General features: G+C 60.5%; 59 protein-coding genes and 1 pseudogene (1 of these 60 cut by a window edge). 34 read left to right on the forward strand and 26 right to left on the reverse strand.

Annotated elements, in window-relative coordinates; genetic code table 11:
• Positions 1-379 precede the first annotated feature (379 nt).
• The 3 genes from ACLK1G_RS09305 to ACLK1G_RS09315 all read left to right on the forward strand — a co-directional run bounded on the left by ACLK1G_RS09305 (position 380) and on the right by ACLK1G_RS09315 (position 3,134).
• On the forward strand, positions 380-1,507 hold the full coding sequence (locus ACLK1G_RS09305) for a glycerophosphodiester phosphodiesterase (protein WP_420765178.1): 1,128 nt from the start codon (positions 380-382) through the stop codon (positions 1,505-1,507).
• 119 nt (positions 1,508-1,626) lie between these two features.
• Complete coding sequence (locus ACLK1G_RS09310; RefSeq protein WP_420765179.1) at positions 1,627-1,932, forward strand: PepSY domain-containing protein; 306 nt, start codon at positions 1,627-1,629, stop codon at positions 1,930-1,932.
• A gap of 179 nt (positions 1,933-2,111) precedes the next feature.
• Positions 2,112-3,134, forward strand: coding sequence for a transporter (locus ACLK1G_RS09315; protein WP_420765180.1), 1,023 nt, complete (start codon positions 2,112-2,114; stop codon positions 3,132-3,134).
• A gap of 187 nt (positions 3,135-3,321) precedes the next feature.
• Here the strand turns inward: ACLK1G_RS09315 and ACLK1G_RS09320 are convergent, their stop codons facing one another.
• Both ACLK1G_RS09320 and ACLK1G_RS09325 read right to left on the reverse strand, forming a co-directional pair.
• Complete coding sequence (locus ACLK1G_RS09320) at positions 3,322-4,089, reverse strand: methyl-accepting chemotaxis protein (protein WP_420765413.1); 768 nt, start codon at positions 4,087-4,089, stop codon at positions 3,322-3,324.
• Between the two features lie 117 nt (positions 4,090-4,206).
• A pseudogene (locus ACLK1G_RS09325) lies at positions 4,207-5,007 on the reverse strand (HAMP domain-containing protein); the annotation flags it as partial.
• A gap of 230 nt (positions 5,008-5,237) precedes the next feature.
• Here ACLK1G_RS09325 and ACLK1G_RS09330 point away from each other — a divergent pair.
• The 3 genes from ACLK1G_RS09330 to ACLK1G_RS09340 all read left to right on the forward strand — a co-directional run bounded on the left by ACLK1G_RS09330 (position 5,238) and on the right by ACLK1G_RS09340 (position 6,948).
• Positions 5,238-5,381, forward strand: a complete 144-nt coding sequence (locus ACLK1G_RS09330) for a hypothetical protein (RefSeq protein ID WP_420765181.1) — start codon at positions 5,238-5,240, stop codon at positions 5,379-5,381.
• Between the two features lie 72 nt (positions 5,382-5,453).
• Positions 5,454-5,666, forward strand: a complete 213-nt coding sequence (locus ACLK1G_RS09335) for a hypothetical protein (protein ID WP_420765182.1) — start codon at positions 5,454-5,456, stop codon at positions 5,664-5,666.
• 82 nt (positions 5,667-5,748) lie between these two features.
• Positions 5,749-6,948 (forward strand): MFS transporter, encoded by a 1,200-nt coding sequence (locus ACLK1G_RS09340; RefSeq protein WP_420765183.1) that lies wholly within the window; start codon positions 5,749-5,751, stop codon positions 6,946-6,948.
• Here ACLK1G_RS09340 and arfB read toward each other — a convergent pair.
• From arfB to ACLK1G_RS09355, 3 genes are all read right to left on the reverse strand, one after another.
• On the reverse strand, positions 6,945-7,358 hold the full coding sequence (gene arfB, locus ACLK1G_RS09345; protein WP_420765184.1) for an alternative ribosome rescue aminoacyl-tRNA hydrolase ArfB: 414 nt from the start codon (positions 7,356-7,358) through the stop codon (positions 6,945-6,947). The genes ACLK1G_RS09340 and arfB overlap by 4 nt on opposite strands.
• A gap of 116 nt (positions 7,359-7,474) precedes the next feature.
• Complete coding sequence (locus ACLK1G_RS09350; protein ID WP_420765185.1) at positions 7,475-8,893, reverse strand: amino acid permease; 1,419 nt, start codon at positions 8,891-8,893, stop codon at positions 7,475-7,477.
• A 651-nt stretch (positions 8,894-9,544) separates the two neighbouring features.
• On the reverse strand, positions 9,545-9,817 hold the full coding sequence (locus tag ACLK1G_RS09355) for a hypothetical protein (protein WP_420765186.1): 273 nt from the start codon (positions 9,815-9,817) through the stop codon (positions 9,545-9,547).
• A 14-nt stretch (positions 9,818-9,831) separates the two neighbouring features.
• Between ACLK1G_RS09355 and ACLK1G_RS09360 the strand changes: the two genes are divergently transcribed.
• Positions 9,832-9,969, forward strand: coding sequence for a hypothetical protein (locus ACLK1G_RS09360; RefSeq protein ID WP_003178782.1), 138 nt, complete (start codon positions 9,832-9,834; stop codon positions 9,967-9,969).
• An 84-nt stretch (positions 9,970-10,053) separates the two neighbouring features.
• Positions 10,054-11,016 (forward strand): M29 family metallopeptidase, encoded by a 963-nt coding sequence (locus tag ACLK1G_RS09365; RefSeq protein ID WP_420765187.1) that lies wholly within the window; start codon positions 10,054-10,056, stop codon positions 11,014-11,016.
• 225 nt (positions 11,017-11,241) lie between these two features.
• On the opposite strand, the gene rluB is transcribed toward ACLK1G_RS09365, so the two are convergent.
• From rluB to ACLK1G_RS09390, 5 genes are all read right to left on the reverse strand, one after another.
• Positions 11,242-12,474 carry a 23S rRNA pseudouridine(2605) synthase RluB gene (gene rluB, locus ACLK1G_RS09370; protein WP_420765188.1) on the reverse strand — a complete coding sequence of 411 codons (1,233 nt, stop codon included), beginning with the start codon at positions 12,472-12,474 and terminating at the stop codon, positions 11,242-11,244.
• A gap of 231 nt (positions 12,475-12,705) precedes the next feature.
• Entirely contained in the window at positions 12,706-13,653 is a 948-nt protein-coding gene (gene scpB / locus ACLK1G_RS09375) for an SMC-Scp complex subunit ScpB (RefSeq protein WP_420765189.1), read from the reverse strand.
• An 11-nt stretch (positions 13,654-13,664) separates the two neighbouring features.
• Positions 13,665-14,495, reverse strand: coding sequence for a segregation and condensation protein A (locus ACLK1G_RS09380; RefSeq protein ID WP_489685928.1), 831 nt, complete (start codon positions 14,493-14,495; stop codon positions 13,665-13,667).
• Positions 14,496-15,125: an L-threonylcarbamoyladenylate synthase gene (locus tag ACLK1G_RS09385; protein ID WP_039591791.1), complete on the reverse strand. Its 630-nt coding sequence runs from the start codon at positions 15,123-15,125 to the stop codon at positions 14,496-14,498.
• Positions 15,126-15,138: 13 nt separating this feature from the next.
• Positions 15,139-16,002 carry a PHP domain-containing protein gene (locus ACLK1G_RS09390; protein ID WP_420765190.1) on the reverse strand — a complete coding sequence of 288 codons (864 nt, stop codon included), beginning with the start codon at positions 16,000-16,002 and terminating at the stop codon, positions 15,139-15,141.
• 87 nt (positions 16,003-16,089) lie between these two features.
• On the opposite strand from ACLK1G_RS09390, the gene ACLK1G_RS09395 reads away from it, so the two are divergent.
• The 11 genes from ACLK1G_RS09395 (at position 16,090) to ACLK1G_RS09445 (ending at position 28,558) form a co-directional block, all read left to right on the forward strand.
• Positions 16,090-16,686, forward strand: coding sequence for a septation protein A (locus tag ACLK1G_RS09395; RefSeq protein ID WP_420765191.1), 597 nt, complete (start codon positions 16,090-16,092; stop codon positions 16,684-16,686).
• 1 nt (position 16,687) lies between these two features.
• Positions 16,688-16,987: a YciI family protein gene (locus ACLK1G_RS09400; RefSeq protein WP_420765192.1), complete on the forward strand. Its 300-nt coding sequence runs from the start codon at positions 16,688-16,690 to the stop codon at positions 16,985-16,987.
• Between the two features lie 123 nt (positions 16,988-17,110).
• Complete coding sequence (locus tag ACLK1G_RS09405; RefSeq protein WP_420765193.1) at positions 17,111-17,521, forward strand: SH3 domain-containing protein; 411 nt, start codon at positions 17,111-17,113, stop codon at positions 17,519-17,521.
• 7 nt (positions 17,522-17,528) lie between these two features.
• Entirely contained in the window at positions 17,529-18,206 is a 678-nt protein-coding gene (locus tag ACLK1G_RS09410) for a response regulator transcription factor (protein ID WP_420765194.1), read from the forward strand.
• 286 nt (positions 18,207-18,492) lie between these two features.
• Positions 18,493-18,930, forward strand: coding sequence for a Spy/CpxP family protein refolding chaperone (locus ACLK1G_RS09415; protein ID WP_420765195.1), 438 nt, complete (start codon positions 18,493-18,495; stop codon positions 18,928-18,930).
• Positions 18,931-18,998: 68 nt separating this feature from the next.
• Positions 18,999-20,351: a sensor histidine kinase gene (locus ACLK1G_RS09420; protein WP_420765196.1), complete on the forward strand. Its 1,353-nt coding sequence runs from the start codon at positions 18,999-19,001 to the stop codon at positions 20,349-20,351.
• A gap of 243 nt (positions 20,352-20,594) precedes the next feature.
• Positions 20,595-22,022, forward strand: a complete 1,428-nt coding sequence (locus ACLK1G_RS09425) for a di-heme oxidoreductase family protein (protein WP_420765197.1) — start codon at positions 20,595-20,597, stop codon at positions 22,020-22,022.
• A 27-nt stretch (positions 22,023-22,049) separates the two neighbouring features.
• The gene (locus ACLK1G_RS09430) at positions 22,050-23,114 is read left to right on the forward strand and encodes an imelysin family protein (protein WP_420765198.1); all 1,065 of its coding nucleotides are present in this window, start codon (positions 22,050-22,052) and stop codon (positions 23,112-23,114) included.
• Positions 23,115-23,116: 2 nt separating this feature from the next.
• A complete protein-coding gene (locus tag ACLK1G_RS09435; RefSeq protein WP_420765199.1) occupies positions 23,117-24,214 on the forward strand; it encodes a DUF1513 domain-containing protein in 1,098 nt (365 codons plus the stop codon).
• A gap of 155 nt (positions 24,215-24,369) precedes the next feature.
• The gene (locus ACLK1G_RS09440) at positions 24,370-25,518 is read left to right on the forward strand and encodes an efflux RND transporter periplasmic adaptor subunit (protein ID WP_420765200.1); all 1,149 of its coding nucleotides are present in this window, start codon (positions 24,370-24,372) and stop codon (positions 25,516-25,518) included.
• A gap of 13 nt (positions 25,519-25,531) precedes the next feature.
• A complete protein-coding gene (locus ACLK1G_RS09445; RefSeq protein ID WP_420765201.1) occupies positions 25,532-28,558 on the forward strand; it encodes a multidrug efflux RND transporter permease subunit in 3,027 nt (1,008 codons plus the stop codon).
• Between the two features lie 78 nt (positions 28,559-28,636).
• Here ACLK1G_RS09445 and ACLK1G_RS09450 read toward each other — a convergent pair whose 3' ends face one another.
• From ACLK1G_RS09450 to colR, 5 genes are all read right to left on the reverse strand, one after another.
• Entirely contained in the window at positions 28,637-28,864 is a 228-nt protein-coding gene (locus ACLK1G_RS09450; protein ID WP_420765202.1) for a hypothetical protein, read from the reverse strand.
• 2 nt (positions 28,865-28,866) lie between these two features.
• The gene (locus tag ACLK1G_RS09455) at positions 28,867-29,574 is read right to left on the reverse strand and encodes a lipopolysaccharide kinase InaA family protein (protein ID WP_420765203.1); all 708 of its coding nucleotides are present in this window, start codon (positions 29,572-29,574) and stop codon (positions 28,867-28,869) included.
• A 5-nt stretch (positions 29,575-29,579) separates the two neighbouring features.
• Entirely contained in the window at positions 29,580-30,248 is a 669-nt protein-coding gene (locus ACLK1G_RS09460; protein WP_420765204.1) for a class I SAM-dependent methyltransferase, read from the reverse strand.
• A 112-nt stretch (positions 30,249-30,360) separates the two neighbouring features.
• Positions 30,361-31,638 (reverse strand): sensor histidine kinase, encoded by a 1,278-nt coding sequence (locus ACLK1G_RS09465; protein WP_420765205.1) that lies wholly within the window; start codon positions 31,636-31,638, stop codon positions 30,361-30,363.
• Complete coding sequence (colR, locus tag ACLK1G_RS09470; RefSeq protein WP_039591775.1) at positions 31,628-32,311, reverse strand: two-component system response regulator ColR; 684 nt, start codon at positions 32,309-32,311, stop codon at positions 31,628-31,630. The genes ACLK1G_RS09465 and colR overlap by 11 nt, the downstream gene beginning before the upstream one ends.
• A 197-nt stretch (positions 32,312-32,508) precedes the next feature.
• On the opposite strand from colR, the gene ACLK1G_RS09475 reads away from it, so the two are divergent.
• A complete protein-coding gene (locus tag ACLK1G_RS09475; RefSeq protein WP_420765206.1) occupies positions 32,509-33,252 on the forward strand; it encodes a phosphatase PAP2 family protein in 744 nt (247 codons plus the stop codon).
• Between the two features lie 205 nt (positions 33,253-33,457).
• On the opposite strand, the gene groL is transcribed toward ACLK1G_RS09475, so the two are convergent.
• From groL to ACLK1G_RS09495, 4 genes are all read right to left on the reverse strand, one after another.
• Positions 33,458-35,101: a chaperonin GroEL gene (groL, locus tag ACLK1G_RS09480; protein WP_030142514.1), complete on the reverse strand. Its 1,644-nt coding sequence runs from the start codon at positions 35,099-35,101 to the stop codon at positions 33,458-33,460.
• Positions 35,102-35,151: 50 nt separating this feature from the next.
• Complete coding sequence (locus ACLK1G_RS09485) at positions 35,152-35,445, reverse strand: co-chaperone GroES (RefSeq protein WP_420765207.1); 294 nt, start codon at positions 35,443-35,445, stop codon at positions 35,152-35,154.
• 272 nt (positions 35,446-35,717) lie between these two features.
• The gene (locus ACLK1G_RS09490; RefSeq protein ID WP_420765208.1) at positions 35,718-36,194 is read right to left on the reverse strand and encodes an FxsA family protein; all 477 of its coding nucleotides are present in this window, start codon (positions 36,192-36,194) and stop codon (positions 35,718-35,720) included.
• A 66-nt stretch (positions 36,195-36,260) separates the two neighbouring features.
• Positions 36,261-36,992: a HugZ family pyridoxamine 5'-phosphate oxidase gene (locus ACLK1G_RS09495; protein ID WP_420765209.1), complete on the reverse strand. Its 732-nt coding sequence runs from the start codon at positions 36,990-36,992 to the stop codon at positions 36,261-36,263.
• Between the two features lie 156 nt (positions 36,993-37,148).
• Here ACLK1G_RS09495 and ACLK1G_RS09500 point away from each other — a divergent pair, with 156 nt between their 5' ends.
• On the forward strand, positions 37,149-37,907 hold the full coding sequence (locus ACLK1G_RS09500; RefSeq protein ID WP_420765210.1) for an SDR family oxidoreductase: 759 nt from the start codon (positions 37,149-37,151) through the stop codon (positions 37,905-37,907).
• Between the two features lie 129 nt (positions 37,908-38,036).
• Here ACLK1G_RS09500 and apbC read toward each other — a convergent pair whose 3' ends face one another.
• On the reverse strand, positions 38,037-39,131 hold the full coding sequence (gene apbC / locus ACLK1G_RS09505; protein ID WP_420765211.1) for an iron-sulfur cluster carrier protein ApbC: 1,095 nt from the start codon (positions 39,129-39,131) through the stop codon (positions 38,037-38,039).
• A 235-nt stretch (positions 39,132-39,366) separates the two neighbouring features.
• Between apbC and metG the strand changes: the two genes are divergently transcribed.
• From metG to ACLK1G_RS09545, 8 genes are all read left to right on the forward strand, one after another.
• On the forward strand, positions 39,367-41,412 hold the full coding sequence (gene metG / locus ACLK1G_RS09510; protein WP_420765212.1) for a methionine--tRNA ligase: 2,046 nt from the start codon (positions 39,367-39,369) through the stop codon (positions 41,410-41,412).
• 126 nt (positions 41,413-41,538) lie between these two features.
• Positions 41,539-42,111 (forward strand): Rnf-Nqr domain containing protein, encoded by a 573-nt coding sequence (locus ACLK1G_RS09515; protein ID WP_420765213.1) that lies wholly within the window; start codon positions 41,539-41,541, stop codon positions 42,109-42,111.
• Positions 42,108-43,124: an electron transport complex subunit RsxB gene (rsxB, locus tag ACLK1G_RS09520; protein ID WP_420765214.1), complete on the forward strand. Its 1,017-nt coding sequence runs from the start codon at positions 42,108-42,110 to the stop codon at positions 43,122-43,124. Before ACLK1G_RS09515 ends, rsxB begins: the two co-directional genes overlap by 4 nt.
• Positions 43,111-44,097: an RnfABCDGE type electron transport complex subunit D gene (locus tag ACLK1G_RS09525; RefSeq protein ID WP_420765215.1), complete on the forward strand. Its 987-nt coding sequence runs from the start codon at positions 43,111-43,113 to the stop codon at positions 44,095-44,097. Before rsxB ends, ACLK1G_RS09525 begins: the two co-directional genes overlap by 14 nt.
• Complete coding sequence (locus tag ACLK1G_RS09530) at positions 44,094-44,705, forward strand: RnfABCDGE type electron transport complex subunit G (protein WP_420765216.1); 612 nt, start codon at positions 44,094-44,096, stop codon at positions 44,703-44,705. The genes ACLK1G_RS09525 and ACLK1G_RS09530 overlap by 4 nt, the downstream gene beginning before the upstream one ends.
• On the forward strand, positions 44,698-45,228 hold the full coding sequence (locus tag ACLK1G_RS09535; RefSeq protein ID WP_420765217.1) for an Rnf-Nqr domain containing protein: 531 nt from the start codon (positions 44,698-44,700) through the stop codon (positions 45,226-45,228). The genes ACLK1G_RS09530 and ACLK1G_RS09535 overlap by 8 nt, the downstream gene beginning before the upstream one ends.
• The gene (gene nth / locus ACLK1G_RS09540) at positions 45,225-45,863 is read left to right on the forward strand and encodes an endonuclease III (RefSeq protein WP_420765218.1); all 639 of its coding nucleotides are present in this window, start codon (positions 45,225-45,227) and stop codon (positions 45,861-45,863) included. The genes ACLK1G_RS09535 and nth overlap by 4 nt, the downstream gene beginning before the upstream one ends.
• A 107-nt stretch (positions 45,864-45,970) precedes the next feature.
• Positions 45,971-46,156, forward strand: coding sequence for a PA3496 family putative envelope integrity protein (locus ACLK1G_RS09545; RefSeq protein WP_420765219.1), 186 nt, complete (start codon positions 45,971-45,973; stop codon positions 46,154-46,156).
• 49 nt (positions 46,157-46,205) lie between these two features.
• On the opposite strand, the gene ACLK1G_RS09550 is transcribed toward ACLK1G_RS09545, so the two are convergent.
• Positions 46,206-46,832 carry a response regulator gene (locus tag ACLK1G_RS09550; protein WP_420765220.1) on the reverse strand — a complete coding sequence of 209 codons (627 nt, stop codon included), beginning with the start codon at positions 46,830-46,832 and terminating at the stop codon, positions 46,206-46,208.
• 472 nt (positions 46,833-47,304) lie between these two features.
• Here ACLK1G_RS09550 and ACLK1G_RS09555 point away from each other — a divergent pair, with 472 nt between their 5' ends.
• Positions 47,305-47,802 carry a hypothetical protein gene (locus ACLK1G_RS09555; protein WP_420765221.1) on the forward strand — a complete coding sequence of 166 codons (498 nt, stop codon included), beginning with the start codon at positions 47,305-47,307 and terminating at the stop codon, positions 47,800-47,802.
• An 86-nt stretch (positions 47,803-47,888) separates the two neighbouring features.
• On the opposite strand, the gene ACLK1G_RS09560 is transcribed toward ACLK1G_RS09555, so the two are convergent.
• Together ACLK1G_RS09560 and ACLK1G_RS09565 are read right to left on the reverse strand one after the other, a co-directional pair.
• Positions 47,889-49,106, reverse strand: a complete 1,218-nt coding sequence (locus ACLK1G_RS09560) for an argininosuccinate synthase (RefSeq protein ID WP_024779511.1) — start codon at positions 49,104-49,106, stop codon at positions 47,889-47,891.
• A gap of 128 nt (positions 49,107-49,234) precedes the next feature.
• On the reverse strand, positions 49,235-50,233 hold the full coding sequence (locus ACLK1G_RS09565; RefSeq protein ID WP_420765222.1) for a flagellar protein MotY: 999 nt from the start codon (positions 50,231-50,233) through the stop codon (positions 49,235-49,237).
• A 188-nt stretch (positions 50,234-50,421) separates the two neighbouring features.
• Between ACLK1G_RS09565 and pyrC the strand changes: the two genes are divergently transcribed.
• Both pyrC and rnt read left to right on the forward strand, forming a co-directional pair.
• A complete protein-coding gene (gene pyrC / locus ACLK1G_RS09570) occupies positions 50,422-51,468 on the forward strand; it encodes a dihydroorotase (protein WP_420765223.1) in 1,047 nt (348 codons plus the stop codon).
• A complete protein-coding gene (gene rnt / locus ACLK1G_RS09575; protein WP_420765224.1) occupies positions 51,465-52,142 on the forward strand; it encodes a ribonuclease T in 678 nt (225 codons plus the stop codon). Before pyrC ends, rnt begins: the two co-directional genes overlap by 4 nt.
• 101 nt (positions 52,143-52,243) lie before the next feature.
• On the opposite strand, the gene ACLK1G_RS09580 is transcribed toward rnt, so the two are convergent.
• A complete protein-coding gene (locus ACLK1G_RS09580) occupies positions 52,244-52,846 on the reverse strand; it encodes a peroxiredoxin (protein WP_039591751.1) in 603 nt (200 codons plus the stop codon).
• Between the two features lie 284 nt (positions 52,847-53,130).
• Here ACLK1G_RS09580 and ACLK1G_RS09585 point away from each other — a divergent pair, with 284 nt between their 5' ends.
• Positions 53,131-53,349, forward strand: a complete 219-nt coding sequence (locus tag ACLK1G_RS09585) for a bacterioferritin-associated ferredoxin (RefSeq protein WP_039591750.1) — start codon at positions 53,131-53,133, stop codon at positions 53,347-53,349.
• Between the two features lie 198 nt (positions 53,350-53,547).
• Entirely contained in the window at positions 53,548-54,021 is a 474-nt protein-coding gene (gene bfr, locus ACLK1G_RS09590) for a bacterioferritin (protein WP_053124544.1), read from the forward strand.
• Positions 54,022-54,119: 98 nt separating this feature from the next.
• Here bfr and grxD read toward each other — a convergent pair whose 3' ends face one another.
• Together grxD and ACLK1G_RS09600 are read right to left on the reverse strand one after the other, a co-directional pair.
• Positions 54,120-54,461, reverse strand: a complete 342-nt coding sequence (gene grxD, locus ACLK1G_RS09595; RefSeq protein ID WP_420765225.1) for a Grx4 family monothiol glutaredoxin — start codon at positions 54,459-54,461, stop codon at positions 54,120-54,122.
• Positions 54,462-54,561: 100 nt separating this feature from the next.
• Positions 54,562-55,690: the 3' portion of a molybdopterin oxidoreductase family protein gene (locus ACLK1G_RS09600; protein WP_420765226.1), read on the reverse strand. 980 nt of this gene lie beyond the right edge of the window; the window shows 1,129 of its 2,109 coding nt (coding positions 981-2,109); its start codon lies off the right edge, out of view; the stop codon is at positions 54,562-54,564.

Genomic DNA, 55,690 nt, shown 5'->3' on the forward strand with positions numbered 1-55,690 from the left:
GCTCGCTCCCACACACTATTCCCGGTGGTCACACCTTCGTTGTTGAGCACCAATTCCTAGTGGGAGCGAGCCTGCTCGCGATGGCGGTGTGTCAGTCACGATGATGCTGGCTGGTCCACCGCTATCGCGAGCAGGCTCGCTCCCACACTATTCCCCGGTGGTCACACCTTCGTTGTTGAGCACCAATTCCTTGTGGGAGCGAGCTTGCTCGCGATGGCGGTGTGTCAGTCACGATGATGCTGGCTGATCGACCGCTATTGTGAGCTAGTGGCGTGGGAAAAATCTGCTTTACGCAGATCAATGTCGGTATGGCGATAGCGTCCGCAGCGTTCAGTTGTTAAAAGAGAGGTTTACAGAAACCTGCGAAAGGATCTCGAGCATGCCCCTCACCTTTACTCGTAGCGCCCTGATGTTGAGCCTGTTGCTCGGACTCGGTCCGACACATGCCGCCGAGGCGCCGCAACCCAAAGCCCTGGCGAACCGTCAGGGCATTCCACATCCAGCGGTCATCGCCCATCGCGGCGCATCGTTCGACGCACCGGAATCCACCGCCGCCGCCTACAAGTTGGCCCGCGACCTGGGTGCCGACTACCTTGAGCTCGACCTGCAACGTAGCAAGGATGGCGTCCTGTTCGTCTTGCACGACGATACCCTGCTGCGCACCACCGATGTCGCGACCAAGTTTCCCGAGCGCAAGGACAGCACCGCCAACGCGTTCACGATGGCCGAACTCAAGACGCTGGACGCCGGCAGTTGGTACAACGCGGCTTATCCGGACCGTGCTCGGCCTTCCTTTGTGGGCCTGAAAATCCTGACGCTGGACGAGGTGATCAGCATCGCCGAGGGCAACCCCCAGCAGAAACCAGGGCTGTACATCGAGACAAAGGAGCCCAAGCTGTTTCCCGGCATCGAACGCGACCTCAAGGACAAATTGCAGGATCGTGGCTGGCTGAGTCCGTCCGGGTCCAAGCTGGCCAAACGCGCCACCGGCGTGGGCCAGGGCAAAGGCAAAGTTGTCTTGCAAACGTTCGAGAAGAGCAGCTTGGAACTGCTTCACCAGGAAATGCCCAAGGTTCCGAAAATCCTGCTGCTGTGGGTGGGCGAAGGCAACATCGAGCCTAAATCCAAAGTGACGTTCGGCGAGTCCGGTGAAACCGACAAAGCCGTGTACTACGCCAAGCAAGAGCCCAAGGACAAGGCCGAGTTCGAGCAATGGGTCCAGTACGCCAAGGCCCACGGCGCCATCGGCACCGGCCCTTCGGCGGCGTTGACCCATGGCGGGAGCCAGAGCTATGCGGACCTGGTGAAACCGTGGATGAACCAGTACACCCACGACCAGGGTTTGCTGGTACATGTCTACACCGTGGATGAGCCGGTGGACTTCAAGAAAGTGATGGATGCCGGCGTGGATGGCATTTTCACCAATCGGGCCAGTGAGTTGCTCAAGTACTTCAAGCGTCCCGAAACAGGAACCGTGGCGCAACTACTGAAGAAGAACGGTTACTGAGCGAGTGCTGGATCAGGGCATTTAACAAAGTTTTTCGAATTAAGGATGAATTAAGTTGCCAGAGATAATCTGAACCCACTTAAACGACTCACCCTTTGACGACACCAAGGAAATACAACATGAAAACTTTGACTGCCCTGTTCACCGCTGCTGCCCTGACCCTCACCGCTGGCCTTGCCCAGGCTGATGTTCGCGTCGACCAGATTCCTCAATTGGTAAAGGAAGGCAAGATCAAATCCCTGGAATCGATGAATGCCGAAGCCCTGAAGTTGCACCCGGGCGCGACCATCACCGATACCGATTTGGATAATCACTTCAACGGCTACGAATATGAAGTGGAACTGCGCGACGCCAAAGGTCAAGAATGGGATGTAGACTTTGACGCCACCACTGGTAAAGTTCTGAGCAACAAGCAAGATAATTAATCAGTCGCGAAAAGAGCCGCCCAACTTTCAAGTTGCGCGGCTTTTTCACGTACGTATGTAAAGCTGTGCCAGGCCGGGACGCCACAGCCCAACCGTCACAAAACCTTCAAAAATCCCTGCAATGATGCCGCTCAAGTGAACCTGTCGCCGCGACGGGCACTCCCCGCCAGCGAGCCTCAATGAACCACAGCATCGACCAAAGCCATCGCGACCCGGATCTGTTCGGCCTGCTCTACGGATTCAGCTTCCGCCCCGGCGAGCGCGGGCGAGAGATCGGTTCGGCCCAGGCCCTGCAAAGCCTGCAGCAACCCCAGGATCCTGATGAATTCCTCTGGTTGCACTTGAACCTCGCCCACGCCGCGTGCGAGCGCTGGATGAAAAATCACCTGGCCTTGCCCCAAGAGTTCTTCGAAGCCTTGCACGAAGGCTCGCGCTCGACCCGCATCGAGCACGTGGATTCGGCCTTGCTCGCGGTGGTGAACGACGTCGTATTCAACCTCAGCAACATGGTGTCTTCGGATGTGTCCACGTTATGGGTTTGCGTGAGCAGTCGGCTGATCGTCAGCGCACGGTTGCAGCCCTTGCACTCGGTCGACAAGCTGCGCTCATCGGTCAAGGCCGGGGAAAGCTTTCGCTCGCCACTGGAATTGCTCGTGCATCTGCTGCGCGACCAGGGCGAGGTACTGACCCAGATCGTGCGCAAGACCAGCCTCAGCGTCGACCAGATCGAGGACCAGTTGCTGTCTTCGCGGGTCTCGACCAACCGCGCCGAACTGGGCAGCCAACGCCGGGTGCTGGTGCGCCTGCAACGCCTGTTGGCCCTGGAACCGGGGTCGTTGCTGCGGCTGCTCAATCGCCCGCCGCAATGGTTGCAGAAAGAAGACGTCAAGGAGCTGCGCAAATCCACCGAGGAGTTCGCCCTGATCATCAACGACCTCACCGCGTTGGGCGAGCGGATCAAGCTGTTGCAGGAAGAAATCGCCGCCAACCTCAACGAACAAAGCAACCGCACACTGTTCACCCTGACGGTGGTCACGGTGCTGGCACTGCCGATCAACATCATCGCCGGTTTCTTCGGCATGAATGTCGGTGGCGTGCCGCTGGCGAGCGATCCCGAGGGTTTCTGGATCCTGGTGGCGCTGGTCGCCACCTTCACACTGTTCGCCGGCCGCTGGGCGTTTCGCAAGCGGCGCGATTATTGAACGTGGTCCTCTGCGCCCCGTATTAATTTGTGGCGAGGGGATTTATCCCCGTTGGGCTGCATAGCAGCCCTGAAGACGTGAACCTCAGTCTTTCTGACAAATCGGGTTGCTTGGTTTGGGGCCGCTGCGCAGCCCAGCGGGGATAAATCCCCTCGCCACAGATATAAGGTCTAATAACTAAAGATAGTCAGGCACTCAGCCGCGCCGTCACTTCGTTCAGTTGGCCCGACAACCCTTGCAAATCCCGACTGGCCGCTTCGGTACGCTGGACGTTATCCAGGTTGGTGCTGGCGATACAGGTGATTTCAGTCAGGTTGCGGGAGATGTCCTCAGCCACGGAGGTCTGCTCTTCGGCCGCCGTGGCAATCTGGCGGTTCATGTCGCGAATCGCTTCGACGGCCTGGGTAATGCGTTCGAGCATTTCGCCGGCCTGGGTCACTTGCTCGACACTTTCCTCGCTGCGCGACTGCCCGCTTTCAATGGCCTGGGCCGCGTCCACCGCACCGGTTTGTACCGTCTGGATGATCTGGTTGATCTCGATGATGGACGCCGCCGTACGCTGGGCCAGGCTGCGCACCTCATCGGCCACCACCGCAAAACCGCGCCCGGCTTCACCGGCCCGGGCCGCTTCGATGGCGGCGTTGAGGGCCAGCAGGTTGGTCTGTTCGGCGATCCCGCGAATCACTTCCAGCACCTTGCCGATGCGCCCGCTGTCGGTTTCCAGGCGACGGATCACCGTGGCGGTGTTCGCAATCTCGCCGCGCATCTGGGTGATGGTGTGGATGGTGCCGTGCATGACCTTCTCGCCCAACTGTGCCGAGTGATCGGCATCATCGGCCGCCCGCGCCGCGTCGGCGGCATGGCGGGCGACTTCCTGGGCGGTAGCGGACATTTCATTCATCGCGGTCGCCACTTGATCGGTGCGTTCGAATTGCTCGCTGGTACCCTGGCTCATCAGGCTGGCGATGGCGTTGAGCTCGCCGCTGGCGCTGTCCAGCTCCGTGGCGCTGCGTTGCAGGCGGTTGAAGGTTTCAGCGAGGAAGTCACGCAGCGTATTTGCCGCGAGGGCCAGGTCGCCCAGTTCATCTTGACGCGTGCTCGATACACGCTCGGCGAAACGCCCACGGCTCAGTTGAGTCACGTATTCGATGAGGTTACGGATTGGCTGCACCAGGTTGCGGTTGACCAGCCAGAGACTCAGCATGCCGACCAGCAAAGCCGAGACCAGCATGATCACGGTGCCCAGCAGGATCGTGCGATCAGCACCGGCACTGATCAGCGCCGATCGCTCATTGCCCAGTTTATGCAGCTCCACCACCAACTCGCTCATCTGGTCACTGGCGGCACGGTCGAAGCCCTTGACCGCCGCATCCCCCGCCGCGGCGTCTGCGCCAGAGGCGACAAACGCATCACGGCCTTTTTGATAGGCGGCGCCCAGTTGTGCGTGCTCGCTTTGCAGACGTTCGATGCGTGTCCTGATCGGTGCGGGAACACCGTCATGCTTGATCAACTCACGCAAAAGGTTCTGGACATCGCGCTGGCGATCGTCGAACTCCTTCCAGTATTTTTCCAACTCTGCCGGCTGCTTGCCGCGCAACAGAACGTTTTTCCACTCCTGGACCTGCACCTTGAATTGCAGGTTGGCCTCGTCGATCAACTGCGAGGCGCGCAAAGGGCCATCGATGAGGTTTCGATAATTGTGGATGCCATCGGAAAGAAAGTGAAAGGACGCCAGGGCGATCAACAGCATCGCCAGCAGGCTGCCGCTCAGGAGAGCCAGAATCTGGGCTCTCAGGGATTTTTGTATAAACATGGAATCGATCTCTTCGAATAAAAGGACGTCCATGTCCTGGGTCTGCTCTCGCAACTGCATGTGCAGAATTCCTAGACGAGATCGGCTTGAATGCCTTGTTCTTGAGCCTCGCCGACCATCGGTAGCAAGCTTGCTTTCGCTGGCTGGACATGACCTGTCCAGACAAGCCCATCGGTCGCTCCATCTGAATTTAAAAGTCTTTTTGTCATTTCTACTGGGGTATCCTGCCCAGGCTTTTTAAAAGCGCGGATCTACCAGATCTATCCAACAGACTTTGCGAGGAGCGCGATATGCACGAGATTCCTAATCTCCCCTTCCCTAGCCTGCACGAACCTGAGCAGACGACCCCGCTACAAGCCGGAGGGCAACCCGCCTCCCAGCAAACCGAGCCGCAGCAAGCCACTGAACGCCGTCAGGCCGACAGCGAAGACTGATCCACCCGCACCACCAGACTGTGTGGAAAGCGCTAAGATGCGCTTTCCACACCGCCTGAACCCGAGCCCACCATGACCGACGAAACTTCCTCCTTCAGCCCGGCCCAGGCCAGCGTGTTGATCGGCACCGCCGAAAAAATGGTCGAGATCTGGACCCGCCTCTCTCCCGAGAAACAGGCCGCCCTGCTGGCGCGGTTCGGCACGCAGGAAAATGCCTTGGCGGCACTTGTCACCACGCACCTGGTCGCTGGCAAGACCACACCTGAATCTCCGTCCGGCAAATAGTTTTACTTTTCCACGCTCCATCCTGTCGGTCGCCGTTATCATAAGCAGCCTATCTATCCTGCTGCCCCGTGGACCTTCCCCCATGCCAGATTCCCAGCGCCCCATGGCGGTCACGCTGCAAGTCGTTTCCATTGTCCTGTTTACCTTCATCGGCTATCTGAACATCGGCATTCCGTTGGCCGTGTTGCCCGGATTCGTCCACGGTGAGCTGGGATTCGGCGCGGTGATCGCCGGGCTGGTGATCAGCGTCCAGTATTTGGCTACTCTGCTCAGCCGTCCTTATGCGGGACGCATCATCGACAACCTCGGCAGCAAGCGCGCGGTCATGTTCGGCCTGGCAGGTTGTGGTTTGAGCGGCGTGTTCATGCTGGTTTCTGCCTGGACCGCCGGCATGCCGGTCATGAGCCTGACCAGCCTGTTGATCGGTCGCCTGGTGCTGGGCAGCGCGGAAAGCCTGGTGGGCTCGGGCTCGATTGGCTGGGGCATTGGCCGGGTCGGCGCGGCGAATACCGCCAAGGTCATCTCGTGGAACGGCATCGCCAGCTACGGCGCGCTGGCGATCGGCGCGCCGTTGGGGGTATGGCTGGTGAAATCCCTGGGGCTTTGGAGCATGGGCGTCAGCATCCTCCTGCTGGCCGTGCTCGGGCTGGCGTTGGCCTGGCCAAAAACCGCGGCCCCCATCGTCGTCGGCGAACGCCTTCCGTTCATGCATGTGCTGGGGCGAGTATTGCCCCACGGCTGCGGCCTGGCCCTGGGCTCCATCGGTTTCGGCACCATCGCCACCTTCATTACCCTGTATTACGCCACGCAGCATTGGGACAACGCGGTGCTGTGTCTGAGCCTGTTCGGTGCCTGCTTCATCGGTGCGCGCCTGCTGTTCGGCAATTTGATCAACCGCCTCGGCGGGTTCAGGGTCGCGATTGCCTGCCTGTCGGTGGAAACCCTGGGCTTGTTGCTGTTGTGGCTGGCGCCGGATGCGCAGTGGGCCCTGGCAGGCGCGGCGTTGAGCGGTTTCGGCTTTTCCCTGGTGTTCCCGGCGTTGGGCGTGGAAGCGGTCAATCTGGTGCCGGCCTCCAGCCGTGGAGCCGCGGTGGGGGCTTATTCGCTGTTCATCGATTTGTCGCTGGGCATCACCGGACCACTGGCCGGGGCAATCGCCGCCGGTTTCGGCTTTGCCTCGATTTTCCTGTTCGCTGCGCTGGCGGCCCTGGGTGGGCTGGGCCTGAGCGTCTACCTGTACCGGCAGGCCCCTCGCTACCGCGAAGAGCGGGAGAAGAACTAGAAATCCACCTTGCCGCGTCCGGCCTTGATCGAGCCGCGCTTGGTCTTGGATTCGAGGCGACGCTTTTTCGAGCCCAGGGTCGGCTTGGTCGGACGGCGTTTCTTTTCGATCTTGGTAGCGCTGAGGATCAGTTCGACAAGGCGCTCCAGTGCGTCCGCCCGGTTCTGTTCCTGCGTGCGGTACTGCTGGGCCTTGATGATCAACACCCCGTCGCTGGTAATGCGACTGTCGCGCAGGGCCAGCAGCCGTTCCTTGTAGAACTCGGGCAACGACGAGGCCGGAATATCGAACCGCAGGTGCACGGCGCTGGAAACCTTGTTGACGTTCTGCCCACCGGCGCCCTGGGCGCGAATGGCCGTCAGCTCGATCTCGGCGTCCGGGATGTGCACGGTATTGGAGATGACCAGCATGGAAAGTGTCCGGTGTCAGGGCCCACAGGATACCGCGAATTCCCAAGACAACACTTGATCCCTGCCAGATACAACAAACCCGGCACTCGGCCGGGTTTGTCTTCTTTCAGCAGTGCTTACTTGGCGGCAGCCGCCACAGCCAGCTCATGCCGAGCCTCGCGCTTGTTCTTGATCACATAGCACACCCACATGAACACCACCCACACCGGAATCGCGTAGACCGAGATCTGAATGCCAGGGATGAGCAACATCACGCCGAGGATGAACACCACGAAAGCCAGGCAGACGTAGTTGCCATACGGATACCACAACGCCTTGAACAAAGGCGCCTGGCCAGTCTGGTTCATGTGCTGGCGGAACTTGAAGTGCGAGTAGCTGATCATTGCCCAGTTGATCACCAGCGTGGCGACCACCAACGACATCAACAACTCCAGCGCATGCTGCGGGATCAGGTAGTTCAGCAGAACCGCCACCAGCGTGATCGCCGCCGAAGCCAGGATCGAACGCACCGGCACGCCCCGCTTGTCGATTTTCGCCAGCGCCTTGGGCGCATCGCCCTGCTCGGCCATGCCCAGCAACATGCGGCTGTTGCAATAGGTGCCGCTGTTGTACACCGACAGTGCAGCGGTCAGCACCACGAAGTTGAGGATGTGCGCCGCGGTGTCGCTGCCCAGCATCGAGAACACCTGCACGAACGGGCTGCCGCTGTAGGCGTCGCCCGAGGCGTTGAGCGTGGTCAGCAGGCTGTCCCATGGCGTCAGGGACAACAGCACCACCAAGGCACCGATGTAGAAGATCAGGATCCGGTAGATCACCTGGTTGATGGCCTTGGGGATCACGGTTCTCGGCTTGTCGGCTTCAGCCGCGGTGAACCCGAGCATCTCCAGGCCGCCGAAGGAGAACATGATGATCGCCATCGCCATGACCAGCCCGCTCACGCCATTGGGGAAGAACCCTCCGTGGGACCAGAGGTTGGTCACCGACGCTTGCGGGCCGCCGTCACCGCTCACCAGCAGATAGCTACCCAGGGCAATCATGCCGACAATCGCCACGACCTTGATGATCGCGAACCAGAACTCGGCCTCGCCGAAGACCTTGACGTTGGCCAGGTTGATCGCATTGATCAGGATGAAAAACGCCGCCGCCGACGCCCAGGTCGGGATATCCGGGGCCCAATAATGGATGTACTTGCCGACCGCGGTCAGCTCGGACATGCCCACCAGGATATACAGAATCCAGCAATTCCAACCCGACAGGAACCCGGCGAAACCGCCCCAGTATTTGTGTGCGAAATGGCTGAAGGAGCCGGCCACCGGCTCTTCGACGATCATTTCGCCCAACTGCCGCATGATCATGAAGGCGATGAAGCCGCAGATGGCATAGCCGAGGATCATCGACGGGCCGGCTGATTTCAGCACCCCCGCCGAGCCGAGGAACAAGCCGGTGCCGATCGCGCCACCAAGGGCGATCAGTTGAATGTGGCGATTTTTCAGGCCGCGTTTCAGCTCGCCCGAATGCGAGTTTTGTCCACTCATGAAAAGGGTCTCACGCAAGGTTTGATGATGTTCGTTAGACGTTGCCGCTCGAATCGGATCTCAAGCAGCGCCGATCAAACCCCAGCGCAGGCACCAGGAATTCAGCGTTTTTACAACGGTCATGCGTCACCTGTTTGTTTTTATCTGTGACGAAATCGAACCCGACACGCTTGTGGCGTGGCGGAATGAACAAGGCGGATAACCTTGAAAATGCGTGGGTACGCGAAGGGTCACAGTAAAACGCGGCGCATTGTACACCGCTGACCCCCTGCTGCCAGACATCACCGGATCAGCGTGTCGTTTGCCGGGATCGCACGGGGCCGCCTCGAACGTGTCGGGCGGCTGCGAAAAGATGTCCGGGCTCTTGCGAGCCGTTGATGTGAGCGATGCAAAAAGCGTCACCACAGAAGAATGGAAACGGAGCTACGGCGTTCATTGCGCCTCCTTGTTGTTATTCGCCTGCACGACAGGCATGGGACGCATCTCACCCTTGAAGCGCCCGTGAAACAAGCGGCCCGGCGCCTTTCGAAATAGGAACGACAAGTCGGCGCGGAAGTTTTTTCTTACAGCTGGGAGAAGCGCCGGGCATTGCCAGCGAGACGGGCAATCTCCGTAAGCGTTTCTTTACAAGCCGTAACGCAAACTTTCCGTTCAGGAGGTTTTCAGAAGCTGACTGCAAATTGACGGTAGATAGCTACCTAACCAAAAAAGAATGCCAGTCGGCTGTTTTGCAAGGGGTAAACCGGGTCGCAGAAAATGGAACAAAAAGTTCAAACGAAAAAAATAAAATAATTTTTTGCATTCCAAAAAACCGTCGACTAGGTTTTCAGCCACTTGCCAAGGCATCTTGCCGGCGAGTTTTTGCGGTGCCGATTCCGCCGGGCATGGCTCGCCGGATCGGCCCGCGTTTTCCGCAAAAGTCATCTAGGAGATTCACTATGCAAGCACTGGACAAAGACTTGGAAACCGAACTGCAACTGGACGAATGGTTCGAGGCACCGACCCATGAAGCCGCCGTTGAAATGATGCAAGCCGACGCCGTCGTTCCGTTCGGCACGGCGATGTGGCCTCTGTAAGCGATACCCGGCGGAGCTGATCCGGCCGGTCGGCTCCGCCACTTGCTGTCAGGACGCCAAATCAATCGTCAGGGAAGAATAAGCATGGACACACAACGAGCCATCTCACATTTCCTTTACTACCTCGAACATCATCCCGCCCTGGCCGGTATCCAGTCCGCCAAGGTCTTGCTCGGCCACACCGCAGACTACGAAGCGCTGGTCGCCAGCATTTCCGAACAGGCCGGCGCCTCGCCGTTCCGGTTCAGCACCATGCGCCTGGACATTGAAACCACCGAGCGGCTGTCCCAAGCCATTGCCGACAGCGATCTGTACATTTTCTTCTACGACTCATCCACCCTTCCCAACCCGCGCCCCGATGGCCCGGACTTCGTCCGCGCATTGCAGGGCGTGATGGCGGATAACTGGAAGAAATCGCTGCTGTTCAAGGACTACGGCGAGTACTTCCATGACACCTTCAGCGTTATTCCCCAGCGCATCGCCGGGCTCAACAGCCACCTGATCCGCCGCATGTCCCAGGCCACCACGTTGAGCTTCGAGGACCACCATGGATCGTATTTCGACACCCCACTGAACAGTGTCAAGAAGTGGACGGACATCAACGGCGTCGGCAACTACGACCTTGCGCCTGGTGAAATCGCCACCCACAGCGACACCATCAATGGCCGTGTGAAGTTCGTCGGGACCTTCCTCAGCACGATCCCATTCGCCCGCAAATACGGCGTGCTGCAATCGCCATTGGAGCTGTGGATCGAAGATTCCACGATCCAGAAAATCGCCACCGATGTCCCAGGCCTGGAACACGATTTCAACCGGTACCTGGACGCCAATCCTTCCAACCGGCGCATCGAGGAACTGGGGATCGGCACCAACGAAGGGGTCAAGAGCCTGTATGCCCGCAATGCCGGTTTCGAGGAGCGCCATTGCGGCTTGCACCTGGGCCTCGGTGGAGGGGCCAAGGGTAGCCATCATCTGGATCTGATTTTCGAAGGCGGTGTGCTGGCGCTGGACAACGAGCCGATGTTCGACGGGCGGTTTGTGCTTTAGGCTGAGATCGGTTGTGGGGCTGCTGACGCCATCGCGAGCAAGCTCGCTCCCACAGTTGATCTTGGTGACTGGGAGATGTGTGTTCGGCGCCGCTCCATTGTGGGAGCGAGCTTGCTTGCGAAGGCGGACTCAAAAGCACTGCCTGACTAAAAGCCAGAAAAAAAAACGCCAACCCAACGGTTGGCGTTTTTTCTTGCAGCTTGCAGCTAGAAACTCACCGCTGCCTCACTCCGGCTTACGACGCCCAAACCCCGGACGCTGTCCCGAACCCGCCGGCGCACCACGACGCTTGCCCGACGGTGCATCGCGATCGGCCAGGATGATGCCCGGACGCTTTTTCGGCGCAGGCTTGGCCGGACGCTTGGTGTCGGCCGGGCGATCCGCGACGGGCGTACCACGGCCAGCCGGGGCGCGGCCTTCGCCACGCTCGGTACGACCGTTGGCCGGACGCGGTGCGCGAGGGCCACGCTCGCCGTCCTGGCGAGGTGCTGGCTTGCGTGCGGGGCGCTCGCCTTCGATCTGCGGCTCGCGGGAAGGACGCGGGCCGGTCGCTACGCCGTCGGCCGCCGGGCGCAGCGTACGCACGCGCTCGGTCTTGCCCATCGGACGCGAGGATTTGCGCTGCATCCGCTCCAGCTTATCCTTGCTCTTGGCGGTCATCTGCGGCATCGCCACAGGCTTGAGCCCCACTTCGGCCGCCAGGATGTCGACTTCCTGTTGGGTCATTTCACGCCAGCGACCCATCGGCAGGTCGGAGTTGAGGAACACCGGGCCGAAACGCACGCGCTTCAGGCGGCTGACCACCAGTCCCTGGGATTCCCACAGCCGCCGCACCTCACGGTTGCGACCTTCCATCACCACGCAGTGGTACCAATGGTTGAAACCTTCACCGCCCGGCGCCTGCTTGATGTCGGTGAAACGCGCGGGACCGTCTTCCAGCACGACGCCGGCCTTGAGGCGCTCGATCATCTCGTCGTCGACTTCGCCACGCACACGCACGGCGTATTCGCGGTCCATTTCGTAGGAAGGGTGCATCAGACGGTTCGCCAGCTCACCGTCAGTAGTGAACATCAGCAAACCGGTAGTGTTGATGTCCAGGCGGCCGATGTTGATCCAGCGGCCTTCTTTGGGGCGCGGCATCTTGTCGAACACGGTCGGACGGCCTTCCGGGTCGTCACGGGTGCAGATTTCGCCGTCGGGTTTGTTGTACATGATCACGCGGCGCACCGTTTCGGCGGCCTCTTCACGCTTGATCACCTTGCCATCGATGGTGATGGCGTCGTGCATGTCGACGCGCAGGCCCAAGGTGGCGTCTTTGCCATTGACCTTGATGCGGCCCTGGGTGATCCACGCTTCCACGTCACGGCGCGAACCGACGCCGATGCGGGCAAGGACCTTCTGTAGCTTTTCGCCTGCTGGGCCGATTTCCTGGCTGTCGTTCTGGTCTTGGTCGTTCATTTCTGGGCACCTCCCGGTGTGGTCGAGCCAGGCTTGGCCTGGCACTTGAAAACAGGTCGTTCGGCGAAGGGATCGCCAAAGGGTCGCGAATCATACGCTCGTTGAGGTGATTGCGCATCAGAGACTAGCTGATCTGAATGCACGCAGCGTTTTTTCCGCTGATCGGTGGTGCGCAGGTTGGTGGAGTTTCATCGCTACCACAAGGGGACAGCGGTGTGTCAGTCGATAGATTCAATCCTCAAACTGACGCCGTTCGTTTTCGATCGCTTCAGCCAGGGCGCGGGCTTCGGCCTCCTCCTCGCTCAGTTCGGGTTCCGGCGGCGCAAGGGCGGCAACGGCGGCCAGCAGTTTTTCCCGGGCCTCGGCAACGCCGAGAATGTCCCCTTGAGGTTCTGGCTGCGGCGCGTGCTCGGTTTCACTCAACAGCGGCGTCGGTTCATCCGTCTCCTCCTCAGGGGCCGGACCTTCACGCAGAAGGTCGTCGAAGTCGGTCTTAAGGCCCTCCTCCATGCTGTCCAGTTCCAGGAGCAACGAATGGAAACTGGTCTCTTCCTTCGGTTCCTCCGGCTCGGCACTGGCATCGGCCAATTCCTGCAGGCCCTGGGGCACTGGAGCATCGTCGAATTCCAGCATCGGCTCGGGTTCCAGCTCACGCAATTCGGCCAGCGGCGGCAAGTCGTCGAGGTTCTTCAAGTTGAAATGATCGAGAAAAGCCTTGGTGGTGGCGAACATTGCCGGCTTGCCCGGCACGTCGCGATAGCCGACGACGCGGATCCACTCGCGCTCCAGCAACGTCTTGACGATGTTGCTGTTGACCGCCACGCCGCGCACATCCTCGATCTCGCCGCGCGTGATCGGTTGGCGATAGGCGATCAGCGCCATGGTTTCTAGTAGCGCCCGGGAATAACGCTGAGGCCGCTCTTCCCACAGGCGCCCTACCCACGGGGCAAATTTCTCACGGATTTGCAGGCGGTACCCGGACGCCACCTCCTTAAGCTCGAAAGCCCGACCCTCGCAGGATTTGCCCAACAGCGTCAGGGCTTTTTTGAACACGGCGGGCTCGGGCCGCTCGCCTTCTTCGAAGAGTTCGAACAGCCGCTCCATCGATTGCGGCTTTCCAGAGGCCAACAGGAAAGCTTCAAGCAACGGCGCCAGCTCGCGGGGTTCAGTCAGGTTCATTGATTTGCTCGTTATTCGGCTCGGGCTCGCACATGGATCGCTGCGAACGGCTCATTCTGCACCAGCTCGACCAAGGATTCCTTGACCAATTCCAGGACCGCCATAAACGTTACCACCACGCCCAGCCGCCCCTCTTCGGCGGTGAACAGCTCGACGAAGGGCACAAAACCGCCGCCCTTGAGCCGCTCCAGCACATCGCTCATGCGCTCGCGGGTGGACAGCGCCTCGCGGCTGACCTGGTGACTTTCAAACATATCGCCCCGGCGCAGAACCTCGGCCATGGACATCAACAACTCTTCGAGGCTGACGTCGGGCAACAACTTGCGCGCCCGCGCCTCGGGGGCATCGAGCTTGGGCACCACCACATCGCGCCCCACCCGGCTCAAGCCGTCGATGCCTTCGGCGGCCGCCTTGAAGCGTTCGTATTCCTGCAAGCGGCGGATCAGCTCGGCCCGGGGATCGTCTTCTTCCTCTTCGACCTCGGCCGAGCGCGGCAGCAGCATGCGTGACTTGATCTCGGCCAGCATCGCCGCCATCACCAGGTATTCCGCCGCCAGCTCCAGACGCACCGATTGCATCAACTCGACGTAACCCATGTACTGGCGGGTGATTTCCGCCACGGGAATGTCGAGGATATTGATGTTCTGTTTGCGGATCAGGTACAGCAGCAGGTCGAGCGGGCCTTCGAAGGCTTCAAGGAAAACCTCCAGCGCATCCGGCGGAATGTACAGGTCCAACGGCATTTCCATGACCGCCTGGCCGTAGACCATGGCGAACGGCAACTCCTGCTGCGCGCCGGCCTGGCTGTCTACGCTGTCGACAACCGTTTCCACCACCGACATTCAGGCCTCGACCATGAACGGCGTCGGATCACCGCAACCGACGCGCACCACTTGCGGCTCGCCGTCAGCCAGATTGATCACGGTGGACGCTTTCATGCCACCGGAACCGCCGTCGATGATCAGGTCGACCTGGTGTTCGAGCAACTGGCGAATCTCGTAGGGGTCGGTCAACGGATCGGTCTCGCCGGGCATGATCAGTGTCACGCTCATCAAGGGCTCACCCAGCTCCGCCAACAGCGCCAGCGCAATGGGATGGCTTGGCACCCGAAGGCCGATGGTGCGCTTTTTCGGGTGCAGCAGCAGCCGCGGGACTTCCCGCGTGGCATTGAGAATGAAGGTGTACGGTCCCGGTAAATGGGCCTTGAGCAAGCGGAAGGTGCCGGTATCGATCTTGGCGAACAACCCCAACTGTGAAAGATCGCTGCAGATGAGCGCGAAGTTGTGCTTGTCATCCAACTGACGCAGGCGTCTTACCCGCTCGACGGCGTTTTTATCGCCGATCTGGCAACCAATGGCGTAGGACGAGTCGGTGGGATAAACCACTACGCCACCGCTACGGATGATTTCCACCGCCTGTTTGATCAGGCGCGCTTGCGGGTTTTCCGGATGAATCTGGAAAAATTGACTCACGTGTTCTACCTGTTCAGACGTCAGCGATAACGGGATCATGTTTGAATCTACACCATAGTGGTGGCAGATCTTCCGGCAAGGGGCGGTATTCGCCAATCTCGGACCAGCCCCCCGGGCCATGGAAATCGCTGCCGGCGCTCACCAGCAGTCCAAACTCCCGGGCGAGGATCGCCAGGCTGCCGACCTGTTCGGCCGGCTGATGGCCATTGACCACTTCGATGGCATGGCCCCCTGCTTGAATATAGTCGGCTATCAGGCGCCGGCGTTTGCTGCGGGTGAAATCGTAGTGCCAGGGATGCGCCAGGCTGATCCAGGCTCCGGCGGCCCGCAGCGTCCCGACCGTTTCCTCGAGCGTCGGCCAATGCTGCTTGACGTCCCCCAGCTTGCCGGCCCCCAGCCATTTGCGAAAGGCTTCGGCGCGGTCCTTGACGAAACCTTCGCGCACCATCCAGTCGGCAAAATGTGGCCGGGCCGGCGCGTTGCCGCTATCGCCCAGCTCCTGCTGGATCTGCCGGGCGCCTTCCAGCGCACCGGGCATGCCCTTGAGGGCGAGCTTGCGGCTGATTTCTTCGGAACGCAGCCAACGACCGTCGCGCAGCTCGGCAATGGCCTGGACCAGGGACGGTGCGTTGACATCAAAACCGTAGCCCAGCACGTGGATGGTCGCCCCGCCCCAGGTACAGGACAATTCGACCCCGTTGACCAACTGCATGCCCAAGGCGGTCGCGGCGCTACGCGCCTCATCGAGGCCTTCCAGGGTATCGTGATCGGTCAGGGCCAGGACTCGCACGCCGTGCTCGTACGCCCGCGCCACCAGAACCGCAGGCGCCAGGGCACCATCGGAGGCCGTGCTATGGCAGTGCAAATCAACATTCACGAGACTTTGTTACCTCAAATCAGCTGGCCCTATCGCGGCCAAGGATGTTTGTTATTATGCCGCCACATCCTGCTCCTGGCTGCCACTGTGAAACAATTCATCGATTTCATCCCGCTCCTGCTGTTTTTCATCGTCTACAAGCTTGATCCCCGAACCGTCGACATTGCCGGTCACTCCTTGACTGTAGGCGGTATCTACAGCGCCACCGCGGTGTTGATCATCAGCTCCCTGGTGGTCTACGGCGCGCTGTTCATCTCCCAGCGCAAGCTGGAGAAAAGCCAGTGGCTGACCCTGATTGCCTGCCTTGTATTCGGCAGCCTGACCTTGGCCTTCCACAGTGAGACCTTCCTTAAATGGAAAGCCCCGGTGGTCAACTGGCTGTTTGCCCTGGCCTTCATCGGCAGCCACTTCATTGGCGATCGCCTGTTGATCAAGCGCATCATGGGGCACGCCATCAACCTGCCAGAAGTGATCTGGACCCGCTTGAACATCGCCTGGATCGCATTCTTCCTGTTCTGCGGCGCCGCCAATCTGTTCGTTGCGTTCACGTTCCAGGCGTACTGGGTCGACTTCAAGGTCTTCGGCAGCCTGGGCATGACGTTGCTGTTCCTGATCGGCCAGGGGATCTACCTGTCCCGCCACCTGCACGATGCCGACCCCACCACGCCAAAAACCGAGGACTGACATGCTCTACGCAATCATTGCCACCGACGTCGCCGATTCCCTGGAAAAACGCCTGGCCGCCCGCCCCGAGCACCTGGAGCGCCTGCAAAAGCTCAAGGCCGAAGGTCGCGTCGTGCTGGCCGGGCCGCACCCTGCGGTGGACAGCAACGACCCAGGCGCCGCCGGTTTCACTGGCAGCCTGATCGTGGCGGAGTTCGACTCGCTGGCCGCCGCGCAAGCCTGGGCCGAGGCCGACCCGTTCGTGACGGCCGGCGTCTATGCCAATGTCATGGTCAAGCCGTTCAAGCAAGTCCTGCCGTAACCCTCCGGGCGCGATGAGCCGTCCTGGCTCATTGCGCTCATTTGCTCATTTGCTCATTGTTCTCGTCGGCCTGCCGACAACCTGTCTAATCAGCCTAATCTCGATTGGAATTCAGGAGTTTCAATGCGCAAAGGTCCGTTGTGCCTGTTGTTGGTCACGTTAGCGATCGGGGCGCCCGCCCACGGCGAGGAAAGCACGGAGGCCGCTCATTCGGCGCCCTTGTCCTTGAGCGCGGGTGGCCATATCACCGAACTGCAGCAACGCTTGAAAGACAGCGAGCGCATGCGTGAAGAACTGACTCAACAACTGCAGAACGCCAACGGCGAGCGTGAGACCGCGCTGGTGGGACGGCTGCGCCAGGAAAACCAGCGCCTGAGGCTGCAACTCAAGGAAGCCCAGGCCAACCCCCTGCCACGCCTGCTGACTGACCAACAGCAATGGTTCGTCATTGGCGCCGGGGTAGCGCTATTGGCCCTGCTCTGCGGTATCTTTGCCAGCGGTGGACGTAGACAACGTCGGCAATGGCTAAATTGAGTGAGTCATGAGCGAGCTGTTACTGATAGATGATGACCAGGAGCTGTGTGAGCTCCTTGGCAGTTGGCTGGGCCAGGAAGGTTTCCAGGTCCGTGCTTGCCACGATGGCCTGAGCGCCCGCAAGGCCCTGGCCGAAACCGCCCCGTCGGCGGTGGTGCTGGATGTAATGCTGCCCGACGGCAGCGGCCTGGAACTGCTCAAGCAACTGCGCAACGATCACCCGGAGCTGCCGGTGCTGATGCTCTCGGCCCGTGGCGAGCCGCTGGACCGCATCCTTGGCCTGGAGCTGGGCGCTGACGATTACCTGGCCAAGCCCTGCGACCCACGGGAACTGACCGCCCGCCTGCGGGCCGTGCTGCGCCGCAGCCATCCGGCGGCGGCTTCCAGCCAGATCGAACTGGGTGACCTGACCTTCAGCCCCGTGCGGGGGGTGGTCAACATCGATGAACAGGAACAAACCCTCACCGTATCTGAAAGCCGCCTGCTCGAAGCGTTGCTCAAGCAGCCGGGCGAGCCCCTGGACAAGCAGGAGCTGGCGCAGATCGCCCTGGGCCGCAAGCTGACCCTGTACGACCGCAGCCTCGACATGCACGTAAGCAACCTGCGCAAGAAAATCGGCCCCCACCCCGACGGCAGGCCGCGCATCGTGGCCCTGCGTAGCCGGGGGTATTACTACAGCCTTTGAACACGGCTTGGACCAAGAGACATGGCTCCCTGTGGCGAGGGAGCTTGCTCCCGCTCGGTTGCGCAGCAACCGCAAGATCTTTGGGGCCGCTTCGCCCGAAGCGTCGGACCGGCCCAGCGGGAGCAAGCTCCCTCGCCACGGGGATTGTGTTCAGACTCCGAGATTTGTCAGGTCTGCACAAAAACGTCTTTACCCAAGCTTTACCCACCCCTGACCGCCGCTGACCTTGATCTCCGTAATCTGCACACATCCGGAACTGACCGGGAATGAGACAAGGAGAGACACCATGCGCAAGACCCTTACCGCCCTGCTGTTCGCCGCTGCCCTGCCGACCGTCGCCATGGCCATGCCCGAAGGTCCAGGCCCGATGGGCCCGATGGATGGCCCGCGCCACGGCGGCCAGATGCACGATAAAGGCCCGTACAGCCAACTGGACCTGAGCCGTGAACAACGCCAGCAGATCCGCCAGATCATGGGCGAGCAACGCCACGAACAACGGGAACTGGTGGACAAATACCTGGCCAAGCTCTCGCCAGCCGACCAGAAAGCCATGAAAGATGAAATGGACGCTCGGCATCAGAAAGTCGATGCGCAGATCCGCGGTCTGTTGAAACCCGAGCAGCAAAAGGCGTTCGATGCGCTCCAGAAAAAACGCGCCGAACGTCGGGCCGAGTGGGCCGAATTCAAGGCCTGGAAAGCGCAACAGCCGCAAAAAGCGCAATAATGCACTGAAGCACCATCAGCCCAACGGCACATCGCCGTTGGGCTTTCTTTGTTTTCGAGGATAACTCCGTGCGTTCATTGTTCTGGCGCGTCCTGGCCAGCTTCTGGTTGGCCATCGCTCTGGTGGCGGGACTTTCGATTCTCTTGGGCCATATGTTGAACCAGGACGCCTGGATCCTCAGCCGCCATCCGGGCCTCAACACCCTGGCCGAAGAGTGGACGCAGACTTACGAAAGCCAGGGCGAAGATGCCGCCCAGGACATCCTCAAACAACGCAAGCGCGAGTATCACGTCGATGTCCAGGTGCTCAACGAAAGCGGCGACCCGGTGGTGCGCGGCACGTTCCCACATCGGGCCGCGGCCTTCGAGGCGCGACAGAACAACGACGAACGCCGCCTGCCCTGGCGGCGCCTGACCGACGAATTCACCAGCGCCAAGACCGGCGACACCTATCTGTTCATCTATCGCATTCCCCACCCCGAATTGGACGCCTGGCATCGCGACAGCCTGCTCTGGCCCCTCAGCGCCTTGGCGATTGCGCTGGTGGTGCTGACCCTGTTCAGCCTGCTGGTGACGCTTTCCATCACCCGGCCGTTGAGCCGGCTGCGCGGCGCGGTGCACGATCTGGGACAAGCGACCTACCAGCAGAACAGCCTCGCCAAGCTGGCCAACCGACGGGACGAGTTCGGCGTGTTGGCCACCGATTTCAACCGCATGGGTGCGCGCCTGCAGAGCCTGATCGCCAGCCAGCGCCAATTGCTGCGCGACGTGTCCCATGAACTGCGCTCGCCCTTGGCCCGACTGCGCATCGCCCTGGCGCTGGCGGAGCGGGCCAGCCCCGAAGAGCGCGAAAAACTCTGGCCGCGCCTGACCCGCGAATGTGATCGCCTGGAAGCGCTGATCAGTGAAATCCTGGTTCTGGCGCGGGTCGATGCCGACAACGCCAGCGCCGAAGAAGTTGATCTCAACGGTCTGCTGATCAACCTGCAAAAAGACGCCCAGATGGCTTCACCGGAGCAGATCGTGCAGTTGGAAACGGAACCGGGCCTGACCCTCAAGGGCTGGCCGACCATGATCGAGCGGGCCGTGGACAACCTGTTGCGCAATGCACAGCGCTTCAGTCCCAACGGGCAACCCGTTGAAATGCGCGCGGTGCGCCAGGGGGAACGAATTCTTATCAGCGTGCGCGATCACGGGCCTGGCGTGGAGGCGGAGCATCTGGGCCAGTTGGGCGAACCGTTCTACCGCGCCCCCGGCCAGACCGCCGCCGGCCACGGCCTGGGCCTGGCGATCGCCCGCCGCGCCGGCGAACGCCATGGCGGCACGTTGGGACTGGCCAACCATCCCGAGGGCGGATTCATTGCGACGCTGGAATTGCCGTTGGTGCCAGGGGCGGTGGTCTCCCCTACAGAACAACAGTGAACCCGTGGCGAGGGAGCTTGCTCCCGCTCGGCTGCGCAGCAGTCGCAAACCGGTTGGCTGGATTTACCTGTTGCACTGCGGCGCCTGGTTTTGGGGCTGCTTCGCACCCCAGCGGGAGCAAGCTCCCTCGCCACAGGAAATCAAGTGCCCCCCCGATCAAACCAAACGATAATTCCTCTTATTCAAACTGCCCCGCCCTGTTAGACTTTGCGCCCGCGTTTCACTCGTCCCGCAGGATTTCCGATGTTGTCGTTGCCTCTTCGCTTATGCGCTCTGTTCCTGGCCCTGGGCCTGAGTGCCTGCGATGACGCCCCGCGTTTCACCCAGGCCGAACCCGGCGAAGCCAAGTCCGGCGGCGGCGCGACGGTGCGCAAGGCTGATCAGAACGCGTTCTCCCTGCCTTCGGCCAACCTGCCCCCCTCGCGACGCGTGGATTTCAGCGTCGGTAACAGTTTCTTCCGCAGCCCGTGGGTGATTGCGCCCTCGACCACGACCGCCCGCGACGGCCTCGGACCGCTATTCAATACCAACGCCTGCCAGAATTGCCATATCAAGGATGGACGCGGCCATCCACCGGCAGCCGATGCGAGCAGCGCGGTATCGATGCTGGTGCGCCTGTCGATTCCTGACGCGCCCCCCTACGCCAAGGTCATCGAGCAGCTCGGCGTCGTGCCGGAGCCGGTCTATGGCGCGCAATTGCAAGACATGTCGGTTCCTGGCGTCGCGCCGGAGGGCAAGGTACGAGTCGACTACACCCCGGTGCCGGTGCGTTTTGCCGACGGCACCGTCGTGGAGCTGCGCAAGCCGGCCTTGCAGATCACTCGATTGGGTTATGGCCCGATGCACCCCGACACGCGTTTTTCGGCCCGCGTCGCCCCGCCCATGATCGGCCTGGGTTTGCTCGAGGCCATCCCTGAAGACGCCATCCTGGCGAATGCCCAGGCTCAGGCGCGGGCGAAAAACGGTATCGCCGGCCGTCCGAACATGGTCTGGGACGATGTCCAGCAAAAGGCCGTGCCGGGGAGGTTCGGCTGGAAGGCCGGCCAGCCGAACCTCAATCAACAGAACGTTCATGCGTTTTCCGGGGACATGGGCCTGACAACCAGTCTGCGGCCGTTCGACGATTGCACCGAGGCCCAGGCCGATTGCAAGCGCGCGCCCAACGGCAACGGCCCACAGGGCGAGCCGGAAGTCAGCGATAACATCCTGCGCCTGGTGTTGTTCTACAGTCGCAACCTCGCGGTGCCGGCCCGCCGCGATGTGGATTCGCCCCAGGTGCTGGCGGGCAAGAATCTGTTTTTCCAGGCGGGCTGCCAATCCTGCCACACCCCCAAATACACTACGTCCGCCAATGCTGCCGAACCGGAGCTGGCGAACCAGGTCATCCGCCCCTACACCGACCTGCTGCTGCACGACATGGGCGAAGACCTGGCTGACAACCGCAGCGAGTTCAAGGCCAGCGGTCGTGACTGGCGGACCCCGCCGCTCTGGGGCATCGGCCTGACCGAGACCGTCAACGGCCATACCCAATTCCTGCATGATGGTCGCGCCCGCAACCTGCTCGAAGCCGTGCTGTGGCATGGCGGCGAAGCCCAGGCGGCGCAGCGACAGGTTCTAGCATTCAATGCCGAGCAGCGCGCTGCGTTGTTGGCTTTCCTGAATTCTCTTTAAACTTGATTTCCGAAACGGGAGCCCGACATGTTCCGTCCCAAGCTGTTATTCACCAGTCTCGCCGCCATCGCCCTCGGCGCTTGCTCGCCCCAGGACCCGCAGGCGGTCACGTCGGCCGCCATTGCCAAGCAGGTGATCCTGCCGACCTACAGCCGCTGGGTCGAAGCTGACCGGCAGTTGGCGACCAGCGCCCTGGCGTTCTGCCAAGGCAAGGAAAACCTGGAAACCGCGCGCGCCGATTTCCTCAAGGCGCAAAAAGCCTGGGCAGAGCTGCAACCGCTGCTGATCGGTCCGCTGGCCGAGGGCAACCGCGCCTGGCAGGTGCAATTCTGGCCCGACAAGAAGAACCTGGTCGGTCGCCAGGTCGAGCAATTGGTCAACAGCCAGCCGCAGATCGACGCCGCCGGCCTGGCCAAGTCCAGCGTGGTCGTGCAAGGGCTTTCGGCCTATGAATACCTGTTGTTCGACGCGAAAATCGACATGGCCGACAGCGCTCAGAAAGCCAAGTACTGCCCGCTGCTTACCGCCATCGGCGAACGTCAGAAGCAACTGGCCGAAGAAATCCTGTCGGGCTGGAACAGCAACGACGGCATGCTCGCCCAGATGAGCAAGTTTCCCAACCAACGCTACGCCGATTCCCACGAAGCGATCGCCGATCTGCTACGGGTCCAGGTCACTGCGCTGGACACCCTGAAGAAAAAACTCGGTACGCCGATGGGCCGCCAGAGCAAGGGCGTGCCGCAACCATTCCAGGCCGACGCCTGGCGCAGCCAGTCTTCGCTGCAAGGGCTGGAAGCCAGCCTGAAAGCCGCCAGGACCGTGTGGGCCGGCGTCGACAACAAAGGCCTGCGCGGCCTGCTGCCAAGCGACCAGAAACCGCTGGCCGACAAAATCGACGCTGCCTACGACGCGTCGCTGAAGCTTTTTGCCGGCAGCCAACGTTCGCTGACCGAAATGCTCGGCGACGACGCCGGGCGCCAGCAACTCAACGAGTTGTACGACAGCCTCAACGTCGTCCACCGCCTGCATGAAGGCGAATTGGCCAAGGCGCTGGGCATTCAACTGGGCTTCAACGCCAACGACGGTGACTGATCATGTTTCGACGTCAGGCTCTGGCGCTCGGCAGCTTGCTGCTGGGCGCGGTTACCCTGGGCGGCTGGACGCTGTTCAAGCAAAAGGACAAGAGTCCGCTGCTGCTTTCGGCACGGGACGATGGTGAAGGCAATCACTTCGCCGTCGGCTATCGATTGGACGGCACCCGGGTGTTCGCCACCCAGGTCGGCCAGCGCTGCCATGACATCATCAATCATCCGACGCTGCCGATCGCGTTTTTCGTTGCCCGCCGTCCAGGCACCGAAAGCTATCTGATCGACCTGCGCGACGGCAGGCTGCTACAAACCATCGCCTCGCGGCCGAACCGGCATTTCTACGGCCATGCGGTGATCCACAAGGGTGGCGAATGGTTGTACACCACGGAGAACGACACTCGCGATCCGGGCCGCGGCCTGCTGGGCATGTACCGCTTCGAAGGCGAGCGGCTGGTGCACAGCGGCGAAATTCCAACCCATGGCATCGGTCCTCATCAGGTGTCGTGGATGCCCGACGGCGAGACGCTGGTGGTGGCCAACGGTGGCATCCGCACCGAGGCCGAGAGCCGGGTCGAGATGAATCTCGATGCCATGGAACCCAGCCTGGTGCTGATGCAGCGCGACGGTACTTTGTTGAGCAAGGAAACCCTCCCTCAGCAAATGAATAGCGTGCGCCATTTGGGCATTGCCAGCGATGGGACCATCGTCTCCGGCCAGCAATTCATGGGGGCGGCCCACGAGCCGTCGGAACTGCTGGCGATCAAGCGCCCGGGCCAACCCTTCAAGGCGTTCCCGGTGCCCGAATACCAATTGCAAGCCATGGGGCACTACACCGCCAGCGTCGCCGTGCACAGCGAACTGCGCCTGGTGGCCCTGACGGCTCCACGGGGCAACCGCTTTTTCATTTGGGACCTGGACAGCGGCGAGGTTCGCCTGGACGCGCCTTTGCCGGATTGCGCCGGAGTCGGCGCGGTGGCCGACGGCTTCGTCGTGACGTCGGGCCAAGGGCGCTGCCGCTACTACGATTGCCGTCAATCACAATTGGTTGCGAAACCGCTGGACCTGCCGGCAGGGCTCTGGGACAACCATTTGCACCTGGCCTGAGCGAGGGAGCGAAGGGCGTCGGTGCAAGGCGCCCTGATTTTTCGGAACAATCCTACACCCCACTGACCCTAGAGCATCTGGAATACCCCGCGCACTCAGGGTAATGTGCCCGCCTATCTGTATTTTCTCTCAGCTCTTTTCCAAGGAAGTGGAACATGCTGCGACGCCGCATGCTGATCATGTTGGGTGTTGTCCTGCTGGTGGTGCTGTTGCTGGCAGGCTACAAGGCCTTCTCCATCTACCAGCAGATCCAGATGTTTTCTGCCCCGAAACCACCAGTCAGCGTTGCCGTGGCCAAGGCCACCGAGCAGCCCTGGCAGTCTCGCCTGCCCACCGTCGGCAGCCTCAAGGCCTCGCAAGGCGTTGACCTGAGCCTGGAAATTGCCGGGACGGTACAAAAGCTTCAGTTCGAATCGGGGCAGAAGGTCAAGGCCGGCCAACCGCTCCTGCAACTGGACACCGAAGTCGAAAGCGCCCTGCTGGAAACCGCCCAGGCGGACCTTGGCCTGTCGCAGCTGGATTTCGGCCGGGGCCGGCAACTGGTAGGCAGCCAGGCGATTTCCAAGGGTGAGTTCGACCGGCTCTCAGCCCAGTTGAAGAAAAACCAGGCCACGGTCAACCAGCTCAAGGCCTCGCTGGCAAAGAAACACATCGTCGCGCCGTTCAGTGGCACCATCGGCATTCGCCAGGTGGACATCGGCGATTACCTGGCCAGCGGCACGGTGATCGCCACCCTGCAGGACCTCAGCAGCCTGTATGTGGATTTCTATGTCCCGGAACAGTCGGTGCCTCGACTCGCCGTGGCCCAACCCGTCAATGTCAATGTCTCGGCCTACCCAGGCCAGACGTTCGTCGGCACCATCAGCGCCATCAATCCCAAGGTCGAGGACAGCACCCGCAACGTGCTGGTGCGCGCGACCCTCGCCAACCCCGACGGCAAGCTGCTGCCCGGCATGTTCGCCGACCTGCAGGTGATCCTGCCGGACGTGGCTGCCGGGATCGTCGTACCGGAAAGCGCCGTGACCTACACCCTCTACGGCAACTCCATGTACGTAGTGACCCAGAAGAAAGCCGCCGACGGCAATGTCGAGAAAGATGACAAGGGCCAGCCGGTCCTGATTGCCGAGCGCCGCTTCGTCGAAACGGGAGAGCGCCGGGACGGGCAAGTCCTGGTGACCAAGGGCCTGCAAAGTGGCGAGGAAGTGGTCATCGGCGGCCAGATCAAGCTGGACAACGGTACGCCCGTCGCCATCAGTGACGACAAGACCCTGACCGAACAGAACAGCTCGCCGCGCGCGGACTGATCAAGGAACCCCCATGGCTTTTACCGATCCGTTCATCCGCCGCCCGGTGCTCGCCACCGTGGTCAGCCTGTTGATCGTGCTGCTGGGCTTCCAGGCCTGGAGCAAACTGCCCCTGCGTCAGTATCCACAAATGGAAAACGCGCTGATCACGGTGACCACCGCCTATCCCGGCGCCAACGCCGAGACCATCCAGGGCTACATCACCCAGCCGATGCAACAGAGCCTGGCCAGTGCCGAGGGCATCGACTACATGACCTCGGTCAGTCGGCAGAATTTCTCGGTGATCTCGGTCTATGCCCGCATTGGCTCCAACAGCGACCGGCTCTTCACCGAACTGCTGGCCAAGGCCAACGAAGTCAAGAACCAGTTGCCCCAGGATGCCGAGGACCCGGTGCTCAGCCGTGAGGCTGCCGATGCCTCGGCGCTGATGTACATCAGTTTCTTCAGCAAGGAACTGAACAACCCGCAGATTACCGACTACCTGTCGCGGGTGATCCAGCCGAAGCTGGCGACACTCCCCGGCATGGCCGAAGCGGAGATCCTCGGCAACCAGGTCTTTGCCATGCGCTTGTGGCTGGACCCGGTCAAGCTCGCGGGCTTTGGCCTGACCGCCGCCGACGTGACCAACGCCGTGCGCCAGCACAACTTCGTCTCCGCCGCCGGCGAGGTGAAAGGCGAATACGTCGTCACCAGCATCAACGCCAACACCGAACTCAAGTCCGCCGAAGCCTTCGCAGGCATACCCCTCAAGACCGACGGTGACAGCCGCGTCTTGCTACAGGACGTGGCGCGGGTGGAGATGGGCGCCGAAAACTACGACACCATCAGTTCCTTTGGCGGCACTCCCTCGGTGTACATCGGCATCAAGGCCACGCCCGGCGCCAACCCGCTGGATGTGATCAAGGAAGTTCGCAAGATCATGCCGGAGATGGAAGCCCAGCTTCCGACCAACCTCAAGGCCGAGATCGCCTACGACGCCACGCTCTTCATCCAGGCCTCCATCGACGAGGTGGTAAAAACCCTGTTTGAGGCGGTCCTGATCGTCATTGTCGTGGTGTTCCTGTTCCTCGGCGCCTTGCGTTCGGTGCTCATCCCGGTGGTGACCATTCCCCTGTCGATGATCGGGGTCATGTTCTTCATGCAGTTGATGGGCTATTCCATGAACCTGCTGACACTGCTGGCCATGGTGTTGGCGATCGGCCTGGTGGTGGATGATGCCATCGTGGTGGTGGAGAACATCCATCGACATATGGAGGAAGGCAAGACCCCGTTCGACGCTGCCATAGAAGGCGCCCGGGAAATCGCCATGCCGGTGGTTTCGATGACCATCACGCTGGCGGCGGTTTACGCGCCTATCGGCCTGCTCGAAGGCCTGACGGGCGCGCTGTTCAAGGAGTTCGCCCTGACCTTGGCCGGGGCGGTGGTGATATCCGGCATCGTCGCCCTGACCCTGTCGCCGATGATGTGCGCGATGCTGCTGCGCCATGACCAGAATTCCTCGGGGCTGGCCCATCGGCTGGACGTAATCTTCGAACGCCTGAAGAACCGTTACCAGCGCATGCTTCATGCCACGCTCGAAACCAGGCCCGTGGTGCTGGTGTTTGCGGTGATCGTGCTGCTGTTGATCCCGGTATTGATCATGTTCACCAAGTCCGAGCTGGCGCCAGACGAAGACCAGGGCATCATATTCATGATGGCCAATGCGCCAAAGACGACCAACCTCGATTACCTGAACGCCTATACCGATCACTTCATCACGATCTTCAAGGAATTCCCTGAATACTATTCTTCCTTTCAGATCAACGGCTATAACGGCGTGCAGTCGGGCATTGGCGGCTTCCTGCTCAAGCCCTGGAATGAACGCAACCGCACCCAGATGGAGATCCTGCCGGAGGTCCAGGCCAAGCTGGAAAGCATCCCGGGCCTGCAGATCTTTGGCTTCAACCTGCCCTCGCTGCCGGGCACGGGCGAAGGGTTGCCCTTCGAGTTCGTCATCAATTCGCCGAAGGACTACACGACGCTTCTGCAAATTGCCGAGCGAGTCAAGAAACGCGCGCTGGAGTCCGGCAAGTTCGCCTTCATGGACATTGACCTGGCTTTCGACAAGCCCGAGGTCGTGGTGGATATCGATCGGGCCAAGGCTGCCCAGATGGGTGTTTCCATGCAGGACCTGGGCGGAACCCTGGCGACGTTGCTGGGCGAGTCGGAGATCAACCGCTTTACCCTGGAAGGACGCAGCTACAAGGTAATAGCCCAGGTCGAACGACCGTTCCGGGACAATCCGGACTGGCTGAACAACTACTACGTCAAGAATGCCCAGGGTGAATCGCTCCCGCTCTCGACGCTGATCAAGGTCAGCGACCAGGCACGACCGCGGCAACTGAACCAGTTCCAGCAGCTCAACGCCGTGACGATCTCGGGTTTTCCCACGGTGAGCATGGGCGAGGCCATCGAGACGGTCCGCCAGATCGCTCGCGAGGAAGCACCGGTGGGGTTCGCCTTCGACTACGCAGGGGCTTCACGCCAATTCGTACAGGAAGGCAGCGCGTTGTGGGGAACCTTCGCCCTGGCCCTGGCGATCATTTTCCTGGTGCTGGCGGCGCAGTTCGAAAGCTTCCGGGATCCGCTGGTAATCCTGGTGACGGTGCCCTTGTCAATCTGCGGCGCATTGATCCCGCTGTTCCTCGGCTGGTCGAGCATGAACATCTATACCCAGGTAGGCCTGGTGACGTTGATCGGGCTTATCAGCAAGCACGGCATCCTGATCGTCGAGTTCGCTAACCAGCTACGCAAGGAACAAGGGCTGAGCCCGCGCGAGGCCGTGGAACAAGCCGCATCGATTCGTCTGCGGCCAGTGTTGATGACCACTGCGGCGATGGTATTCGGCATGGTGCCGTTGATCCTGGCCACCGGTGCCGGGGCGGTGAGCCGCTTCGACATCGGCACAGTGATCGCCACGGGAATGTCGGTGGGTACCTTGTTCACACTGTTCGTGTTGCCTTGCGTCTACACCTTGCTGGCAAAACCGCAGAAGCGGTAACACAGGCTGCCGGAACAATGCTGACCTAAAAAAACAAAGGCCTCGCAAATGCGAGGCCTTTGTTTTAAGTCATGAAACTCAACTTTGCGGCTTCATGCCTTGAGACAGGCCAAACATGAACAACAGCAGATCGTTGTCCGGTTGGATCGCCTCGCTGGCCTTGGCAATCCGAGGCACAGGGCAATGGGCGCCCACCGTGGAAGCACTGAGAATCTGCGAGCGCGGCTGTTCCCATACCGCCACCGCCATTGACGTAACTGCCAGGGCTCCGATCAAGAACAAACCTCTAGCAATTTCTACTTTCATCGCTATAAACCTTTGATAGCGCTGCCAAACGCCGTTGTATAAAAGTAGACGAGTTTTTTCCAGTCGCCATCGTGGAACGACGAATGGCGCCGCAGCTGCCTCATGTCGTGGGCGGCCGCGCTGCGGGCAGTCAGGCGTTGACGGCATTTTTCCAGGTCCAGCAGTGCGATTTCAGCCTTGGCCGACTCGCCCTCCCCTGTTACACGCACGAATACGTGCTTGATATAAAGACAGCCATGCTGCCATCGCCCTTTGTGCATGCGAGCCAGGTTTTCGGCCAACGCCTGGAGGATACGGTCATGCACCGCCTCGCCATGACGTTCGCGCCCACCCGCGGCGTACCATTGTTCGATTTCCTCGAAACCGTCCAACGCTTGGGTAACCAACAGCGCGCGCCATTTATGTACCGGGTCCCTCTGCGCGCCGCAGAAAACCACCTGGGGCACCGTGACATTGAGTTCTGTCAGGGCCACCAAGGCTCGCTCTTCGCGCAGGACAGTCGGACGGCCGAAGGGGTGCAACAAGCTGCGGTAGATATGGCCGGTCTGGCGCTTGGAATAGAGCAATCCGTCGCCGTCGTTGATCCTTTGCACACCGCTTTCACCGCCCCGCCGCGTGTTGGGTTCCTCTACCCAGTCACCCCTTTGATTCCAAAAATGATCAAAGCAACTGCGAGAAGCCGCCGGGGCTTCTACTGCTTGTACAACCATGCCCATTACCCCTTGCGTAATACATAAACTCGCCACATGGCATAGAGCGGTAGGAAATCCAGTTGTTCCTGGATGCGGAAGCCAGCTTGTCGAAATTCGGCCTCCACTGTAGCAACCGGTAACACAAATCGGTTCTGGTAGTCTTTCTGCCCACGGGTTCGCTCAAGACGCTTGCGTTTCCAAGCCTTGAAATTGCCATCGACCCACAATGAAACGATGACGCTGTCGCGGCTGACACGCCCGAATTCACGCAGGATTGCCAGGCGATGCGCGGGTTCACCGATGTGGTGCAACAAACGCATGCAGAAAATGCTGTCAACGGCGTTATCAGGCAAGGCGATGTCGAACGCAGAAGTGTGCAAAGGTTGTACCCGTTTTACGACATCGGCGGGTTGGACGCTCATTGCGGTTTGCAGCATGGCTGCGGAATTGTCCGCGCCGATGATGACCCGGTTCGATTTCTCGGCCAACAAGGGCCAGAAACGTCCGGCGCCACAGGGAAGGTCCAGTACCAGGCCAGGGTCACCGGCCAGGGCCAAGGCGCGGCGCGCCAGTTGCTGGTCGCGCCGATTGGAGAGGCGGCGGCTGAACCCGCTGCGGTGTTTGTGGAAATATTGCCTGGCGTGTTGCTCGTCGTACTTTTCGGAAAAATCCAGCTTGATGGCTTTGGACATGGGGGCCCCTCCGTTATTGATGGGCCCAGCCTATGAACAGATGTGTCATCGCCTCGTGAAAAAACCGTCATGGATCTGAACCAATCATTTCAAGGCTTTTCCGGGACGCACTTCAACCCTTTGGATTCAGCTCCACCTCGAAACGGCAACCGTTGGGCTCCATCGTACTGAGGCTCACTGTCCAGCCCTGGTCCTCGCAGATTCGCTGTACCAGCGAAAGGCCCAGCCCCAAGCCCTCGCCACGCTTTTCATTACCTCGCACGAATGGCTCGAACATCGCCTCGCGCTTCTCTTCGGGGATGCCCACGCCGCTGTCCTCGACCATGAACCCAGTGACCGTCAGGGAGACGCGGATAAACCCCTGGTCGGTGTAATGCAAGGCATTACGCAGCAAGTTGCCCATGACGGCGGTCAGGAATGTGGCGTTGTACAGCGTATCGGCCGTTTGCCCGGGCTCGAAGATCAACGTCAAACCTTTGGACTCGATCGGCGCGCGCCAGACACCGAGCAGGTTGTCCGCTACCTGTCCAAGGGTCGAGCGAGGGGAGATTCCATTGTCTTCGCGCTGGGCCCGGGCAAGCATGAGGAAGGTCTGCACCAACTCACGCATCTCCTCACTGGCCCGGTTGATGCGTTCAACCTGGGTACGCCCCCGCTGGTCAAGCGCCGGGTTTTCCAACAGCAATTCGCAAGACGTGGCCAGGACCATCAACGGCGTGCGCAATTCATGGCTGACGTCGCTGGTGAACAAACGTTCACGGGTCAAGGCTTGGCGCAATCGGCCCAACGTAGCGTCGAACGCCACGGCCAGCTCGCCCACTTCGTCGGCGGCATAGTCCGGCGCGAGCGGCGGGGCAAGTCCAAGGAGCTGGTCGCGATGCCGCACTTGGCGAGCCAGACGCACCACAGGTGCCATCACTCGACGTGCCAGCACCCATCCGAGGAATACCGCCAGCGCCAGGCTGAGCACGAAGCCCACCAACACCACGGCGAACAGTACCCGTTCGCGCTCCTCGAAATCGCTCTGGTCTTGCAGCAATACGTAATGGCGACCGTCAACGATTTCCACCATCGCGTGGTAGGACAGTTGCTCACGAAACACTTCATGAAAGCCCCGATCCAGGTGACGCAGGTCCTTGGGCAACTCGAAGTCACCCGGACCGCCGCTGAAATAGAACAACTGATCGGGTTCAGGCCGATGGCTCCAGTCGGAGACGCTGTCCATCAGCAGTAGACGTTGCAGGTCACCGCCAAGGCCGGCGGAAATCAGTTTTTCCTCCACCAGGTGAACGGTTGCCACGATGCCCAGGGCAAATGCGCCCGCCACCAACGCGCTCATCAAGGCGAACGCGATGATGATCCGTTGGGCAAGGCTCTGCTTAAACTCCATCCCGGCCCTCGGCCAAGCGGTAACCGACGCCATGCACCGTGTGCAGCAGTGGTTTCTCGAACGGTTTGTCGATCACCTGGCGCAGTTGGTGGACGTGGCTGCGCAGGCTGTCGCTGTCCGGGCAATCATCGCCCCACAGGGCTTCTTCGAGGATTTCGCGGCGCAGCACGTGGGGGCTTTTCTGCATCAGTACCGCGAGCAACTTGAGGCCAACGGGGTTGAGCTTGAGCAACCGGCCCTCACGGGTCACTTCCAACGTGTCGAGGTCGTAGCTCAGGTCGCCGACCTGCAACGCGCGACGCCCGCCACCCTGGGCCCGACGCATCACCGCTTCGATCCGCGCGGCCAGCTCCGACAACGCAAAAGGCTTGACCAGGTAATCGTCAGCCCCGGACTTGAATCCCTGCAGGCGGTCGTCCAGTTGGTCCCGCGCGGTGAGCATGATCACCGGCGTATCACGCCGGGCGTCTTCACGCAGGCGCTTGCACAAGGTGTAGCCATCGATGCCTGGCAGCATGATGTCGAGCACGATCAGGTCGTAGTGCTCGGTCGCGGCCAGGTGCAAACCCGACAAACCATCCTGGGCACAATCAACGGTATAACCCTTGAGTCCCAGGTAATCGGCCAGGTTGGCCAGGATGTCGCGGTTGTCTTCGACCAATAGAATTCGCATGGGCATCTCTCCTGCACACGTAGGCAATCGTCGTGGCCCGCGCAGCTTAAGGCCAAGCGTGTTCCGCGGCTAGGGTTGTCTCGGCGGGGGTTGGGGCATTGACGAGTTTTTCACCCCGCATTCACGCCTGCCCAACGCGACGCGGACGAGACTGGGCGCAACCTGCTGCTCAAGAACATCCACAAAAGGTACTGTCCATGGTTTGCGCTAGCCTTCGCCCTGTTTCAAGGCCATTGAATTTCGGAATCGCGCTGGGGGTGCCTGTAGTTGTTGCGCTGATCCTGGTGGTGCTGGAACTGACTACGCTTGACATGGATCTTGCCAGGCTTTTCTACAGTGCGGCCGAGGGCGGATTCATCGGACGGCACAGTTTTTTTCTCGAAGACATCCTGCACGACCGGGCCAAGCAGATGGTCATCGTCTTCTGCATCCTGGCGGTCGCGGGGTTCATCGCTTCGTTTTTTGTCGATCGCCTCAAACCGTTCAAGCGTGAACTCGGTTGCCTGGTCTTATCGCTAGCGCTGGCAACGGCGTTTGTCACGCCGCTGAAGGCCGTGACGGCGGTGCAATGCCCTTGGAGCCTGAAGGAGTTTGGCGGCAAGGAAACCTACAGTGAATTGCTGAGCCCGCGCCCGGCCACTGACAAGCCCGGCCGTTGCTGGCCCGGCGGACATGCCGCAACGGGGTTCACGCTGTTTGCGCTGTTCTTCGTATTACGCGACCGCCGTCCCCGCCTGGCCCGTCAATCACTGGTATTTGCCTTCGCACTGGGCACCGTTTTCTCGGTGGGTCGGATGATGCAAGGGGCGCATTTTTTCTCCCATAACGTGTGGACAGCGGTGTTCTGTTGGCTGATCTGCCTGGGGTGTTACTACTTCGTGCTGTATCGACCGGCTGCCATGGCTGATCGCGCAGCGCTGAACCAACCCGCTAACGCCTGAGCATGGAATAACCCTGTGGGAGCGAGCTCGCTCGCGATTGCGGTGTGTCAGTTTCCATATCTGGCACTGATGTACCGTCATCGCGAGCAAGCTCGCTCCCACAGGTCCCCCCAGGAAAAATGCGCCCCCGCGCCAAAATCCAAGGCAATAAAAAACCCCGCTTGCTTTCGCAGGCGGGGTTTTTCGCTACAGGGGTAAGGCTGGCTTACATCATGCCGCCCATGCCACCCATGCCGCCCATGTCTGGCATGCCGCCGCCAGCTGGAGCGTCTTCCTTGATTTCAGCGATCATCGCCTCGGTGGTGATCATCAGGCTGGCAATCGACGAAGCCGCTTGCAGAGCCGAACGAGTCACTTTGGCTGGGTCCAGGATACCCATTTCGATCATGTCGCCGTATTCGCCGGTAGCAGCGTTGTAACCGTAGTTACCCGAACCCTGCTTGACCTTGTCGACCACTACGCTTGGCTCGTCGCCGGAGTTGGCAACGATCTGACGCAGAGGTGCTTCGACAGCGCGACGCAGCAGTTGGATACCGACGTTCTGGTCGTCGTTGTCGCCTTTCAGCTCGCTGATGGCTTGCAGAGCACGAACCAGTGCCACGCCGCCGCCAGGTACCACGCCTTCTTCAACGGCTGCGCGGGTTGCGTGCAGGGCGTCTTCAACGCGGGCTTTCTTCTCTTTCATTTCAACTTCGGAACCGGCGCCAACCTTGATCACCGCAACGCCGCCGGACAGTTTGGCCAGACGCTCTTGCAGTTTTTCACGGTCGTAGTCGGACGAGGTCTCGGCCACTTGTGCACGGATCTGGGTCACACGGGCCTGGATATCGGCATCGTTGCCAGCACCGTCGATCACGGTGGTGTTTTCCTTGGACAGGATCACGCGCTTGGCGTTACCCAGATGCTCCAGGGTGGTGCTTTCCAGGCTCAGGCCGATCTCTTCGGAGATAACGGTACCGCCGGTCAGGACGGCGATGTCCTGCAGCATGGCCTTGCGACGGTCGCCGAAGCCTGGAGCCTTGACGGCTGCAACCTTGACGATGCCACGCATGTTGTTCACAACCAGAGTCGCCAGGGCTTCGCCTTCGACGTCTTCAGCCACGATCAGCAGTGGGCGGCCGGCTTTGGCAACGGCTTCCAGCACTGGCAGCATTTCGCGGATGTTGGAGATCTTCTTGTCGACCAGCAGGATCAGCGGGCTGTCCAGCTCGGCAACCATGGTGTCTGGCTTGTTGACGAAGTACGGGGACAGGTAGCCACGGTCGAACTGCATGCCTTCTACAACCGACAGTTCGTTTTCCAGGCCCGAGCCTTCTTCAACGGTGATCACGCCTTCCTTGCCGACTTTTTCCATGGCTTCGGCAATGATGTCGCCGATGGAGTTGTCGGAGTTGGCGGAAATGGTACCAACCTGGGCGATTGCCTTGGAGTCAGCGCAAGGCTTGGCCAGACCCTTCAGTTCCTTGACGATGGCGATGGTCGCCTTGTCGATGCCGCGCTTGAGGTCCATCGGGTTCATGCCGGCAGCGACGGCTTTCAGGCCTTCGTTGACGATCGACTGGGCCAGTACGGTCGCGGTGGTGGTACCGTCACCAGCGTCATCGTTGGCACGGGAGGCAACGTCTTTGACCAGTTGCGCGCCCATGTTTTCGAAGCGGTCCTTGAGCTCGATTTCCTTGGCTACGGAAACGCCGTCCTTGGTGATGGTCGGAGCGCCGAAGCTCTTCTCGATGATCACGTTACGGCCTTTCGGGCCCAGGGTCGCTTTTACTGCGTCAGCCAGGACGTTGACACCGGCGAGCATTTTCTTGCGGGCGGAATCGCCGAATTTAACTTCTTTAGCAGCCATGATCGATATTCCTTAAATACTTTGTAGTAGCGGGAAAATGAGCGGGGAAATCAGCCTTCGAGAACAGCGAGGATTTCGTTCTCGCTCATGACCAGCAGGTCTTCGCCGTCGACTTTCACAGTGTTGCTGCCGGAGTAAGGGCCAAACACAACCTTGTCACCCACTTTCACGGCCGGCGCACGTACTTCACCGTTGTCCAGTGCCTTGCCTGGACCTACAGCGAGAACTTCACCGTGGTTGGCTTTTTCAGCAGCCGAACCTGGCAGGACGATACCGCCAGCGGTTTTCTTCTCTTCTTCGCTGCGACGGATGACGACGCGGTCATGCAGAGGACGAAGCTTCATTGTCGATCTCTCCTAATTTTGGTTTTCATCGGCCGGTGTAGTCCCGGCGGGTTTAACAAAAGCCGGCGGAGCCGGGGTGCGGTTCGTCAAGCGAACCGCGGAAGTCTGTCCAGTGTCGCCACCGGAAACCTTGCGGTGACCCATACATAAGGGCGTGCAAGTCGATTACAAGGGGCGGCGATGAAAATTTTTGCTTTACGAAGGCTCAAACGGACACGGCACCCGAAGGTGCCGTGCTGCTCGATAGTTGCTTGGGAAAGTTGATTGAAGGGTCACTTGGGATCGCGATGTTCGAATTCGCCTTCGATCACGTTCGGCTCGCGACCCACGGGCTCCCTGGGGGCCGGGCCGCCCCGGGACTGAAGATCATCGGCGAACGCTCGCTGGCGCATCGCCTGCTCTTCGGCACGCTGGCGCATCTTGTTGGCGAGCAAGCGGCGGGTGAACGGCAACAACATGACCAGGCCCAGCACGTCGCTGATAAAACCAGGCAGGATCAACAGGCCGCCACCCAAGGCCAGCATCAGTCCTTCGAGCATGGTCTGCGCAGGCAGCTCGCCACGGTTCAGGCTTTCACGGGCACGCAACGCCGTGGCGAGGCCGGCGATGCGCAACACGAAGACGCCAAGCATCGAGCCGAGAATGACCAGCAACAGCGCCGGGAAAAACCCGATCGCACCGCTGACCTTGACGAATACGAACAGCTCCAACACCGGGAACAGCAGAAAGAGCAATAAAAATGGGCGCATCAAAGGGTTCCTCAACGCAAGAAGACCTTGCTATGAAAACCTAAATGACGTCGCCCTTTCGTGAATTCAAGCATCGACCTCGGCATTTTTTGGCCATTGCTCGGCGTGAGCCAGATAAACCAAGGCTTCGCGCACTTGTGTCGGCGTGTTGCAAGGGTTCGGAAACGCCAGCCAATACAGCCCTTGTCCGATGCGCAAGTGCATACCTTCGCTGTCGATGCCGACCAAACGCGCCGGTTCGTTTTTCGGCAGACCGCTCAATTCCACGTAATGGGCGATGGCCTTGGCGTGATCAGCGTTCATATGGTCGATCATGCTGGTTTCAGCCTTGCCGGCGAACGGGTTGGAGAGGGTTACCTGGTCGATCCAGTGAATGGCGCCGAACCCCCCGATGTAGCGATGGCGCACCGGATCGAGCACCCAGAAGTCGAAGTCGTGGGCCTTGTGATAGTTCTGCGACTCGGGAAAGTAGCGGTAATAACGCTCGGCGGCGGCATCGATGGCAACGCTATCTTCGAGTTTACGGGCCTCGGCCAGGTAGGTCAGGCGCCCCACGGCCTGTACATCCTCAGCGCCCCGCTCGCCCACCAGCATGGAACACTTGGGGTCTTTTTGCAGGTTGTGAGTGTGCTGGGCGATACGGCTGATCAAGACCAGCGGCCGGCCCTGGTCGTCCAGGCAATAGGGGACCACGGAGCCGAACGGAAAGCCGGGCATGGATTTGGAATGGGTGGAGAGCACTCCTCGGTACTCCTTGAGCAACAGTTCCCGGGCATGCTTGGCTGCTTCGACGCTCAATTTATGACTCCTTTAATGAAATCCGTCTAGAAAACGATCAGGCGAGTGGAGTAATGTTCCGACACCTCTGGACTGTCTCGCTTGCAGCCGGGCCAAACCCGCAAATCGAGCGCTACCTAAACAGTCCCTCCACCGCTGCGCCATCTGGACATGAGAATGCAACTCACTGACAAAATAATCATTATCACTGGCGGTTGCCAGGGCCTGGGGCGTTCCATGGCCGAGTATTTCGCCGGCAAGGGCGCGAAGCTGGCGCTGGTCGACCTCAATCAAGAGAAACTCGACCAAGCGGTCGCCGCCTGCGCCGCCAAGGGCGTCGAGGCTCGCGCCTACTTGTGCAACGTCGCCAATGAAGACCAGGTGATCGACATGGTGGCCCGCGTTGCGCAGGACTTCGGCGCGATCCATGGGCTGATCAATAACGCTGGCATCCTGCGCGATGGCCTGTTGCTCAAGGTCAAGGACGGCGAAATGACCAAGATGAGCCTGGCCCAGTGGCAGGCCGTGATCGACGTGAACCTTACAGGTGTGTTCCTGTGCACCCGTGAAGTGGCGGCCAAGATGGTCGAGCTGAAGAACAGCGGCGCGATCATCAATATCTCGTCGATCTCCCGCGCCGGCAACATCGGCCAGACCAACTACTCGGCCGCCAAGGCCGGCGTGGCCGCTGCCACCGTGACCTGGGCCAAGGAACTGGCGCGCTACGGCATCCGTGTGGCGGGCATCGCACCGGGGTTCATCGAAACCGAAATGACCCTGGGCATGAAACCAGAGGCCTTGGAACGAATGACTTCGGTGATCCCGCTCAAGCGCATGGGCAAGCCTGAGGAGATCGCGCATTCGGCGGCCTACATCTTCGAAAACGACTACTACACCGGTCGGATCCTGGAGATGGATGGTGGAATGCGGATCTAAACCCACCGCCTAGCAAAATGTGGGAGCGAGCTTGCTCGCGATGGCGCCGGGTCAGCTTGCATCAATGTTGAAATGTCAGACCGCTATCGCGAGCAGGCTCGCTCCCACAGTGGATAGGGTTTCACTCTATCAATCGTCGCTGACGGTGATGTTCGGCATCACAGGCGACGCGGCTTCCTGCAATACGATCCGCGCGCCGACGTGGCGAGCCAGCTCCTGGTAGACCATGGCGATCTGGCTGTCCGGCTCGGCGATGACGGTTGGCTTGCCACCGTCTGCCTGCTCGCGGATCACCATCGACAACGGCAGCGAGGCCAGCAGTTCGACGCCGTACTGGGTTGCCAGTTTTTCCCCACCGCCTTCACCGAACAGATGCTCGGCGTGCCCGCAGTTCGAGCAAATGTGCACGGCCATGTTCTCCACCACGCCCAGCACCGGGATGTTCACCTTGCGGAACATCTCCACGCCTTTGCGCGCATCCAGCAAGGCCAGGTCCTGGGGCGTGGTGACGATCACCGCGCCGGCCACCGGGACTTTCTGCGCCAGGGTCAGCTGAATATCGCCGGTGCCTGGCGGCATGTCGATGACCAGGTAATCCAGGTCGCCCCAGGCGGTTTGCGTGACCAACTGCAACAAGGCGCCGGACACCATCGGCCCGCGCCAGACCATGGGGGTGTTGTCATCGGTCAGGAACGCCATGGACATGACTTCCACGCCGTGTGACTGGATCGGCACGAACCATTTCTGATCCTTTATCTGTGGGCGAGTACCCTCGGCGATGCCAAACATGATGCCCTGGCTCGGACCATAGATATCCGCATCGAGAATCCCGACCTTCGCACCTTCACGGGCAAGCGCCAGCGCCAGGTTGGCGGCAGTGGTGGACTTGCCCACGCCGCCCTTGCCCGAGGCGACCGCGATGACATTCTTGACGTTCGCAAGTCCAGGCACCTGGGCCTGGGCCTTGTGAGCGGCAATGACGCTGGTCACTTCGACCTTGGCGGCCGTGACACCGTCCAGGCCCTCGATGGCCATTTGCAGCATTTGCGCCCAACCCTTCTTGAACAGATCGGCGGCGTAGCCGATTTCCAAATGGACAGTGACGCGATCGCCCTGGATATCGAGGGCCCGCACGCATCCGGCGCTGACCGGGTCCTGGTTCAGGTAGGGGTCGGTGTACTGGCGAAGGACGGCTTCCACCGCTGCGCGATTGACGGCGCTCATGGGCAACTCCGATAGCAAGACTTGAAAACAGGCCGCTATCCTACGCCGCACATGCTTTTGTGGCGACCCGATTACCATTCGAACGCTGACCTTCTTTGGCGAGGGGATTTATCCCCTCGCCAAAGGTTGGGCCTGTGCTCTCCAGCAATGCATCTGGAAACAGGCCCGTGGGGTGAAATATATTTCCCGGCGCTTTATAGTGGCCGACCTCCGTTTCATCAAGTAGCCGAGCCCCATGTCCGAGCCACGCAAGATCCTCGTCACCAGCGCCCTGCCCTACGCCAATGGTTCGATCCACCTTGGCCACATGCTGGAATACATCCAGACCGATATGTGGACGCGCTTCCAGAAACATCGCGGCAACCAATGCATTTATGTCTGCGCCGACGACGCCCACGGCTCGGCCATAATGTTGCGCGCGGAAAAAGAAGGCATCACCCCGGAACAACTGATCGCCAACGTCCAGGCTGAACACAGCGCCGACTTTGCCGAGTTCCTGGTGGACTTCGACAACTTCCACTCCACCCACGCCGAAGAAAACCGTGAGCTGTCGAGCCAGATCTACCTGAAGCTGCGTGACGCCGGGCATATTTCCACCCGGTCGGTGACCCAATATTTCGACCCGGAAAAGAAAATGTTCCTGGCCGACCGCTTCATCAAGGGCACCTGCCCGAAATGCGGCACCGAGGACCAGTACGGCGACAACTGCGAAAAATGCGGTGCCACCTACGCCCCGACCGACCTGAAAGACCCGAAATCGGCGATTTCCGGTGCAACACCGGTGCTCAGGGACTCCCAGCATTTCTTCTTCAAGCTGCCGGATTTCCAGCAGATGCTGCAGACCTGGACCCGCAGCGGCACGCTGCAGGACGCGGTTGCCAACAAGCTCGCCGAGTGGCTCGACTCGGGCCTGCAGGAGTGGGACATTTCCCGCGATGCGCCGTACTTCGGCTTCGAGATCCCTGGCGAGCCAGGCAAGTATTTCTATGTGTGGCTGGACGCGCCCATTGGCTACATGGCGAGTTTCAAGAACCTCTGCGACCGCACCCCGGGGCTGGACTTCGACGCCTTCTGGGCCAAGGATTCCACCGCCGAGGTGTATCACTTCATCGGCAAGGACATCGTCAACTTCCACGCGCTGTTCTGGCCCGCCATGCTCGAAGGCGCCGGTTTCCGCAAACCGACCGGCATCAACGTCCACGGCTACCTGACCGTCAACGGCCAGAAGATGTCCAAGTCCCGCGGCACGTTCATCAAGGCGCGGACCTACCTGGACCACCTGTCGCCCGAATACCTGCGTTACTACTACGCCGCCAAGCTCGGCCGTGGCGTCGACGACCTGGACCTGAACCTCGAAGACTTCGTGCAGAAGGTCAACTCCGACCTGGTGGGCAAGGTCGTCAACATTGCCAGCCGTTGCGCCGGTTTCATCCACAAAGGCAACGCTGGCGTGCTGGTTGCCGGTAACGCCGCGCCGGAACTGACCGACGCCTTCCTCGCCGCCGCGCCAAGCATCGCCGATGCCTATGAGAGCCGCGACTTTGCACGCGCCATGCGCGAGATCATGGCCCTGGCCGACCGCGCCAACGCGTGGATCGCCGACAAGGCACCCTGGTCGTTGGCCAAGCAGGACGGCAAGCAGGATGAAGTCCAGGCGATCTGCGCCCTGGGCATCAACCTGTTCCGCCAACTGGTGATTTTCCTCAAGCCGGTGCTGCCGCTGCTGGCCGCCGATGCCGAAGCGTTCCTCAACGTCGCGCCCCTGTCCTGGAACGATCACCAGACCCTGCTGAGCGATCATCAGTTGAACGAGTTCAAGCCGCTGATGACCCGCATCGACGCGACCAAGGTGCAAGCGATGATCGACGCCTCCAAGGAAGACCTGGCCGCCAGCCAGACCGACACCGGCGGCCCGAGCGGCAACGGCGAACTGGCCAAGGACCCGCTGTCGCCTGAAATCGACTTCGACGCCTTCGCGGCGATCGACCTGCGCGTGGCGCTGATCGTCAAGGCTGAAGCGGTCGAAGGGGCCGACAAGCTGTTGCGCCTGACCTTGGACATCGGTGACGAGCAGCGCAACGTGTTCTCCGGCATCAAGAGCGCCTACCCTGACCCAGCCAAGCTTGAAGGCCGGCTGACGATGATGATCGCCAACCTCAAGCCACGCAAAATGCGTTTCGGTATTTCCGAGGGCATGGTGATGGCGGCGGGCCCCGGCGGCGAAGAGATCTACCTGCTAAGCCCCGATAGCGGCGCCAAGCCGGGCCAGCGGATCAAGTAACGCAACTGCACGCGGCACCGATCCCACAGTCGCTAACGAGTGACTGTGGGATTTTTCATATCTGGCTCGCCGTCACGGTGTGCCGGATAATGCCCATCCTGTCACAGGCCCTATCGCCCCATAGCCATGACCGAAATCCTCTTATCCCTGTTGAGCGCGGCCCTGATCAACAACCTGGTGTTGCATTGGCCGCTGGGCGTCGATCCGTTGCTGGCAGCCAAGGGTCGAAGCCAGGTGCATGCCCTGGGCCTGGCGACGGCGTGCCTGATGCTCTGTGTCGGGAGCGTGGGCTATCTGATCGACCAATGGTTGCTGGTCCCGGCCGGCCTGGCGTCAATGCGGCTCTTGCTATGGCTGCCCCTGAGTGTCTTGCTGATCAGGCCGGTGCTGGGGCTGCTGAAGCACTGGCTGCCCATGCTGCCGCTTGCTGGCTTGTGGCCGCTGCTACTCGGCAATGTCGGCATATTGGGCGTCACGCTGCTCAATAGCCGGGAGGCCACCGGCCTGGGCCACGCCATGTCCTTGAGCCTGGGTGGTGGACTGGGTTTCTGGCTGGTGTTGAGCCTGTTCGAAGACTTGCGACAGCGAATCCACGACAACGATATTCCCATGCCCTTGCGGGGGCTGCCGATCCAACTGATCAGCGCCGGCCTGATGGCAGTGGCGTTTCTCGGATTGCGCGGGCTGGTCAAGACATGAACCTGATTCAACACATCGATGCCCTGCTTCCGCAAACTCAATGCGGCAAGTGCGGTCACCCAGGGTGCAAGCCCTATGCCGAAGGGATCGCCCAGGGTGAGCCGATCAACAAATGTCCGCCTGGCGGAAGGGAAACCATCGCAGCCTTGGCCGAACTGATGCGGGTGCCGGCCTTGGAGCTGGACGCCAGTCGCGGCGCGGCACCGGCGCAAATCGCGTTTATCCGGGAAGCCGAATGCATCGGCTGCACCAAGTGCATCCAGGCCTGCCCGGTGGATGCGATTGTCGGCGCGGCAAAGCTGATGCACACCGTTCTCATCGACGAATGCACCGGCTGTGATCTTTGCGTGGCGCCTTGCCCGGTGGATTGCATCGAGATGCGGCCATTGCCGGTGGCGACGGTAACGCCGATCGTGGGAGGACTCGCCTCCAGCGACGAGGAGCGGCAAGCGCGAGCCGCCAAGCGCAATCACGCTCGTCAGCGTTTCGAGCAACGCAATGCGCGCTTGCGTCGTGAAGACGAGGCGCGCCAAGCCGAGCGCCTGGCCAGAATCCAGCGGAACGCCCAACCGGCCCGGGCGCAGCCACTCGATCCCGTGCAGGCAGCATTGGAGCGAGTGCGCGCGCAGAAAGCCGCCACTGCGGATGCCGCCCTGAAGAAAGCCAAGGTCGATTTGGCCATGAGTCGGGCACAGTTGCACAAGTCCTTGAGAGCGTTCGGCCATCCGCCGACCTACGAGCAACAGTCACGGCTGATCGTGCTGCAACGCCAGTTCGAAGCGGCAGAACTGGCATTGGCCCAACTGGAAAGCGCTGCGTCGCCCGCCACGCCGGCACCGGCACCAGTGCCGGCAAATGACGCCGAACTGAAGCGGGCCAAGATTCAGCTGGCGATGCGTCGCGCCGAACTCAGCAAGGCCCGGGCGGCCGCTGCTTCTGCGGAGCAGCTTCAAGCATTGGAGCAAGCCGTCAAGGACGCCGAGCGGCAGGTGGATGTCCATGCCGCTCGCTGATCCGCTGGACGAACGGCTGCGGCAGGCGATGCGGCGTGTACTGCTGGCGACGTTGCCCGGCGTACTGGCCTCGATGTGGTTCTTTGGTTGGGGTTTGTTGCTGAACCTGTTGTTGTCCGGGCTGACCGCGCTGGCGATCGAGGCGCTGATATTGCGTTTGCGGCGACGACCCATCAAGCCAGACCTGGGCGACGGCAGCGCATTGGTCAGTGCCACCTTGCTGGCCCTGGCCTTGCCAGCGTATTGCCCTTGGTGGCTGACCGTCACGGCGGTCGCCTGCGCCTTGTTGTTTGGCAAGCACCTTTGGGGTGGGGTCGGCAGCAATCCGTTCAATCCAGCGATGCTCGGGTATGCCCTGGTACTGATGGCGTTCCCCCAATACATGAGCCAATGGCCAACGACCCATGGCCTGGGCCTGATGGACGGTTTGCGCCTGGTCGCCGACATGGGCCAGCCCCCCGATGGCTGGGCTGGCGCCACCGCGTTGGACAGCCTGCGGGTCAACACCAGCCTGACCATCGACGAGCTGTTTGCCAGCGACCCGGCGTTCGGCCGCTGGGGCGGACACGGTGTGGAGTGGATCAACCTGGGGTTCCTTGCCGGCGGCCTGTTCCTGTTGCAACAACGGGTTTTCACGTGGCACGCCCCAGTGGGCATGCTGGCCAGCCTGTTCACCGTCAGCCTGTTGTTCTGGAACGGTTCGGGCTCGGATTCCCACGGTTCGCCACTGTTTCATCTGCTGACCGGCGCAACCATGCTCGGCGCGTTTTTCATCGTGACCGAACCCGTGTCGGGCGCCAAAGCCCCGTTTGCCCGACTGTTGTTCGGCGTAGGCGCGGGGGTGCTGGTCTACGTGATCCGCACCTGGGGTGGGTTGCCGGACGGCATAGCGTTTGCGGTGTTGTTGATGAATCTCGGCGTGCCGGCCCTGGAGCGCTTCGTCGAGGCACGACATAGGCGCCCGCTGACATGAAAAAAATCGCCGGCGTTGCGATCCTGGTGTTGCTTGGCGGCCTTGCCATCGGCGCCACGTACCTGGTGCAAACCGGCACCGCCGGGCGCATCGAGGCGCAGCGCCAAGCCATCGCCAACCGGACCTTGCTCGACATACTGCCGCCCGACCGTTACGACAATCAGCCGATGGCGCAACCGCTCATCGCGGCTCCGGTGGCGCTGCCCCGCAGCACATTGCTGGGCGCTTACCTGGCAACTCGCGACGCAGTGCCCAGCGCCGTGTTGCTACGCAGCCAGGTACAGGGCTACGAGGGCAGCATCGAGCTACTGATCGCCGTGGATCCGACAGGACGCGTGCTGGGCGTAAAAACCCTGCGCCAGTCGGAAACTCCCGGCCTCGGCGCGGCGATAGCCGGCTGGCCGAATGCCTGGCTGCAAACCTTCGAGGGCAAGTCGAGCCAGGTGCCTGCCGATGAGAGTTGGGCGTTGAAAAAGGATCACGGCCAGTTCGACCAGTTGGCTGGCGCGACGGTCACATCCAGGGCGGTGCTCCAGGCTGTCCACGATGCGTTGCGTTACTTCGACGGGCATAAGACGCAGCTGACGGGAGCGATCAGTCATGAATAACTCCATACCCTGGTCCCGCGGCCTCGTGCTCGTTCCTCTGGTGGGAGCCAGCGACTCGCTGGTGAATGCGCTGGTCCTGTGGCTCGCCTGGGTCTTGATCAGCCTCGCCCACGGCTCGACACTGGCATTGCTGGGGCCGCGCCTCACGGACCGCCAGCGACTCATCGCATCCTGCGTCGTGGCCGCCGCCATGACCGCCTGCGCCGACCTCCTCGTCCAGGCCTGGATGTTGGAGCGCCATGGCGCGCTGAGCATGTACACCGCATGGATCGCACTGAGCTGCGTGACGCTGGAACAAACCGCTGTCGTCGAGCGCCGCTGGCTTGCTCACCTCAGGTTGGCGGCGCAGTTCGGCCTCTTGATCGTCAGCCTGGGCGCTTTGCGCGAGCTGATCGGCAGAGGCGTGCCAATGGCCCTGCTCGCTCCCGGCGGATTCATTCTGCTCGGCCTGCTGCTCGCCGCCTATCAAGCCTGGACAGGCACCAACCCCCGTTCGACCCAAGAGGAAACGCCGCGCCCATGAACGCCGCAAAACGTCTGGAAATCTTTCGTCGTTTTCATGAAGACAACCCCGAGCCAAAGACCGAACTGGCCTACTCTTCCCCTTTCGAGTTGCTGATCGCGGTGATTCTATCGGCCCAATCCACCGACGTCGGTGTCAACAAAGCCACGGCCAAGCTTTTTCCCGTAGCCAATACACCGCAGGCGATCCTTGCCTTGGGCGTCGAAGGGCTGTCCGAGTACATCAAGACCATCGGGCTTTTCAACAGCAAGGCGAAAAACGTGATCGAGACCTGTCGCCTGCTGATCGAGCGTCACGGCGGTGAGATTCCCCAGTCCCGCGAAGCGCTGGAAGCTCTTCCAGGTGTCGGTCGCAAGACCGCCAATGTGGTTCTCAATACCGCATTCCGTCAATTGACGATGGCCGTCGACACCCACATTTTCCGCGTCAGTAACCGGACTGGGCTGGCGCCGGGCAAGAACGTGGTGGAAGTGGAAAAGAAGCTCATGAAATTCGTCCCCAAGGATTACCTTCTGGATTCACACCACTGGCTGATCCTGCATGGGCGTTACGTCTGCCTGGCCCGCAAGCCCCGTTGCGGGAGCTGCCGGATCGAAGACCTATGTGAATATAAGCACAAGACATCGGACGATTGATGCGCTATTGCTTTTACGCATCCGCCGATTGAAAAAATCTTTTTTACCCGCCGGTTGTTTATCGATATAAGGAGCGCCAATGGCAGTCTTAGCCTGGAGTCGACCCCATGAGTACTGGCAAAGAACAACTGGATGTAGTGGAAGACGATTTCGTCGCCGTTGAAGGTGACGATGCGGAACCTGTTGTCGTGGAAGTGGCAAAAACCAACCTGAGTAAACGCCGCACCATCGACAACCTGTTGGAAGAGCGTCGTCTCCAAAAGCAACTCGCCGATTACGATTTTGATCTCTGACACGTAAAAGCCTCCCAGATGGAGGCTTTTTACTGTACGCGTGCCCGATTCAGACCAGTCCATTTCGTTGTGCCAGTTCAATCAGGTCCACCAGCGAACGGGCATTGAGCTTCAACAACAAGCGGGTTTTGTAGGTGCTGACGGTCTTGTTGCTCAGGAACATCCCATCCGCGATCTCTTTGTTGGTCTTACCGCGAGCCAGTTGCTGCAGCACCATCATCTCTCGCCCGGACAAACGTTCCACCATATCCGACTCGCTGGCATTGCCAAGGCTTGAACGCACCGTGTGCAATGCCTGGTTGGGAAAATAGCTATAGCCCGACAGCACCGCTTTTATCGCACTTAACAGTTCGGTCAGGTCCTGCTGTTTGCATACATAGCCGGCGGCCCCCGTTTGCATGCAGCGCATCGAAAAATGTCCAGGGGCCTGGGAAGTCAGCACCAGCACTTTCAATGGCGAAGGATTGATGGTCAGGCGAGCGATAACCTCCAATCCATCCAACTTCGGAATTCCAATATCCAGAATAACGATGTCGGGCATTTGTTCCCGGGCAATCTGCAATGCATCGACGCCGTTATCCGTTTCGGCAATAACTTCATATCCATGACGCTCCATCAGCAAACGTACAGCAAGACGAATGACGGGATGATCATCCACGATCAGCACTTTATTCATGGGCAAATCCAACTTCGCTGTTCGAATTTTTAGAGCACGCACAATAGCCTAGTCATTTCTTCCTTGGCATGTCGTCCCCCCTTACCGCTCGCAGCGAAAGACGCAACCTACAAGCAACGCAGAAAAATCCTACAAATAACCTTCGAAATAATGTGCCATGAATTTTCCCGAGGGGTGCGAACGGCAATTCTCACGCGTCGAACACCCTATGAATAATGCGCCTTCTCGTCAAAAACCTGATTACCTGCCACCCAGGGAAAAGCATTTCCCTCATAAAAAGTTACCGATTTATTTATAGACAAACCGCAAAAGTTTAGCTCGGAAGATTCAGTTTTCTGTATAAAAAAGATTCCACTTACCAGCACACGAAAGAGAACGCTGCCCGATCGCAGGGTTATTCTAGCGGCCCGGCAATTTCATTTATTCGATCAACTCAAACAATCGAGCACACTATTACTTATGAGCACTCACCATGAAAAGATCATTAAGAACCATCGCCAACCCCCTGACACTGATCGCTGTATTCGCAACGATCTCCGAAACTTCCGCAGCTATTTCCCTGCCGTTTCTGGATGATGAAGAGCGAGAGTACTATGTATGGTTCCTCATCAGCTTCCCGTTTTACCTGTTATTTCTTTTCTTTATCACACTCAACTTCAACTACCGTTCCTTGTACTCGCCCTCGGATTTCCACAAGACCAAGCACTTCATAAGGGGTGCGGCTGAGTCATCCTGTCGGCGTAGACGTAGACCACGCCAAGGAAGCAAGGCTGATTTCCTGTCGCAGTCTTATCAATGGAATAAGTGCACGGCTCTGGACGATGCGTTCAAGCACACTTCATCCCACCCGTCGGTCGACATGTATTGGGCTAAGGACTCGGGACGGCGTCTTGAGGGCAAGACCATCATCGTCTTCGTTGTTTACAACGGGAACGGCGCAGGGACACTGCCGGATAAACAGGCGGGGTGAGCCATAAGGGAAACGGCTGCAGCGACACACGGGACGGGAAACAACAGAAAACGGCCTGCCATGCGGCAGGCCGTTTTCGGATTGCATCAGAACAGCTTGCGACCCTTGTTCGCCGCGATGCGCATGCGCAGGGCGTTGAGCTTGATGAAACCGGCCGCGTCGGCCTGGTTGTAGGCACCACCGTCTTCTTCAAAAGTGGCGATGTTGGCATCGAACAGCGAGTCGTCGGACTTGCGCCCGGTCACGATCACGTTGCCCTTGTACAGCTTCAGGCGCACGACACCGTTCACGTTGACCTGGGAGGCATCTATCATCTGTTGCAGCATCAGACGCTCAGGGCTCCACCAGTAGCCGGTGTAGATGAGGCTGGCATACTTGGGCATCAACTCATCCTTCAAGTGAGCCACTTCGCGATCCAGGGTGATCGATTCGATCGCCCGGTGGGCGCGCAGCATGATGGTGCCGCCTGGGGTTTCGTAGCAACCACGGGACTTCATGCCGACATAGCGGTTCTCGACGATGTCGAGGCGACCGATGCCGTGTTCGCCACCGATGCGGTTCAGGGTCGCCAGCACAGTGGCCGGGCTCATTTCCACGCCATCGAGCGCTACGATGTCGCCATTGCGATAGGTCAGTTCCAGGTATTGCGGGGTATCGGGAGCCTTCTCGGGGGAGACGGTCCAACGCCACATGTCTTCTTCGTGCTCGGTCCAGGTGTCTTCCAGCACGCCGCCTTCATAGGAGATGTGCAACAGGTTGGCATCCATCGAGTACGGAGATTTTTTCTTGCCATGACGCTCGATCGGGATCGCGTGCTTCTCGGCGTAGTCCATCAGCTTTTCACGGGACAGCAAGTCCCACTCGCGCCATGGAGCAATGACCTTCACGCCCGGCTTGAGGGCATAGGCACCCAGCTCGAAACGTACCTGGTCGTTGCCCTTGCCGGTCGCCCCATGGGAAATGGCATCGGCACCGGTTTCGTTGGCGATTTCGATCAAGCGCTTGGCAATCAGCGGACGGGCGATGGACGTGCCCAGCAGGTATTCGCCTTCGTAAACAGTGTTGGCGCGGAACATCGGGAAGACGAAGTCGCGGACGAATTCTTCGCGCAGGTCATCGATATAGATCTCTTTGACGCCCATGGCCTGGGCCTTGGCGCGTGCAGGCTCGACTTCCTCGCCCTGTCCCAGGTCAGCGGTGAAGGTCACCACTTCGCAGTTATATGTGTCCTGCAGCCACTTGAGGATCACCGAAGTGTCCAGGCCGCCGGAATACGCCAGAACGACCTTGTTTACGTCCGCCATGCCATCACTCCACGGGTTGTACGGAAAGCCGGCAAGTCTAACGTCCACCGCGGATAATTTACAGAGGCGCGACAGCTTATGACGACGAAGCGACAGATTATGTCAGCTGCGCGACGATCAAGGCGCGATCAGGAAGTGCGCGCGGTTGCCGCAGCAGGCGTAGCCGCCTTGGCCGGGGCCACTGGCGTCGCCGGTTTGCCCGGCGCGGCAGCGGGCGCCACGGCAGGCACCGCAGGCGTTGTCGCAGGGGTTGGCGGCTGTGGGGCCGAGGCCGGTGCGGCGCCCCGCTCCAGTTTTACCAGCACACGACGGTTCTTGGCCCGATTGGCGGCGTTGGTATTGGGCACCAGCGGATAACGCTCGCCATGGAAGCGAACGGTGAACTGAGACTCCTGGAAGCCGTTGGCCTTGAAGAAGTCCTGGACGGCCAGGGCCCGGCGGCGCGACAGCTCGCGGTTGGTCAGGCGGTTGCCACTGTTGTCGGAGTGGCCGTCGAGTTCGACATGATTGACGCTCGGGTCAGCCTTGATGAAGTCGAGCATGACCTGCAGCTGAGCCTTGGCCTGGGCGTCGAGCTCGATGCCTTCGCCGGGAAAACCGATCTGGGTTTGCTTGATCTGTTCGAAGTTCTTCGGCAACAGCTTCGCGACACAGCCCTGGTAATCGTTGAACGCCTTGTTGAAGCGCACGGGCAACAACCGGACTTCCGACACCCGCCCATCGTCGGTGTTACGCCGCACCACGGGGCTGCGACCTTCCATCAGCCCGCTGATCAAGCGGCCCGCCTGCACCTGGGAGCTGTTGAACAGCACATCGCCGCTACCGATCCTGACCGAGCCGAGGTTGATATCGCCTCGTCCTGGCTGCCAGGGCGCCGCCGCCGCCAGCAACGTCGCGGAGCCGCCACCGAGCATCGGGTTATAGGCCTTGAGCCGGAACGTGGCCTGCTCGCCCGCCTTGCGCACGAATTCGCCGCTGCCAAAATCGGTGATCGGCTGACTCAGCCGACACTCGAACTTATCGCCTTCGACCGTCCACTCAATGCTCTCCAGACGGGTCTGGAAAGTGAGCGCCATCGCAGGAAGGCTGGCAAACACACTGAGCAAGGCTAGATAACGCTGGCGCACGGGAGGCTCCACTGGCTTTTATACGGAAATCGAAAAACGCTGGGCATGCCGCTTGGCCTAGACACTGCACGCAATCGTGGCACACCTGAAGGGGCTATCGGTAACTTGCGGCAAAACTTGATAGCGGGTGCCCGGATCGGTCTTTTCCGGTAGCATTCGCCAGAGATTTACCCGCCTGGAAGCCCCCCATGTCCGACCGCCTGACCCTGCTGCGTCCCGACGACTGGCATATTCATCTTCGCGATGGTGCTGTGTTGACCCATACCGTCGCCGATGTCGCGCGCACTTTTGGCCGCGCCATCATCATGCCTAACCTGGTTCCGCCCGTGCGTAACGCTGCCGAGGCCGATGGCTATCGCCAGCGCATCCTGGCTGCACGCCCGGCTGGCAGCCGCTTCGAACCGCTGATGGTGCTTTACCTCACCGACCGCACCCAGCCCGAAGAAATACGCGAGGCCAAGGCCAGTGGTTTCGTCCACGCGGCCAAGTTGTACCCCGCTGGCGCCACCACCAACTCGGATTCCGGTGTCACCAGCATCGACAAGATCTTCCCTGCGCTGGAGGTCATGGCCGAAGTCGGCATGCCATTGTTGATCCATGGCGAGGTCACCCGGGGCGACGTCGATGTGTTCGACCGCGAGAAGATCTTCATCGACGAACACATGCGTCGCGTCGTCGAACGCTTCCCGACGCTAAAGGTGGTGTTCGAGCACATCACCACCGGCGATGCCGTGCAATTCGTCAACGAGGCCTCGGCCAACGTCGGCGCGACCATTACCGCACACCACCTGCTGTACAACCGCAACCACATGCTGGTGGGCGGGATCCGGCCGCATTTCTACTGCCTGCCGATCCTCAAGCGCAACACCCATCAGGAAGCCTTGCTGGACGCCGCCACCAGCGGCAGCGCCAAGTTCTTCCTGGGCACCGACTCGGCGCCCCACGCCCGTCACGCCAAGGAAGCCGCCTGCGGTTGCGCCGGCTGTTACACCGCCTACGCCGCCATCGAGATGTATGCCGAGGCATTCGAGCAGCGCAACGCCCTGGACAAGCTCGAAGGTTTCGCCAGCCTGCATGGCCCACGCTTCTATGGCCTGCCGGTGAACACCGATCGTATTACCCTGGTTCGCGATGAGTGGACCGCCCCTGCCAGCCTGCCGTTTGGCGAGCAGACTGTCATCCCGCTGCGCGCCGGTGAAAAACTGCGCTGGCGCCTGCTGGAGGAAAACGCGTGAGTGAAGATCATTTCGATGACGAACTGGACGGCAACGGCGGCTCAGGCGGCCCGCGCCATCCAATGGCGGCTCGCTTCCGGGGTTATCTGCCGGTCGTGGTCGATGTAGAAACCGGCGGCTTCAACTCGGCCACCGATGCGCTGCTGGAAATCGCCGCGACGACCATCGGCATGGACGAGAAAGGCTTCGTCTTCCCCGACCACACCTATTTCTTCCGGGTCGAACCGTTCGAAGGCGCCAACATCGAAGCGGCTGCCCTGGAGTTCACCGGGATCAAGCTCGATCATCCGCTGCGCATGGCCGTCAGCGAAGAAACCGCGCTGACCGACATCTTCCGTGGTGTGCGCAAGGCGCTGAAGGCCAACGGTTGCAAGCGAGCGATCCTGGTTGGCCACAACAGCAGCTTCGACCTGGGCTTCCTCAATGCCGCCGTGGCGCGCCTGGACATGAAGCGCAACCCTTTCCATCCGTTCTCCAGCTTCGACACGGCCACCCTTGCAGGCCTGGCGTATGGCCAGACAGTGTTGGCCAAGGCGTGCCAGGCAGCCGACATCGATTTCGATGGCCGTGAAGCCCATTCGGCCCGCTACGACACCGAGAAAACCGCCGAGCTGTTTTGCGGCATCGTCAACCGGTGGAAGGAAATGGGTGGCTGGCAAGATTTCGACGACTGACATCAGCCTGGCTCTTTGTGGCGAGGGATCTGTGCTGCGCCAAGAAACGTCCATAAAAAAACCGGCCCATCGAGGGCCGGTTTTTTTATGCATGGGTGCGCTTACAGCTTGTCGCTGTGCTCGCCCAGGTAGGCAGCTACCCCTTCAGGCGATGCGGTCATGCCCTTGTCGCCTTTTTTCCAGTTGGCCGGGCAGACTTCGCCATGCTCTTCGTGGAACTGCAGGGCGTCAACCAGACGGATCAGCTCTTCCATGTTACGTCCCAGCGGCAGGTCGTTGATGATCTGCGAACGGACCACGCCTTTGTCGTCGATCAGGAACGCGCCACGGAAGGCCACGCCGCCTTCGGACTCAACGTCGTAGGCCTTGGCGATTTCGTGCTTCATGTCGGCAGCCATGGTGTATTTCACCGGGCCGATGCCACCGGCATTGATGGCGGTGTTGCGCCAGGCGTTGTGGGTGAAGTGCGAGTCGATCGAAACGGCGACCACTTCAACGTTGCGCGCCTTGAAGTCGTCCATGCGGTGATCCAGTGCGATCAGCTCGGACGGGCAAACGAAAGTGAAGTCCAGCGGGTAGAAGAACACCAGGCCGTATTTGCCTTTGATGGCCGAGGACAGGGTGAAGCTGTCGACGATTTCGCCATTGCCGAGGACGGCGGGAACGGTGAAGTCAGGGGCTTGTTTGCCTACGAGTACGCTCATTGGATATCTCCTGGTGTAGTAACGTGAAAACAAGGTCCGCGCCAGCCTGCCACCCTCAGGCGACAGCCCTGTGACACGAACCCGCTTTGCAAGGACCGACCATCATACACCGCACGTTTGGCCTGTCCTCAACGGTTTTTTGGCGGCCCTGGAAATCCGATGCCCGCTTGATGGCAGGCGCTCGACGCCGTTCGTCAATCAGCGCAGGAAACCACTTTGACAATCATTCTCGTTAACATTAAGATCCGTCTCAATTGAGTCACAACCAGCGACGGTTCTCACTTATGTATGTATGCCTCTGCACTGGCGTCACCGACGGACAAATCCGCGAAGCGATCTATGAGGGTTGCTGCAGCTACCGGGAAGTCCGCCAGGCCACCGGCGTAGCCAGCCAATGCGGCAAATGCGCCTGCCTCGCCAAGGAAGTGGTGCGTGAAACCCTCGCCAAAGTTCAGACCGCGCAAGCCTCGATCCCTTATCCGGCAGAATTTACGGCCGCATAAATCCAGATATTCAAAGAACCGGACTCAATGTCCGGTTTTTTTATGCCCGAAAATCAAATGCTTAGCTTCCAGACGCGGAACACAAACATTCTTATTCCGATTAATTTTCATTTATTATTCAATAACTTAGGTTTGACACTCGTAATAGCTCGGCTCAAACTCCGCCTTAATACACAGTTATCAGGGCAGGCCCTCATCATGAAAGGCGACATTACAGTCATCCAGCATCTCAACAAGATCCTTGCCAATGAGCTGGTCGCGATCAATCAGTACTTCTTGCATGCACGCATGTACGAGGATTGGGGCCTGAACAAGCTGGGCAAGCACGAGTACCACGAATCCATCGATGAAATGAAACATGCGGACAAGCTGATCAAGCGAATCCTGTTTCTCGAAGGCCTGCCGAACGTCCAGGACCTGGGCAAGCTGCACATCGGCGAACATACTCGTGAAATGCTCGAATGCGACCTGCGCATCGAGCGCACCGGCCACGCCGACCTGAAAGCCGCCATTGCCCATTGCGAAAGCGTTGGCGACTTCGGTAGCCGCGAACTGCTGGAAGACATTCTCGAATCCGAGGAAGAGCACATCGACTGGCTCGAAACCCAGCTGGGCCTGATCGACAAGATCGGTCTGGAAAATTACCTGCAATCGCAGATGGGCGAAGAATAAGCGCCCTCGAAAGCAAGCCATTAAAAAGCCCCGCCCTCTTTCGAGGCGCGGGGCTTTTTATTGCCTGGATGGCCAGGCTCCTACAGTACTGCGGTCGATCAGGCTTCGGACTTGTTAGCCGCCGCTGCTTCCACAGCTGCCCTGATCGTGGACTGCAACGAACCGTCGGCGGCCATCTCGGTCATGATGTCACTGCCGCCGATCAGCTCACCGCCAACCCACAACTGTGGGAAGGTTGGCCAGTTGGCATACTTGGGCAGGTTGGCGCGGATTTCCGGGTTCTGCAGGATGTCCACGTAGGCGAACTTCTCGCCACACGCCATCACCGCCTGAGCAGCCTTGGCCGAGAAGCCGCACTGTGGGGCGTTCGGCGAGCCTTTCATGTAGAGCAGGATGGTGTTGTTGGCAATCTGTTCTTTGATCGTTTCGATGATATCCACGGAGCACCTCGGCTTGAACTTTTGCGACTACAGATGTCGACACGGTGGCGCATTGTAACGGAAAGCCGAGCACCTTGCTCGGTCCGCCCCGGGGACAATTTTACGCAGCCGCCACCTTCACCGGAACACCGTTCAGCGCCGCGTTGCCGGATAACTCATCGAGCTGGCGCTCATCGGTCAGGTCGTTGGCGCTGGACCCAGGCTGTCCGCTGGCGATGGTCATCTGCACGCCAGGACGAGCATGCCCCCAACCGTGAGGAAGGCTGACCACGCCTTTCATCATGTCCGGGCTGCTCTGGACCTCCACTTCAATCACGCCGACCCGGGAGCTGACCTTCACGCGCTGCCCATCGACAAGCCCCCGGCTGGCAAGGTCTTGCGGATGCATCAGCAATTGATGACGCGGCTTGCCTTTCACCAGCCGGTGGAAATTATGCATCCATGAGTTATTGCTGCGCACATGGCGCCGGCCAATCATCAGCAACTCGTCCGCTGCCGGCGCTCGCAACGCGGCAAAGCGCGCCAGGTCGGCGAGGATGACGGCGGGCGCAGCCTGCACGCGGCCATTTTCGGTTTTCAACCGGGCCGTCAGATTGGGCTTGAGCGCTCCGAGATCGATACCGTGGGGATGATCGAACAGCGTTGCCAAGGACAACCTGTAGGGCGAAGCATCGCCATACATCCCGGCTCGCAGGCCGAAATCGATCATCTGCGCCGGCGGCATCGTCGGCTTGAGCTCCTTGCCGGTCCGGGCGGCAAAAGCCTTGGCCAGGCCGACAAAAATCTCCCAATCGTGCAGCGCTCCCTCGGGCTTGGGCAGGATGGCCCGGTTGAAGCGGCTGACGTTACGCACGGCGAACAGGTTGAACGTGGTGTCGTAATGATCATTTTCCAGGGCCGAGGTCGACGGCAGGATCAAGTCGGCGTAGCGCGTGGTTTCGTTGATGTACAAGTCGATGCTGATCATGAACTCAAGCCCATCCAGCGCTTGCTCGAGCTGCCGTCCGTTAGGCGTGGACAGCACGGGGTTGCCGGCCACGGTGACCAGCGCACGGATCTGCCCTTCGCCCTCGGTGAGCATTTCTTCGGCGAGGGTCGATACAGGCAACTCGCCCGCATATTCGGGACGCCCGGATACACGGCTTTGCCAGCGATTGAAGTGCCCGCCCGAAGTGGTCGCCACCAAATCCACCGCTGGCTCGGTGCACAGTGCCCCGCCCACTCGATCG

The organism is Pseudomonas algeriensis (assembly GCF_048847255.1).
In the GTDB taxonomy this organism is placed as follows: Bacteria; Pseudomonadota; Gammaproteobacteria; order Pseudomonadales; family Pseudomonadaceae; genus Aquipseudomonas.

Bases quoted from the DNA above. Each gene is read 5' to 3' on its own strand.
- ACLK1G_RS09305 (WP_420765178.1), top strand. From the start codon at position 380: ATGCCCCTCACCTTTACTCGTAGCGCCCTGATGTTGAGCCTGTTGCTC.
- ACLK1G_RS09310 (WP_420765179.1), top strand. From the start codon at position 1,627: ATGAAAACTTTGACTGCCCTGTTCACCGCTGCTGCCCTGACCCTCACC.
- ACLK1G_RS09315 (WP_420765180.1), top strand. From the start codon at position 2,112: ATGAACCACAGCATCGACCAAAGCCATCGCGACCCGGATCTGTTCGGC.
- ACLK1G_RS09320 (WP_420765413.1), bottom strand. From the start codon at position 4,089: ATGAGCCAGGGTACCAGCGAGCAATTCGAACGCACCGATCAAGTGGCG.
- ACLK1G_RS09330 (WP_420765181.1), top strand. From the start codon at position 5,238: ATGCACGAGATTCCTAATCTCCCCTTCCCTAGCCTGCACGAACCTGAG.
- ACLK1G_RS09335 (WP_420765182.1), top strand. From the start codon at position 5,454: ATGACCGACGAAACTTCCTCCTTCAGCCCGGCCCAGGCCAGCGTGTTG.
- ACLK1G_RS09340 (WP_420765183.1), top strand. From the start codon at position 5,749: ATGCCAGATTCCCAGCGCCCCATGGCGGTCACGCTGCAAGTCGTTTCC.
- arfB (WP_420765184.1), bottom strand. From the start codon at position 7,358: ATGCTGGTCATCTCCAATACCGTGCACATCCCGGACGCCGAGATCGAG.
- ACLK1G_RS09350 (WP_420765185.1), bottom strand. From the start codon at position 8,893: ATGAGTGGACAAAACTCGCATTCGGGCGAGCTGAAACGCGGCCTGAAA.
- ACLK1G_RS09355 (WP_420765186.1), bottom strand. From the start codon at position 9,817: ATGACTTTTGCGGAAAACGCGGGCCGATCCGGCGAGCCATGCCCGGCG.
- ACLK1G_RS09360 (WP_003178782.1), top strand. From the start codon at position 9,832: ATGCAAGCACTGGACAAAGACTTGGAAACCGAACTGCAACTGGACGAA.
- ACLK1G_RS09365 (WP_420765187.1), top strand. From the start codon at position 10,054: ATGGACACACAACGAGCCATCTCACATTTCCTTTACTACCTCGAACAT.
- rluB (WP_420765188.1), bottom strand. From the start codon at position 12,474: ATGAACGACCAAGACCAGAACGACAGCCAGGAAATCGGCCCAGCAGGC.
- scpB (WP_420765189.1), bottom strand. From the start codon at position 13,653: ATGAACCTGACTGAACCCCGCGAGCTGGCGCCGTTGCTTGAAGCTTTC.
- ACLK1G_RS09380 (WP_489685928.1), bottom strand. From the start codon at position 14,495: ATGTCGGTGGTGGAAACGGTTGTCGACAGCGTAGACAGCCAGGCCGGC.
- ACLK1G_RS09400 (WP_420765192.1), top strand. From the start codon at position 16,688: ATGCTCTACGCAATCATTGCCACCGACGTCGCCGATTCCCTGGAAAAA.
- ACLK1G_RS09405 (WP_420765193.1), top strand. From the start codon at position 17,111: ATGCGCAAAGGTCCGTTGTGCCTGTTGTTGGTCACGTTAGCGATCGGG.
- ACLK1G_RS09410 (WP_420765194.1), top strand. From the start codon at position 17,529: ATGAGCGAGCTGTTACTGATAGATGATGACCAGGAGCTGTGTGAGCTC.
- ACLK1G_RS09415 (WP_420765195.1), top strand. From the start codon at position 18,493: ATGCGCAAGACCCTTACCGCCCTGCTGTTCGCCGCTGCCCTGCCGACC.
- ACLK1G_RS09425 (WP_420765197.1), top strand. From the start codon at position 20,595: ATGTTGTCGTTGCCTCTTCGCTTATGCGCTCTGTTCCTGGCCCTGGGC.
- ACLK1G_RS09430 (WP_420765198.1), top strand. From the start codon at position 22,050: ATGTTCCGTCCCAAGCTGTTATTCACCAGTCTCGCCGCCATCGCCCTC.
- ACLK1G_RS09435 (WP_420765199.1), top strand. From the start codon at position 23,117: ATGTTTCGACGTCAGGCTCTGGCGCTCGGCAGCTTGCTGCTGGGCGCG.
- ACLK1G_RS09440 (WP_420765200.1), top strand. From the start codon at position 24,370: ATGCTGCGACGCCGCATGCTGATCATGTTGGGTGTTGTCCTGCTGGTG.
- ACLK1G_RS09445 (WP_420765201.1), top strand. From the start codon at position 25,532: ATGGCTTTTACCGATCCGTTCATCCGCCGCCCGGTGCTCGCCACCGTG.
- ACLK1G_RS09450 (WP_420765202.1), bottom strand. From the start codon at position 28,864: ATGAAAGTAGAAATTGCTAGAGGTTTGTTCTTGATCGGAGCCCTGGCA.
- ACLK1G_RS09455 (WP_420765203.1), bottom strand. From the start codon at position 29,574: ATGGTTGTACAAGCAGTAGAAGCCCCGGCGGCTTCTCGCAGTTGCTTT.
- ACLK1G_RS09460 (WP_420765204.1), bottom strand. From the start codon at position 30,248: ATGTCCAAAGCCATCAAGCTGGATTTTTCCGAAAAGTACGACGAGCAA.
- ACLK1G_RS09465 (WP_420765205.1), bottom strand. From the start codon at position 31,638: ATGGAGTTTAAGCAGAGCCTTGCCCAACGGATCATCATCGCGTTCGCC.
- colR (WP_039591775.1), bottom strand. From the start codon at position 32,311: ATGCGAATTCTATTGGTCGAAGACAACCGCGACATCCTGGCCAACCTG.
- ACLK1G_RS09475 (WP_420765206.1), top strand. From the start codon at position 32,509: ATGGTTTGCGCTAGCCTTCGCCCTGTTTCAAGGCCATTGAATTTCGGA.
- groL (WP_030142514.1), bottom strand. From the start codon at position 35,101: ATGGCTGCTAAAGAAGTTAAATTCGGCGATTCCGCCCGCAAGAAAATG.
- ACLK1G_RS09485 (WP_420765207.1), bottom strand. From the start codon at position 35,445: ATGAAGCTTCGTCCTCTGCATGACCGCGTCGTCATCCGTCGCAGCGAA.
- ACLK1G_RS09490 (WP_420765208.1), bottom strand. From the start codon at position 36,194: ATGCGCCCATTTTTATTGCTCTTTCTGCTGTTCCCGGTGTTGGAGCTG.
- ACLK1G_RS09500 (WP_420765210.1), top strand. From the start codon at position 37,149: ATGCAACTCACTGACAAAATAATCATTATCACTGGCGGTTGCCAGGGC.
- apbC (WP_420765211.1), bottom strand. From the start codon at position 39,131: ATGAGCGCCGTCAATCGCGCAGCGGTGGAAGCCGTCCTTCGCCAGTAC.
- metG (WP_420765212.1), top strand. From the start codon at position 39,367: ATGTCCGAGCCACGCAAGATCCTCGTCACCAGCGCCCTGCCCTACGCC.
- ACLK1G_RS09515 (WP_420765213.1), top strand. From the start codon at position 41,539: ATGACCGAAATCCTCTTATCCCTGTTGAGCGCGGCCCTGATCAACAAC.
- rsxB (WP_420765214.1), top strand. From the start codon at position 42,108: ATGAACCTGATTCAACACATCGATGCCCTGCTTCCGCAAACTCAATGC.
- ACLK1G_RS09525 (WP_420765215.1), top strand. From the start codon at position 43,111: ATGCCGCTCGCTGATCCGCTGGACGAACGGCTGCGGCAGGCGATGCGG.
- ACLK1G_RS09530 (WP_420765216.1), top strand. From the start codon at position 44,094: ATGAAAAAAATCGCCGGCGTTGCGATCCTGGTGTTGCTTGGCGGCCTT.
- ACLK1G_RS09535 (WP_420765217.1), top strand. From the start codon at position 44,698: ATGAATAACTCCATACCCTGGTCCCGCGGCCTCGTGCTCGTTCCTCTG.
- nth (WP_420765218.1), top strand. From the start codon at position 45,225: ATGAACGCCGCAAAACGTCTGGAAATCTTTCGTCGTTTTCATGAAGAC.
- ACLK1G_RS09545 (WP_420765219.1), top strand. From the start codon at position 45,971: ATGAGTACTGGCAAAGAACAACTGGATGTAGTGGAAGACGATTTCGTC.
- ACLK1G_RS09550 (WP_420765220.1), bottom strand. From the start codon at position 46,832: ATGAATAAAGTGCTGATCGTGGATGATCATCCCGTCATTCGTCTTGCT.
- ACLK1G_RS09555 (WP_420765221.1), top strand. From the start codon at position 47,305: ATGAAAAGATCATTAAGAACCATCGCCAACCCCCTGACACTGATCGCT.
- ACLK1G_RS09560 (WP_024779511.1), bottom strand. From the start codon at position 49,106: ATGGCGGACGTAAACAAGGTCGTTCTGGCGTATTCCGGCGGCCTGGAC.
- pyrC (WP_420765223.1), top strand. From the start codon at position 50,422: ATGTCCGACCGCCTGACCCTGCTGCGTCCCGACGACTGGCATATTCAT.
- ACLK1G_RS09580 (WP_039591751.1), bottom strand. From the start codon at position 52,846: ATGAGCGTACTCGTAGGCAAACAAGCCCCTGACTTCACCGTTCCCGCC.
- ACLK1G_RS09585 (WP_039591750.1), top strand. From the start codon at position 53,131: ATGTATGTATGCCTCTGCACTGGCGTCACCGACGGACAAATCCGCGAA.
- bfr (WP_053124544.1), top strand. From the start codon at position 53,548: ATGAAAGGCGACATTACAGTCATCCAGCATCTCAACAAGATCCTTGCC.